The organism is Cohnella ginsengisoli (assembly GCF_029525555.1).
GTDB classification, from domain to species: domain Bacteria; phylum Bacillota; class Bacilli; order Paenibacillales; family Paenibacillaceae; genus Cohnella; species Cohnella ginsengisoli.
This window is the reverse complement of sequence record NZ_JAPDHZ010000002.1, coordinates 1,476,714-1,534,384: the sequence shown is the minus strand read 5'-3', so window position 1 is coordinate 1,534,384 and position 57,671 is coordinate 1,476,714. Positions and strand designations below refer to the sequence as shown.

52 protein-coding genes and 6 pseudogenes (2 of these 58 cut by a window edge) are annotated in these 57,671 nt (G+C 60.2%); 43 read left to right on the top strand and 15 right to left on the bottom strand.

Annotated features, from left to right (window positions below; genetic code table 11):
* From OMP38_RS07415 to OMP38_RS07330, 19 genes and pseudogenes are all read left to right on the top strand, one after another.
* Positions 1–110, top strand: partial view of a GntR family transcriptional regulator gene (locus OMP38_RS07415; protein ID WP_277565202.1) — the 3' end only. Its footprint begins 274 nt before the window's first position; 110 of the gene's 384 nt are visible here — the last part of the coding sequence; its start codon lies off the left edge, out of view; its stop codon occupies positions 108–110.
* Positions 111–115: 5 nt separating this feature from the next.
* Positions 116–862 carry an ABC transporter ATP-binding protein gene (locus OMP38_RS07410; protein ID WP_277564505.1) on the top strand — a complete coding sequence of 249 codons (747 nt, stop codon included), beginning with the start codon at positions 116–118 and terminating at the stop codon, positions 860–862.
* Positions 859–2,475, top strand: a complete 1,617-nt coding sequence (locus tag OMP38_RS07405; protein WP_277564504.1) for a hypothetical protein — start codon at positions 859–861, stop codon at positions 2,473–2,475. The genes OMP38_RS07410 and OMP38_RS07405 overlap by 4 nt, the downstream gene beginning before the upstream one ends.
* A 72-nt stretch (positions 2,476–2,547) precedes the next feature.
* Positions 2,548–2,994, top strand: coding sequence for a hypothetical protein (locus OMP38_RS07400; RefSeq protein ID WP_277564503.1), 447 nt, complete (start codon positions 2,548–2,550; stop codon positions 2,992–2,994).
* On the top strand, positions 2,991–4,112 hold the full coding sequence (locus tag OMP38_RS07395; protein ID WP_277564502.1) for a transglutaminase domain-containing protein: 1,122 nt from the start codon (positions 2,991–2,993) through the stop codon (positions 4,110–4,112). The genes OMP38_RS07400 and OMP38_RS07395 overlap by 4 nt, the downstream gene beginning before the upstream one ends.
* 731 nt (positions 4,113–4,843) lie before the next feature.
* On the top strand, positions 4,844–5,353 hold the full coding sequence (locus OMP38_RS07390; RefSeq protein WP_277564501.1) for a hypothetical protein: 510 nt from the start codon (positions 4,844–4,846) through the stop codon (positions 5,351–5,353).
* Entirely contained in the window at positions 5,235–6,869 is a 1,635-nt protein-coding gene (locus tag OMP38_RS07385) for a peptidoglycan D,D-transpeptidase FtsI family protein (RefSeq protein ID WP_338130484.1), read from the top strand. The genes OMP38_RS07390 and OMP38_RS07385 overlap by 119 nt, the downstream gene beginning before the upstream one ends.
* A 201-nt stretch (positions 6,870–7,070) precedes the next feature.
* A complete protein-coding gene (locus OMP38_RS07380; protein WP_277564499.1) occupies positions 7,071–7,769 on the top strand; it encodes a response regulator transcription factor in 699 nt (232 codons plus the stop codon).
* Positions 7,759–9,228 (top strand): sensor histidine kinase, encoded by a 1,470-nt coding sequence (locus OMP38_RS07375; RefSeq protein ID WP_277564498.1) that lies wholly within the window; start codon positions 7,759–7,761, stop codon positions 9,226–9,228. Before OMP38_RS07380 ends, OMP38_RS07375 begins: the two co-directional genes overlap by 11 nt.
* Before the next feature lie 98 nt (positions 9,229–9,326).
* The gene (locus OMP38_RS07370; RefSeq protein ID WP_277564497.1) at positions 9,327–10,160 is read left to right on the top strand and encodes a TolB family protein; all 834 of its coding nucleotides are present in this window, start codon (positions 9,327–9,329) and stop codon (positions 10,158–10,160) included.
* Positions 10,141–10,437 carry a TolB family protein gene (locus OMP38_RS07365; protein WP_277564496.1) on the top strand — a complete coding sequence of 99 codons (297 nt, stop codon included), beginning with the start codon at positions 10,141–10,143 and terminating at the stop codon, positions 10,435–10,437. The genes OMP38_RS07370 and OMP38_RS07365 overlap by 20 nt, the downstream gene beginning before the upstream one ends.
* A complete protein-coding gene (locus tag OMP38_RS35655) occupies positions 10,334–10,576 on the top strand; it encodes an S-layer homology domain-containing protein (protein WP_420869626.1) in 243 nt (80 codons plus the stop codon). The genes OMP38_RS07365 and OMP38_RS35655 overlap by 104 nt, the downstream gene beginning before the upstream one ends.
* A pseudogene (locus OMP38_RS34530) lies at positions 10,548–11,264 on the top strand (hypothetical protein); the annotation flags it as partial. The gene OMP38_RS35655 and the pseudogene OMP38_RS34530, both read left to right, overlap by 29 nt.
* Positions 11,265–11,403: 139 nt before the next feature.
* Positions 11,404–12,744 carry a peptidoglycan D,D-transpeptidase FtsI family protein gene (locus OMP38_RS07355; protein WP_420869596.1) on the top strand — a complete coding sequence of 447 codons (1,341 nt, stop codon included), beginning with the start codon at positions 11,404–11,406 and terminating at the stop codon, positions 12,742–12,744.
* A gap of 152 nt (positions 12,745–12,896) precedes the next feature.
* The gene (locus OMP38_RS07350) at positions 12,897–13,640 is read left to right on the top strand and encodes a Cof-type HAD-IIB family hydrolase (protein ID WP_277564495.1); all 744 of its coding nucleotides are present in this window, start codon (positions 12,897–12,899) and stop codon (positions 13,638–13,640) included.
* A 7-nt stretch (positions 13,641–13,647) separates the two neighbouring features.
* Positions 13,648–14,127, top strand: coding sequence for a DUF456 domain-containing protein (locus tag OMP38_RS07345; RefSeq protein ID WP_277564494.1), 480 nt, complete (start codon positions 13,648–13,650; stop codon positions 14,125–14,127).
* A gap of 21 nt (positions 14,128–14,148) precedes the next feature.
* Positions 14,149–14,922, top strand: a pseudogene (locus OMP38_RS07340) (oligosaccharide flippase family protein); the annotation flags it as partial.
* Between the two features lie 145 nt (positions 14,923–15,067).
* Positions 15,068–15,817, top strand: coding sequence for a lipid II flippase MurJ (locus OMP38_RS07335; protein WP_338130428.1), 750 nt, complete (start codon positions 15,068–15,070; stop codon positions 15,815–15,817).
* Positions 15,818–15,999: 182 nt separating this feature from the next.
* Positions 16,000–16,407, top strand: a complete 408-nt coding sequence (locus tag OMP38_RS07330; protein ID WP_277564492.1) for a VOC family protein — start codon at positions 16,000–16,002, stop codon at positions 16,405–16,407.
* A 214-nt stretch (positions 16,408–16,621) separates the two neighbouring features.
* Here OMP38_RS07330 and OMP38_RS07325 read toward each other — a convergent pair whose 3' ends face one another.
* Entirely contained in the window at positions 16,622–17,896 is a 1,275-nt protein-coding gene (locus OMP38_RS07325) for a DUF2515 family protein (protein WP_277564491.1), read from the bottom strand.
* A gap of 195 nt (positions 17,897–18,091) precedes the next feature.
* Between OMP38_RS07325 and OMP38_RS07320 the strand changes: the two genes are divergently transcribed.
* From OMP38_RS07320 to OMP38_RS07290, 7 genes are all read left to right on the top strand, one after another.
* Positions 18,092–18,544 (top strand): hypothetical protein, encoded by a 453-nt coding sequence (locus OMP38_RS07320; RefSeq protein ID WP_277564490.1) that lies wholly within the window; start codon positions 18,092–18,094, stop codon positions 18,542–18,544.
* Positions 18,545–18,548: 4 nt separating this feature from the next.
* Positions 18,549–19,649: a stalk domain-containing protein gene (locus tag OMP38_RS07315; protein WP_277564489.1), complete on the top strand. Its 1,101-nt coding sequence runs from the start codon at positions 18,549–18,551 to the stop codon at positions 19,647–19,649.
* A gap of 128 nt (positions 19,650–19,777) precedes the next feature.
* Positions 19,778–20,128, top strand: coding sequence for a thioredoxin family protein (locus OMP38_RS07310; protein WP_277564488.1), 351 nt, complete (start codon positions 19,778–19,780; stop codon positions 20,126–20,128).
* Positions 20,129–20,629: 501 nt separating this feature from the next.
* Positions 20,630–21,664: a COX15/CtaA family protein gene (locus tag OMP38_RS07305; RefSeq protein WP_277564487.1), complete on the top strand. Its 1,035-nt coding sequence runs from the start codon at positions 20,630–20,632 to the stop codon at positions 21,662–21,664.
* Between the two features lie 18 nt (positions 21,665–21,682).
* Positions 21,683–23,458 (top strand): UbiD family decarboxylase, encoded by a 1,776-nt coding sequence (locus OMP38_RS07300; RefSeq protein WP_277564486.1) that lies wholly within the window; start codon positions 21,683–21,685, stop codon positions 23,456–23,458.
* 63 nt (positions 23,459–23,521) lie between these two features.
* Positions 23,522–24,334, top strand: coding sequence for an acyltransferase domain-containing protein (locus tag OMP38_RS07295; protein WP_277564485.1), 813 nt, complete (start codon positions 23,522–23,524; stop codon positions 24,332–24,334).
* On the top strand, positions 24,331–24,528 hold the full coding sequence (locus OMP38_RS07290; RefSeq protein WP_277564484.1) for a hypothetical protein: 198 nt from the start codon (positions 24,331–24,333) through the stop codon (positions 24,526–24,528). Before OMP38_RS07295 ends, OMP38_RS07290 begins: the two co-directional genes overlap by 4 nt.
* Positions 24,529–24,749: 221 nt before the next feature.
* Here the strand turns inward: OMP38_RS07290 and cls are convergent.
* From cls to OMP38_RS07275, 3 genes and pseudogenes are all read right to left on the bottom strand, one after another.
* Positions 24,750–26,202 (bottom strand): annotated as a pseudogene (gene cls, locus OMP38_RS07285) (cardiolipin synthase).
* Between the two features lie 82 nt (positions 26,203–26,284).
* Entirely contained in the window at positions 26,285–27,841 is a 1,557-nt protein-coding gene (locus tag OMP38_RS07280; protein WP_277564483.1) for an ABC-F family ATP-binding cassette domain-containing protein, read from the bottom strand.
* 134 nt (positions 27,842–27,975) lie between these two features.
* Entirely contained in the window at positions 27,976–28,218 is a 243-nt protein-coding gene (locus OMP38_RS07275) for a hypothetical protein (RefSeq protein ID WP_277564482.1), read from the bottom strand.
* Positions 28,219–28,375: 157 nt separating this feature from the next.
* On the opposite strand from OMP38_RS07275, the gene OMP38_RS07270 reads away from it, so the two are divergent.
* Positions 28,376–29,188, top strand: coding sequence for a Cthe_2314 family HEPN domain-containing protein (locus OMP38_RS07270; RefSeq protein WP_277564481.1), 813 nt, complete (start codon positions 28,376–28,378; stop codon positions 29,186–29,188).
* A 2-nt stretch (positions 29,189–29,190) separates the two neighbouring features.
* The gene (locus tag OMP38_RS07265; protein ID WP_277565200.1) at positions 29,191–29,973 is read left to right on the top strand and encodes an SDR family oxidoreductase; all 783 of its coding nucleotides are present in this window, start codon (positions 29,191–29,193) and stop codon (positions 29,971–29,973) included.
* A gap of 71 nt (positions 29,974–30,044) precedes the next feature.
* Here the strand turns inward: OMP38_RS07265 and OMP38_RS07260 are convergent, their stop codons facing one another.
* Positions 30,045–30,293: a NifU family protein gene (locus OMP38_RS07260; protein ID WP_090111072.1), complete on the bottom strand. Its 249-nt coding sequence runs from the start codon at positions 30,291–30,293 to the stop codon at positions 30,045–30,047.
* A gap of 82 nt (positions 30,294–30,375) precedes the next feature.
* Here OMP38_RS07260 and OMP38_RS07255 point away from each other — a divergent pair, with 82 nt between their 5' ends.
* Positions 30,376–30,642 carry a YuzB family protein gene (locus tag OMP38_RS07255; RefSeq protein ID WP_277564480.1) on the top strand — a complete coding sequence of 89 codons (267 nt, stop codon included), beginning with the start codon at positions 30,376–30,378 and terminating at the stop codon, positions 30,640–30,642.
* Positions 30,643–30,667: 25 nt separating this feature from the next.
* Here the strand turns inward: OMP38_RS07255 and OMP38_RS07250 are convergent, their stop codons facing one another.
* The gene (locus OMP38_RS07250) at positions 30,668–31,729 is read right to left on the bottom strand and encodes an NAD(P)/FAD-dependent oxidoreductase (RefSeq protein WP_277564479.1); all 1,062 of its coding nucleotides are present in this window, start codon (positions 31,727–31,729) and stop codon (positions 30,668–30,670) included.
* 26 nt (positions 31,730–31,755) lie between these two features.
* Positions 31,756–32,860: pseudogene (gene mqnE, locus OMP38_RS07245) on the bottom strand (aminofutalosine synthase MqnE).
* Positions 32,861–33,130: 270 nt separating this feature from the next.
* Between mqnE and OMP38_RS07240 the strand changes: the two are divergent.
* The gene (locus OMP38_RS07240; RefSeq protein ID WP_277564478.1) at positions 33,131–33,598 is read left to right on the top strand and encodes a hypothetical protein; all 468 of its coding nucleotides are present in this window, start codon (positions 33,131–33,133) and stop codon (positions 33,596–33,598) included.
* 136 nt (positions 33,599–33,734) lie between these two features.
* Here OMP38_RS07240 and OMP38_RS35650 read toward each other — a convergent pair whose 3' ends face one another.
* Positions 33,735–34,334, bottom strand: coding sequence for a pentapeptide repeat-containing protein (locus OMP38_RS35650; RefSeq protein ID WP_277564477.1), 600 nt, complete (start codon positions 34,332–34,334; stop codon positions 33,735–33,737).
* 151 nt (positions 34,335–34,485) lie between these two features.
* Between OMP38_RS35650 and OMP38_RS07230 the strand changes: the two genes are divergently transcribed.
* On the top strand, positions 34,486–34,848 hold the full coding sequence (locus OMP38_RS07230; RefSeq protein ID WP_090110616.1) for a HesB/IscA family protein: 363 nt from the start codon (positions 34,486–34,488) through the stop codon (positions 34,846–34,848).
* A gap of 136 nt (positions 34,849–34,984) precedes the next feature.
* On the opposite strand, the pseudogene OMP38_RS07225 reads toward OMP38_RS07230, so the two are convergent.
* Positions 34,985–38,354: pseudogene (locus tag OMP38_RS07225) on the bottom strand (DEAD/DEAH box helicase).
* A gap of 338 nt (positions 38,355–38,692) precedes the next feature.
* Here OMP38_RS07225 and OMP38_RS07220 point away from each other — a divergent pair.
* Together OMP38_RS07220 and sda are read left to right on the top strand one after the other, a co-directional pair.
* Positions 38,693–39,364, top strand: a complete 672-nt coding sequence (locus OMP38_RS07220) for a YheC/YheD family protein (RefSeq protein ID WP_277564476.1) — start codon at positions 38,693–38,695, stop codon at positions 39,362–39,364.
* Between the two features lie 293 nt (positions 39,365–39,657).
* Positions 39,658–39,804: a sporulation histidine kinase inhibitor Sda gene (gene sda, locus OMP38_RS07215; protein WP_338130425.1), complete on the top strand. Its 147-nt coding sequence runs from the start codon at positions 39,658–39,660 to the stop codon at positions 39,802–39,804.
* A 112-nt stretch (positions 39,805–39,916) separates the two neighbouring features.
* Here the strand turns inward: sda and OMP38_RS07210 are convergent, their stop codons facing one another.
* Entirely contained in the window at positions 39,917–40,321 is a 405-nt protein-coding gene (locus tag OMP38_RS07210) for a hypothetical protein (protein ID WP_277564475.1), read from the bottom strand.
* On the opposite strand from OMP38_RS07210, the gene OMP38_RS07205 reads away from it, so the two are divergent.
* The 4 genes and pseudogenes from OMP38_RS07205 to OMP38_RS07190 form a co-directional block, all read left to right on the top strand.
* Entirely contained in the window at positions 40,305–41,498 is a 1,194-nt protein-coding gene (locus OMP38_RS07205; RefSeq protein ID WP_277564474.1) for an NAD(P)/FAD-dependent oxidoreductase, read from the top strand. The two genes, OMP38_RS07210 and OMP38_RS07205, sit on opposite strands and share 17 nt — an antisense overlap.
* Positions 41,498–41,779, top strand: a complete 282-nt coding sequence (locus OMP38_RS07200) for a hypothetical protein (protein ID WP_277564473.1) — start codon at positions 41,498–41,500, stop codon at positions 41,777–41,779. The genes OMP38_RS07205 and OMP38_RS07200 overlap by 1 nt, the downstream gene beginning before the upstream one ends.
* A gap of 415 nt (positions 41,780–42,194) precedes the next feature.
* Entirely contained in the window at positions 42,195–43,793 is a 1,599-nt protein-coding gene (locus OMP38_RS07195) for a right-handed parallel beta-helix repeat-containing protein (protein WP_277564472.1), read from the top strand.
* 156 nt (positions 43,794–43,949) lie between these two features.
* A pseudogene (locus OMP38_RS07190) lies at positions 43,950–44,315 on the top strand (LacI family DNA-binding transcriptional regulator); the annotation flags it as partial.
* Positions 44,316–44,414: 99 nt separating this feature from the next.
* Here OMP38_RS07190 and hemQ read toward each other — a convergent pair.
* Positions 44,415–45,161, bottom strand: a complete 747-nt coding sequence (gene hemQ / locus OMP38_RS07185; protein WP_277564471.1) for a hydrogen peroxide-dependent heme synthase — start codon at positions 45,159–45,161, stop codon at positions 44,415–44,417.
* Positions 45,162–45,331: 170 nt separating this feature from the next.
* On the opposite strand from hemQ, the gene OMP38_RS07180 reads away from it, so the two are divergent.
* Together OMP38_RS07180 and OMP38_RS07175 are read left to right on the top strand one after the other, a co-directional pair.
* Positions 45,332–45,616, top strand: a complete 285-nt coding sequence (locus tag OMP38_RS07180; RefSeq protein ID WP_277564470.1) for a YuiB family protein — start codon at positions 45,332–45,334, stop codon at positions 45,614–45,616.
* On the top strand, positions 45,616–46,032 hold the full coding sequence (locus tag OMP38_RS07175; RefSeq protein WP_277564469.1) for a GtrA family protein: 417 nt from the start codon (positions 45,616–45,618) through the stop codon (positions 46,030–46,032). Before OMP38_RS07180 ends, OMP38_RS07175 begins: the two co-directional genes overlap by 1 nt.
* 59 nt (positions 46,033–46,091) lie before the next feature.
* Here OMP38_RS07175 and OMP38_RS07170 read toward each other — a convergent pair whose 3' ends face one another.
* Positions 46,092–48,179, bottom strand: a complete 2,088-nt coding sequence (locus OMP38_RS07170) for a class I SAM-dependent methyltransferase (RefSeq protein ID WP_277564468.1) — start codon at positions 48,177–48,179, stop codon at positions 46,092–46,094.
* A 17-nt stretch (positions 48,180–48,196) separates the two neighbouring features.
* Positions 48,197–48,688 (bottom strand): GAF domain-containing protein, encoded by a 492-nt coding sequence (locus OMP38_RS07165; RefSeq protein ID WP_277564467.1) that lies wholly within the window; start codon positions 48,686–48,688, stop codon positions 48,197–48,199.
* A 205-nt stretch (positions 48,689–48,893) separates the two neighbouring features.
* Here OMP38_RS07165 and OMP38_RS07160 point away from each other — a divergent pair, with 205 nt between their 5' ends.
* Genes OMP38_RS07160 through OMP38_RS07145 form a run of 4 tightly spaced genes read left to right on the top strand, consistent with a single transcriptional unit; the run spans position 48,894 to position 51,900 of the window.
* The gene (locus tag OMP38_RS07160) at positions 48,894–49,457 is read left to right on the top strand and encodes a type IV pilus modification PilV family protein (protein ID WP_277564466.1); all 564 of its coding nucleotides are present in this window, start codon (positions 48,894–48,896) and stop codon (positions 49,455–49,457) included.
* A gap of 25 nt (positions 49,458–49,482) precedes the next feature.
* Positions 49,483–49,743 (top strand): hypothetical protein, encoded by a 261-nt coding sequence (locus OMP38_RS07155; RefSeq protein ID WP_277564465.1) that lies wholly within the window; start codon positions 49,483–49,485, stop codon positions 49,741–49,743.
* 13 nt (positions 49,744–49,756) lie between these two features.
* Positions 49,757–49,957: a hypothetical protein gene (locus tag OMP38_RS07150; RefSeq protein ID WP_277564464.1), complete on the top strand. Its 201-nt coding sequence runs from the start codon at positions 49,757–49,759 to the stop codon at positions 49,955–49,957.
* A 14-nt stretch (positions 49,958–49,971) separates the two neighbouring features.
* Positions 49,972–51,900 (top strand): hypothetical protein, encoded by a 1,929-nt coding sequence (locus tag OMP38_RS07145; RefSeq protein WP_277564463.1) that lies wholly within the window; start codon positions 49,972–49,974, stop codon positions 51,898–51,900.
* Between the two features lie 80 nt (positions 51,901–51,980).
* On the opposite strand, the gene OMP38_RS07140 is transcribed toward OMP38_RS07145, so the two are convergent.
* Positions 51,981–53,900: an Ig-like domain-containing protein gene (locus OMP38_RS07140; protein WP_277565198.1), complete on the bottom strand. Its 1,920-nt coding sequence runs from the start codon at positions 53,898–53,900 to the stop codon at positions 51,981–51,983.
* A gap of 298 nt (positions 53,901–54,198) precedes the next feature.
* Positions 54,199–57,671, bottom strand: partial view of an Ig-like domain-containing protein gene (locus tag OMP38_RS07135; protein ID WP_277564462.1) — the 3' portion only. 244 nt of this gene lie beyond the right edge of the window; only the last 3,473 of its 3,717 coding nucleotides appear in the window; the start codon falls outside the window, past its right edge; its stop codon occupies positions 54,199–54,201.

Here is a 57,671-nt window from a genome sequence, read left to right as displayed (position 1 = left end):
TCTCGCGAAGGGAGCTGGCGCGGGAAGCGGTCGCGAGGCTGGAGGAGACGGCCCGCTCGATCGGATTGACTCTCGATCAATTATTGGCGTTAGCCCGGGAAAAGGAGTGATCGTCATGGCGGATTCGCGATATCCGGAGGCGAAGTTCTCCGCGGCCGCCGGAGCCAAGGCGCCGGCCATTCGCTGCGTGGACGTCACGCTTCGCGTCAAGAAAAAAACCGTGCTCGACGGCGTATCGTTCGAGATACCGGCAGGCAGCCTCGCGGGACTGCTCGGTCCGAACGGGGCGGGCAAGTCGTCGCTCATGCGCATCCTGACGGGCATGTTCCCGCCGGACAGCGGGCGGGCGGAGCTGTTCTGCGCCCCTGCCGGGCCCGAACGGCTCGGCGTGCTGTCCTTCCTGCCGGACCGGGGGCAGCTGCCGCCGTACTTGGGAGCGGGCGAGTGGCTGCGGCTGGCGGCTGGCCTGTATCCGGATTGGAGCGAAGCGCGTATGGAGGAGCTGGTCGTCAAGCTGGACGTGGACCCGGCACAGCGGATCGGATCGATGTCGCGCGGCCAGGAAGCGCGGCTTCAGCTGCTCACCTGCTTGTCGCGGCAGGCACCGATCATCGTGCTCGACGAGCCGTTCGCCGGCGTCGACATGGTGTCCCGCGAATCGATCGCGCAGGCCGTGGTCGGCGAGCTGGCGGACGGCGAGCGCACGTTCCTGATCGCCACGCACGATATTCGCGAGATGGAAAATTTGTTCGACCGGATCGTGCTCATCGGCGAAGGGCGCATGCTCGGCTGCCACGACGTCGATCAGTTGCGGGCAAGCGGACGTTCGGTCGAATCCTGCTACCGGGACGTGTTCGCATGAGGCCGAGCGATCGGATGTGCGGCCTGCTCCGGCTGGAGCCGGCCGAAGAGGCGCTGCTGAGGCTCGAATGGCGGGCTTATCGTTCGATGCTGCCGAGGGACGCGGCATTGTTGGCTTACTGGGGTTTGGCTCTGGCCACGCTCCTTGTCGCTTCGCTGATTTTATTCGGAGACGGCTTTTCGGCACAATCGATCTTTGCGCTTGGCGCCATGCTCGTCTTCCTGATCGCGGCATATACGGGCGGCGGCATGGCGATGACCGTATGGGAGAACGGGTTTCGAGAATGGTGGCTCGGCCTGCCCGTCCCGCGGTCAAGTCTGGTCAAGGCCAAACTGATCGCGGCTTGCGGCATTCAGTACGTCGCCGCCGCCGGCATATGGCTCGTATGCATCGGCCATGGCGCCGTTCTGCTCGCTGTACAAGATGAGACGGGGACGATGCTCGGCGGCGGCGAGCTCGCGGCTATCGCGCTCGCTCACGCGCCGCTGTATGCCGCGCTCGTCCCGCTCGGAACATTCGCGGGATACAGCTTGCTGGGCATGTATTACGGCTGGCGGAGATGGCTCCTCGTTCCATGGATTGTCGTAACGATCATGCCGTTCGGCTTGTTCGGTATCCTCTCGAGCCTCGAAACGGACGCGATGCCTTATCTCGGCGCCGGCCGCATCGTTCAATATGCGGTCGTCGGCTTTCTGCTTGCCGCGCTGGCCTATCGGGCCTGCCTCTGGCTCGCAGGCCGTTATGGAATACCCGATCTCGCCCGTCATCGACCCGGCAGCTTCGGCTTTATGAGCGGGCGGAGCGGGCGGAAGACTGCCGCCGTCGGAAACGAGCGCATCGGCAAGGGATTCGCCGCGCTGTACGCGTTGGAACATTCGCGGTACGCGTACTGGTCGTCGATCAAGCCAGTGCGGCTCGTTTTCGCAGGACTCCTGCTGCTCGCGGGAATCGGCGGCTACTTCGGCGCCAGGGATCCGCTGGGACTTTTGAGCGCGCTGCGGGCCATGCTGGTCATCCCTTGCATCGCGCCTATGCTGGCGATCACGATCCAGATCTCCCACGAGGCGAACAAGCGCAGGCTGGAATGGTGGCTGGGACTCCCTTATCCGCGGCATCATCTGCTGCTGGCGAGATTTCTCGCCGTGTGGGCGTTCGTTCTGCGAGCATCGGCAGGCTTGCTGGCCGTCTTGGCCGCAGGCGTCGCGCTGGGCGGTAGAGAGGGGCTTGACTACTTTTCGCATGGCGACCGAATCGGCAGCATATTTTATATACTGGCCGCTTATTTACTGTGCGGGCTGTTCGTCAGCGCGCTCGCGTTCATGCAGGCTTGTACGCTGCGAAGCTCTCTTCTCGGATGGCTGTACTTCCCTGTCGGGTTTGCCGCTTATTTTCTGCCGGGAACGGTGATGCGCTGGGCGGTCCCCGAGACGCTGCTGGGCGGCCGGATCGGCACCGCTTACTGGATCGCATTGACCGCGGGCGCCGCGCTAGTGCTCGCGGTCGTGCCGCTGTCCATCCGAATGAGCGCCAAATGGATTCATTTATACGTCTTCAACACGACCGAGGACCGACTGCGCCGGCGCGGCGAGCAAGCTTTCAAATTCCGGTCCTAAGTCCGGGGTTTTACGAGAGGCAAATCTGTAAAGTATAATAGAGTACAGATTTATAGCTATGGAGGAGATCTTATGAGCTTCGAACCCGAGGCCTGGAAGCAGTTCGTCACTGATCATTGGGTATTGATCCTGATCGCGGTCGTCGCGCTGCTGGTCATATTGAACGTGGTCAAAACCGTGCTGAAATGGGTGCTCGCCGCGGCGATCGTCGTAGGCGTCGTCGTGTACGGGGGCTATACGGTGAGCGATCTGAAGGAGATCGGCGGTCAGGTCGTAGAGACCGCGACGTCGGCCATGAAGGACGAGGCGTCCAAGGCGATGGCCGAGGAAGCCAAAAAAGCGACCTATACATTGAACCCGGACGGCACCTATCTCGTCAAATCTCCGAATCTGGAATTGACCGGCACGCCGAACTCCGGCGAGGTGGACGTGAAGTTCCGGAGCGTATCGCTGGGCACGTGGAAAATGGAAGGGCCCGTTCGCGACTTCGTGACGACGGCGCTTCAAGCATCGAAATGAGCTGGCTGGACGGGAACTTCGTCACTATCGCGCTGCTCGCGCTCGTAGCGGTGTCCCTCCTTCAAGGCATGAGGCGGGGTGCCAAGGGCTCCGCCAAGCAGCTGTTTTTATTCCTCTCGGGCGCGCTCCTGACGCTCGTCGCGATGGGAGCGGCCGCCTGGTGCGCTTCGGCCGCGTCGCCTGCCGTCCAGCGCTGGCTCGCGGCGCGCAATTGGGAGATGCCCGCGGCCGACGCTTCGACCTGGCGTCAGCTTGGCTACACCGCCTTTTCGGGCGTGCGGGATCTCCCGCTGCTGCGTTTTGCCGTTTTGTTTTTGATCGCCTACTTGCTGCTTCGGTATGTGCTTGGCACGGTCTCCTCGCTGCTCATTCGCGTGGGCGCCGCGCCTTTTGTTCTTGTACCGGGCGGCGGGCCTGTCAGCCGGACCGTCGGCGGCCTCATCGGCGCGGCGCTGGGCGGCGGACGGGCGATCCTCGTGACCGCCGTCCTGTTCGCCTACTGCGCGCTGTCGCCGCAAAGCGCGTTCGCCCAGTATATCGAGCAGTCCGGGCTCTACCGCGAAGCCGCCGCGCAGATCATACGGCCGGCCGCCGGCGACCTGCTGACCGAGCGGCTGCCGGTGCTGGCCGCGTCGATGCAGGGCGAGATGGATAAGCTATGGCAGAAGCGCTACGACATCATCGACGCCGACCTGCCGACGGACATCGTGAGCGCGGCGAAGGAAGTGACGTCGCAGGCCGACGGCGACGAGGCGAAGGCAAGGGCGCTGTACGAGTGGGTCGGCACTCGCGTCGCCTACGACGACGCGAAGGCCGAAGCGTACGAGCAGCGCGGGGAGTGGCGCGAGCAGTCGCCGGAGGATACGTTCCGCACGCGCGAGGGCGTCTGCATCGACTATGCCAGGCTATACGCGGCCATGGCGCGTTCGGTCGGCCTGAACGTGCGCGTCGTGACCGGACAGGGCTACAACGGGCAGGGCGGATATGGTCCGCATGCCTGGAACGAGGTGCTGCTCGGCGACCGCGGCGAGTGGATCCCGCTCGACTCGACGTGGGCGAAGACGGGCGACTGGTTCAACCCGCCGCGCTTCGACGATACGCACATTCGCTCGGCGTAGGCAGGAGCGGGAAGTTAAAGCCGTGGCGCTGGGGCACGGGGGTGTGCTAGCCGTTAGCGGAAGCAAGTTCCGCTATGGTGCCGGGGCACGGGTGTGTGCTAGCCGTTAGCGGAAGAAAGTTCCGCTACGGCGCAGGGACACGAGTGTGTGCGAGCTGTTAGCGGAAGAAAGTTCCGCTATGGCGCTGGGGCACGAGTGTGTGCGAGCTGTTAGCGGAAGAAAGTTCCGCTATGGCGCAAGGGCACGAGTGTGTGCGAGCTGTTAGCGGAAGAAAGTTCCGCTACGGCGCAAGGGCACGAGTGTGTGCGAGCCGATAGCGGAAGAAAGTTCCGCTTCGGCGTCGGGTCACGAGTGTGTGCGAGCCGTTAGCGGAAGAAAGTTCCGCTATGGGTGCGGGTCACGAGTGTGTGCTAGCCGTTAGCGGAAGAAAGTTCCGCTATGGGTGCGGGTCACGAGTGTGTGCGAGCCGTTAGCGGAAGAAAGTTCCGCTATGGGTGCGGGTCACGAGCGTGTGCGAGCCGTTAGCGGAAAAAAGTTACGCTACGGCGCCGGGTCACTATATGCCTGCGAGCCGTTAGCGGAAGAATGTTCCGCTATTGGTTGCAGGTCGTGCGTACGCTGTGCCCGTTGGCGGCAAGAGCTGCCGCGAATGCGGCGCATAGATCTTTGCCTGTCGCTCGATTAGGCGGTAGCCCGCTTGCGGGCGCAGTATCAACAGGAGGATGTTTTCTATGAGCGACAAGCTGACGGAAGAGGCGGAGCGGAGAGTCCTCCGCAACCGCCGTCACTTCAGCATTCGTCTGAACTTTTTCTTTTTTACCGTATTCGGACTTTTCTCGGTGTTGATCATCCGCCTCGCCTACCTGCAATTCGTCGAAGGGCCGAACCTGAAGGAGCAAGAGCATCAGCTGGCGACCAAGGACGTATCGATTCCGCCGATCCGCGGCAACATTTACGATTCGGCGGGGTTTCCGATCGCCTACTCCACGTCGACGCAGTCACTCTACTTCACGCTCGAGCCGGGCACCAAAAAAGGCAGAAGGACAGGCGCTGGCCGCGCGCATCGAGGCGGCATTCAAGCTCTACGGAGACAAGACGAAGGAGCCGCTCACGGCGGCCGAGATCTACGAGGACATGGACTTCGAGGGAAAGGTGCATTACCCGTTCCAGCAGCGTCGGATCAAGTCGGGGCTGACGGATCAGGAGATCGCCTATTTCAGCGAGCACCGCGACGAATTTAAAGGCGTGGACATCGTAGAAGAGAGCATCCGCCAGTACAGCAAAGAGCGCGTCGCGACGCAGCTCGTCGGCTATATGAAGCAGCTGTCCGGTGCGACTTCGCTTGATTTTTACAAGGATATCAACAAGGATCAGGAAGACCCGACGCTCAAGTATCTGGATACGGAGGACGTCGGCTTCGACGGTCTCGAGCTCATGTACCAGTCCGAGCTGCGCGGGCGCAACGGGCTGAAAACCTATCCGGTCAACAATCAGAGCCAGATCATCGGCCCGATGGAGCTCACCAAGCCGGTCAAGGGGGACAACCTGTACCTGACGATCAACAAGGACGTGCAGCTGGCGACGCAAAACGCGATCACCGAGCATCTGCAGCAGATCCGCACCTCGAACAACAAGCAGGAGCGCGCCCCGAACGCCAAGACCGGTTACGCGGTGGCGATGGAGGTCAAGACGGGCAAGGTCGTCGCCATGGCGAGCATGCCCGACTACGACGCGAACGTGTGGCAGGGCGGGATCAGCGCGAAAAACTACGAGCAATTCCAGTTCTATCTGAGCAACGGCGCGATTCGCGAGGTCCAGGCGCCTTATGCGGACGAGAAGGAGCGCAAGAAGCATCCTTCCTCGCTCGTCAACCTCGGTTCCACGCAGAAGCCGCTCACCATTTTGCTCGGCCTGAACGAAGGATTGATCACGACCGGTTCCACGTTTTCCGATCCGGGCTACTTCGAATTCGGGCGCGAAGGCCACAAGACGAGGGTTCGCAACGCAGGCAGCGCGGCCAACGGCATATTGACGCCGGCGTCCGCGATCGCCCATTCCTCGAACGCCTACATGGCGGGTATGGTGGGCAACAAGCTCTATTTGCGCGACGGCTCCAAGGGACTGGACGTCTGGGACAATTACATGAAGGAATTCGGGCTCGGCGTCAAGACGGAGAGCGGTCTGCCGGGCGAATCCAAGGGATCGGTCAACTATTATATCGAATCCAAGCGGGGCAGCGCGCAGTCCGCGCTCATCTACTCCTCGTTCGGCCAGCAGGGGCGCTACACGGCGCTTCAGCTGGCGCAGTACGCGACCACCCTCGCGAGCCGCGGCACGCGGCTGAAGCCGCAGTTCGTCGACCGCATCGAGGACACGGACGGCAACGTCGTGCAAGGCTACGAATCCGAAGTGCTGAACAAGATCGAATTTCCGAAAAGCTACTGGCAGACGATCGAGAGCGGCATGTCGCAGGTTAAGGTTCAGGGCTTCGACGATTTCAAGTATTCGTTCCGGCGCAAGACCGGTACGTCGGAGCAGGACGTCGGCGGCGGCCGCGTCGAGAATGCGGTGTTCATCGCCTACGCCCCCGCCAACGATCCGAAGCTCGCGGTCGCGGTCGTCGTCCCCGAGGGCGGCTACGGCGGCTGGGGCGCGGCGCCGATCGCGCGCAAAATCTTCGACGCGTACGACGCGGCGGTGGGATTGACGGACGCTGGACCGGCGAAGAAGGCGGCGGGTACGCCTGCTGGACAATAAGAGAGCGATACGACACCTGTTTGACGCTCATCATTAATCAAAGCTCCGGCTGCCGGCAGGGTTCTCGAGGGAGAGCCGATCGGCGGACGGAGCTTTTTGCTTGACGTGCCGCTTTGGCTTTACAAGCGAACTTAACTGCACTAGCATAGGGGGCGAAAACGGTTTTCACATTTCAGGCCGCGCGCTAACGGAGGAAGCCCCATGCACGAAAAAGTGATGGTCATCGAGGACGAGCGAAAAATCGCCGACGCCATCGCCTATGCCTTGAAGCGGGAGGGCTATGAGGTCGAAACGGTCTATGACGGCGGCGAGGCGCTGGCGAGGCTGAGCATTTACCGGCCCGATGCCATTGTGCTCGATGTGATGCTGCCGGGTATGGACGGATACGATATTCTTAAAAAGCTGCAAAACAAAGGACGCATCGGCGTCATCATGCTGACGGCCAAGGAAGATATCGTCAACAAGGTGCTCGGACTGGAGCTTGGCGCTGACGATTATATGACCAAGCCGTTCGACATGCGGGAGCTGCTGGCGCGGCTGAAGTCGCTGCTACGCAGGATGCAAGCGGCCGGCGAAATGGAGGAATCCGCCGAGATCGAGCTTGGCGTCATCGCGCTGCACGTCGGGAAAAGGCGGGCGACGGCGGGCGGAAGACTGCTCGATCTGACGCCCAAGGAGTTCGACCTGCTGGCGCAGCTCGCCGCCCGTCCGGGAATGGTATACACGCGGGAGCAGCTGCTGGACCTGGTGTGGGGCATGGACTTCGCCGGCGGCACGCGAACCGTCGATATCCACGTGCAGCGGCTGAGAAAAAAGCTGGGCGAGGACTGCAGCGACGTCATCCAGACCGTGCACGGGATCGGCTATAAAGCCGCGGGAGGCGGGCGTATTGAGAATTAGCATCAAGCTTAAAACGAGCGTTTTTCTGGCGGCGCTGCTGCTGTTGACGGTCCTCGTCATGAGCCTGCTCGTGCTTCGGGGCATTCAGAACAATCAGCGCGCGCAGGTCGAGCAATTTATGGCGCAGCAGGCTTCGACGGCGAATACGTACTTGTATCAGTCGCTGACGGCCGAGTCGAACAAGGTGCCCGAGACGTATCTCGCTTCCAAAGGCGCGGAATTCGGCAGGCAGCTGGAGCAGATCAGCGGACAGACGATCGAGCTGTACGATGCGGACGGAAAGGCGATCTATAAAAACAAGTCCGGCGTCGTGTCCGAGGGCATCGGCAAGACGCTGGCTTACGCGCTCCAACGGAAAACGGCTTACCTGGTCGAAGATGATGCGCTGTACTATCTGGCTCCCTTGAACGTCGGCAACGAGCAGGTGGGCGTCGTGCAGTTTTATTACGATCTGGCTGCCAACGCGGTCTTCTACGATCAAATCAAGCGGCTGTTCGAGTTTATTGGCGCCGGCACGTTTCTGCTCAGCTTTATTTTGGCCTATTTTTATTTTAACGCGCTCTCCGGCAGCATCATCAAGCTGAACCAAGCGGTGAACCGGATCCGGGAGGGCAGCTACGATACGGCCGGCGTGAAGCGCAGGGACGAGATCGGCGAGCTGGGCGAAGGGATTCGCGCGATGAGCGAGCGTATCAGGCAGACGATCCGCGACAAGGACGACGAGCGGGAAAAGCTGAAGCTGGCGGTCGACAAGCTGTCCAAGCTGGATGAGCAGCAGAAGCAGTTTATCGGCAATGTCACGCATGAATTCAAAACGCCATTAACGTCAATCAAAGCCTATCTCGATCTGATGGACATGTATCCGGACGACGAGTCGCTGCTGCAGACGGCCAAGGCGAACATTGCCGGCGACACGCAGCGTCTGTACGAAATGGTCGAAAAGGTGCTGCGGCTGTCCGCACTGGAAAAATACGATTTTGAATTTACGAAAGAAAAAGTGGATGTGCGCCGGACGATCGCGTCGGTGCTTGACAGCTTGCAAGGCAAGATGGACAAGTTCGGCCTTCGTCTCGAGACGAATCTGGCGGAAGCGAGCGCGGATGCGGATGGCGACAGCTTGACGATCGTGCTGATGAATCTGCTGGACAACGCGATCAAGTACAACAAGACCAAGGGGAGCATTCGGATCAGCTGCGAGGAGCGGGACGGACAGGTCGTCATCGAGATCGCCGATACGGGCATCGGCATCCCGCAAACGGTCGCGCACAAAATTTTCGAGCCATTTTATACGGTGGACAAGAACCGGTCGCGGGAAAACGGGGGCGCCGGCCTGGGGCTCTCGCTGGCGAAAAAATATGCCGAGATGCAAGGGGGTTCCATCGCGCTTGTTCGCTCGGGTGAGGAGGGGACGACGTTTCGCATCGCATATCCGGTCTGGAGCGATAGACAATCCTCATAGCTACGAACATTTCGATATATTTGTTTACATTTTCGAAACAATCGGTCGTACTTTATCAACATTCGGCTGGTAAATTGAGTGGCAAGGAGGCGATGGGAATGAAAACGAAAGCTTTGAAAATCGCGGTGGCAGTTCCGGCGCTGCTCATGACGCTTGCCGCGTGCAGCGACAATCAAGCCGGCGACCGGGAAGTGATCAAGGAGCCCGGCAAAACGATAACGGTCATCGAAAATGACGGCAAACCGTCGTCCGTGCCCGACGTATCCGTCGAAACGTCCGATCCGCACGCGCATGTCGCGATTACCGATTGGCTGGACGAAGAGACGGTGATCTCAGTCAAAGCCAACGAGTCGCTGGGCAAGATGAGCCTGGCGGAACTGGCGGATTCGTATCCGAGAAGCCTTTACCGCTACACGCTCGCAACCAAGCGGTTCGAACCGCTCAAAGAACAGAAGGACGCGAATTTGGGAGACGGGGAGCTGTCGCCGGACAAAAAGCATCTGATTTACAGCGAGTTCTCGCTGGGCGATCCGATCTACCGCGTGCTGGACCTTTCGACGATGGATTCGTTCCCGATTACTGGCGGTCCGACGGCCGGTGCGATGAGCGCGCATTGGTCGGACGACGGCCGGGTGATCGGCGCCGCATACGGCGGCGGAGCCTATACGGCCGGCACGGACGGCAAGATCGAAGCCGTTAAAGGGCTTCCGGCAGAGGGGCTGATCATCGTCCGCCAGATGAACGGCAACGTTTATTACACCTCCAATTCGGATGAGACGCTGTATATGGCAGACCCGGCCACCGGTGCGCAGACCAATCTGAATCTGGCGCGCGTATCCGATCTGGTGCCGTCCCCGGACGGCAAGCAGATGCTCGTGCTGCAGTACAACGATTCTAAAAAAGACGTTGACAATGTACGATGCCGACGGTAAAAACCCGAAGGTCATCGCCGAAGGCACGGAGCTCGGCGGCGTCTCCTGGTCGCCCGATCAGCGGCTGATCGCCTACGGCATGAAGAGCGCCGCGTCCGGAACGAACGTAATGGGTCTCTACGTGTACGACCTGCTGGCCGGCAAGTCGACTAACATCGCGTTGGACGTCGAAAATCCGCAGACGGTCTGGAGTCCTTCCGGTAAGGCGCTGGCCTATTCGGTATGGGACGGCAGCGAGTTCAATAGCAGCGTCGTGCATTTGGCGGTGGGGGGCTAAAGAGATCTTCGCCGGCCGCGGCGGCAACAGCTTCGCGCCGAAGGAGACGGCGACGAGAGCGGAAGTTGCGGCCATTCTGCAGCGATTTTTGAGACGATCGTTCAAACTTAATGCCATGCGCCGGCCCTGCTCCCCATGAGCGGCGCCGGTTTTTTTTACCATACGGTATCTCTAGAGGCAGTAGAACCGGTTCCCTGCTCCGCGAACTCATTTATGCTAGAATGATAGAGAGTCCGAGCCGGGAGGGAAGCTTCGAGATGAACGCCGAAGTCAAGACAGAAGAGCAGAAAAAAAAGGAATCACGCAACCGCCGCCACTTCAGCATCCGGCTGAACGTTTTTTTCATGCTCACCTTTCTCCTGTTTTCCATGTTGATCGTACGGTTGGCGTATCTCCAGTTCGTCGAAGGCCCGAGCCTCAAGGAACGCCAGACCAGCCTGATCACGAAGGGCGTGTCCATCCCGCCGATCCGCGGCAATATTTACGATTCCAAAGGACAGCGAATCGCCTATTCCATCTCTACGCAGTCCCTTTACTTCACGCTGAAGACGGGCATGAAGCAGGAGACGGCGGAGGGAATGGCCGCGAAGCTCGTGAAGCTGTTCAACGATAAGGGCGATCCTGTGGCCGTGCCGATGACGGCGGAGGACGTCGTCAAGGCCATGGATATCAAGGGTAGAACGCATCTGCCGTTCCAGCAGCGACGGATCAAGTCCGGACTGACGAAGGAGGAGATCGCCTACCTCAGCGAGCACCGCGACGAGTATCCAGACGTGGAGATCGTGGAGGAGAGCATCCGCCAATACAGTCCGGACCGGGTCGCCGCGCAGTTGGTCGGTTATATGGCCAAGATGAAGGGCGCCAAGCAGAATCTCGATTTTTACAAAAAAAATCAACGAGGATCAGTCCGACCCGGCGCTGAAATACCTGGATACGGAGGATGTCGGCTACGACGGCATCGAGCTCATGTACCAGAAGGAGCTGCGCGGCCTGAACGGCTACAAGTCCTACCAGATCGACAGCATGAGCCGGATCGTCGGCGACATGAAGCTGACCAAGCCGGTCAAGGGTCAGAACCTGTATCTGACGATCAACCGCAACGTGCAGCTCACCGCGCAGCAAGCGATCCTCGATCAGATCGCGACGACCCGCGCGTCTACGGTCAAGACGCTCAAGGACGCGCAGCCGACGACGGGCTATGCGGTCGCGATCGAGGTGGCGACGGGCAAGGTAGTAGCGATGGCGAGCATGCCGGACTACGATACGAATGTGTGGCAGGGCGGCATTAGCCAGGAGGAACTCGACGCGATCACGCCTGCGATGGGCAATGGCGCGATTCGCGAAGTGTTCCCGCCCTACGACGATCCGAAGGAGCGCTCGCAGCATCCGACGTCGCTCGTGCCGCTGGGCTCGACGCAGAAGCCGCTGACGATTTTGACCGGATTGATGGAAAAGCTGATTACGCCTTCGTCGACATGGAACGACCCAGGGTACTTCCAGTTCGGACGCGACGGCCAGGCCGAGGTGCAGAATGCGGGACGCTCCTACAACGGCGAGCTGACGCCTACGAAAGCGATCGCCAAGTCTTCGAATGCGTTTATGGCCAAAATGGTAGGTAACGCGCTGTATATCAAATACAAGAAAGACAGCGTCGACATCTGGGATCGGCACATGAAGGAGTTCGGACTGGGCGTAAAAACCGGCAGCGGACTGCCGAAGGAATCGCCGGGCATCGTGGATTACTTCAACAGCGCGACGCGCGACAGCTACCAGTCCGCGATGATCTACGCCTCCTTCGGCCAGCAGGGCAAGTATACGGCGTTGCAGCTGGCCCAGTACGCCGCGACGCTCGCCAGCCACGGCAAGCGGATGAAGCCGCTGTTCGTCGATCATACGACGGACGCGGACGGCAACGTCGTGACGACGATGAAGCCCCAGGTGCTCAACGAGATCAATCTGCCCGATTCGTACTGGAAGACGATCGAAAACGGCATGGCGCAGGTCAAGGTGGAAGGCTTCGACAACGTGCGTTACGACTTCTACCGCAAAACCGGTACGTCCCAGCAGCAGGGCGTCGGCAAGCGCAAGTTCGTCGAGAACGCCGTCTTCATCTCGTTCGCCCCGCAGGACAAGCCGAAGCTCGCGGTCGCGGTCGTCGTGCCGGACGGCGGGTACGGCGGATGGGGCGCGGCGCCGATCGCGCGCAAGATTTTCGACGCGTACGACGCCGAGGTCGGCCTTACGGATGCAGGTCCAAGGCCGCCGCTCGCAACGAACGTGGCGGTCGACATGACGCAGCAGCCTTAAAAGATTGGCGTTCGGGCCGATGCCCGACCCGCCCCCGACCCATCGCTTCGACGCGGCGGGGCGGGGGCTTGTCGTTTTTTACCCCTCGATTATGTTAGAATGACTTAGATTGCAAGCGGGCTGCGGCCGCATCAGAAGGAGTGGTAGGCTAGGTGGTCAAGTACAAGCTGCTGGCGCTCGATCTGGACGGGACGCTGCTGAACGACCGGCAGGAGATCAGCGAGGAAAACAAGAAGTGGATTCTAAAAGCGAGCGAGGCCGGCGTGACGGTCATCGCATCGACGGGACGCGGCTTCCCGACGGCGCTTCCGATCGTCGAGCAGCTCGGGCTGCAGACGCCGATGATCACGGTCAACGGCGGCGAGATCTGGACGAAGCCGAACAGCATCCATCGTCGCATCCCGATGGACACGGAAAAGATCATGAAGCTGCACATGCTGGCGGAGCGGCACCCGGTCGCCTGGTTCTGGGCGTACGCGACGGACGGTATTTACAACAAGGAAAAATGGGTAGACGATACGTATTCGCGCACGTGGCTCAAATTCGGCTACTACGACGAGGACGCGTCGGTCATCGCGAAGTTGTGGGAAGAGCTGCTGACGTGGGAGGGCCTGGAGCTGAGCAATTCTTCGCCCTTCAACATCGAGGTGAACCCCGCGGGCGTGAGCAAGGCGGCGGCGATCGAAGAGGTGTGCCGCATGATCGGCTGCGACATCTCCGAAGCCGTAGCGGTCGGCGACAGCCTGAACGATCTGGCGGCGATCCGCGCGGCGGGCCTCGGCGTCGCGATGGGCAACGCGCAGGACGCCGTCAAGGCCGAAGCGGACGTCGTGACGGGCACGAACAACGAGCACGGCGTGGCGCAAGCGATTCAAAACTATATTTTAAAGGCGTGATGTCCGAATGGATATTTTGGGCTGGGTACTCGTCATCGCATTGTTCGCGATCGGTCTCGCAGGCGCTGTCTATCCGATCCTGCCGGGGGCGCTGGCGATTTACTTCGCCTTCTTCGTCTACGGCTGGTTTTTCTCGTTCGAGCCGTTCGGCTGGTGGTTCTGGAGCTTCCAGACGCTGATCGTCATCATTTTGTTCGTCGCGGATTACGTCGTGAACGCCTGGGGCGTCAAGCGCTTCGGCGGCTCCAAGGCGAGCGTGTGGGGCAGCACGATCGGCGTGCTCATCGGCCCGTTCGTCATCCCGGCTTTCGGCCTGATCATCGGCCCGTTCGCGGGCGCCTTCCTCGGCGAGCTCGTGAGCGGATCGAACGTGAAAAAGGCGATGCTCGTCGGCTGGGGCTCGCTCGTCGGGCTGTTCACCAGCACGGTGGCCAAAGTCGTGTTCCAGGTGGCGATGATCGTCATCTTCTTCATCTGGCTAATCTAGCGATAGGACTGATACCCGTAGATGGTTAAAAAGGATTCGCTCATCAAAGGCACGCTGATCCTGACGGCGGCGGCGCTCATCGCCCGCGTCATCGGGATCTTTCAGCGCGTGCCGCTCGAGCATGTGATGGACAAGGTCGGCAACAGCGCGTTCGGCATTTCGAATACGGTCTATTTGTTGCTATTAGTCGTCGCTACCGCCGGTATTCCAAGCGCGATCAGCAAGATGGTATCGGAGCGCGTCGAACTCGGCAGGGGCAACGAAGTCAAGCGCATCTATCGCGCGGCGATGAAGTTCGGCATGATTGCGGGCCTCGTCCTGACGATCGGACTGCTGCTTTTGGCTCCAGTCTATACGTGGCTCGCCGGCACGCAGCATGCGACGCTGGCGATCCGGGCGATCGCCCCTTCGCTGCTGCTGTTCCCGGTCATCGCGATGATGCGCGGCTACTTCCAGGGGCGCCAGCTCATGATGGCGGGCGGCGTGTCCCAGGTCGTCGAGCAGATCGCCCGCGTCGTCACGGCCATCGGATTCGTATTTGCCTTGCATGGCTGGGGCTACGGCAATGAAAAGATGGCCGCAGGCGGCGCGCTGGGGAGCGTCGTCGGCAGCGTCGGCGCGTTCGCGGTCATGGTGTATTACGGCGTCAAGCTCAGAAAAAGCGACGAGCGAACGGGCGAACTGGAACGCGCGGAACGATCCCCGGGTAGAGGCGCGGCGGGCGGTCCTCCGGTGCTGCGCAGCAACCGGGATATTTACCGGGCGATCTTCCGTATCTCCATTCCGATTCTGGTGACGGCGATGACCGTACAGGCGATCTATATGATCGACCAGACGCTTTTGACCCGGTTGAGCGAGTGGCGCTTCGGCGAAGAAAAGACGCTGACCTGGCTCGCTTATCTGACGACCAACGCACAATCGATCGCCGGCATCCCCCCCGGTGCTCGCGATCGCGCTCAGCCAATCGATCCTTCCGGTGCTCTCTGCGGCTTACGCTTCCGGAGACCGATCTCGGGTCGAGAAGCAGGCGACGCTCGCGCTCCGAATCGGTATATTTTCGGGGATGCCCCTCGTGCTGCTCATGACGGTTGGCGCCCATGCAGTTAACGGATCGCTGTTTTCCACGCCCGACGCCAGCTTGATCGTCGGCATGCTGGCAGGCGGCACCATTTTCCAGATCACGATGATGACGTCGAATTCGATCCTGTACGGACTCGGCCAGCAGCGACTCGCGATGAAGCATACGCTTGTGGGCATTTTCATCAAGCTGGTGCTGTCGCTCATCCTGACGCCGCTGTTCGGCGTTTACGGCCTCGTCACGGCGACAGCGCTCTGCTTCATGTTCGCCACGATGACCAACATGATGTCCATCCGCAAGCGCGCTGGCGTGCGCGCGCTCGGAGACCGTTGGACGGGCTTCGCGGCGACGGTGCTGATTCTTTCCGCGGCGGGCGGCGCTCTCGTCTATGCCGTGCTTCACCTGGCCGCGCCGCTCGGCTGGAAGTGGCCGTATCTGCTCGCGACCGGCGCGCTCGGCCTTCTGATCTGCGCCGTGTATCCGGTGCTGCTCACGGCATTCGGCGTGCTTCGCGCGGACGACCTGGAGTCGTACCCGGCGCGCATCCGGCGCGTGCTGCGTCCGTTCCTGCGCTTTGCGCGAGGCGGACGAGCGACGAAAGGCACTGCTTAAACGGTTATAGCGAATCGTTAAAAGGCCTCGTTCATGCGGAACGGGGCCTTTTTTATAAGGATTAAGGCTCGTATTTTCGCTTGCTTATTCGGCGGCATTACTGATAATTTTTGAAAGTCGGATGGAATTATGGTAATGGAGATGACCGCTTCAAAATCAAAAAATACGAGGGGCGAAAAGCGATGACTGAAAAGGCTGCGCAAGAGCGCCAAGCCGCTGCCAGTCCGATCGGACGCAGGGTGGCGAGCGTGTTCATTCCGGTAAAGGATATCGAACGGTCGCGGACTTGGTACTGCAGGCTGCTCGGATTCGAGGAAACCGAACGCGACATTTTATTCGGCCATATCTGCGTACTGCCGTTGGACGGCGCCGACGTCGTCCTCGATACGATGCCGAAGTGGGGCGGAGCCGAGCCGGGCGGCGCGGCGGCGATCGAGACGCCCGTGCTCATGCTGCCGACGCCGGATCTCGAGGCTTCGCTGGCTTACGTCGACGCGCTGGGCGCGGAGCGGCTCACGGATATCGAAGATGGCCACTGGTTCGTGTTCAAGGACCCCGACGGCAACAAGCTGATGATCTGCAAGGAATGAACGGAAAAATGAACCCAGCGAGCCGATTTCGGTTCGAGTTATGCGACAGGATCGTACAACGGGGCTCAAAGCGCCGTTTTCGGATCGAGTTATGCGATAGGATCGCACAACGGGGCTCGGCGAGCCGCTTTGCGTCCGAGTGAGGACGTCGTATCGTTCGAAGCCAACCAAGCGTCCGCCTGTCGCGATTCCCTGTTCCCGATCACGCGCCGGTTCACGCTTCAGGCCGCGACGCCTGCCGCTTAATACCTTCCAGCGCCAGCGCCGCGGCCTGGAGCTTGCGTTGGCCGAACGCATGCTCATGCGTCATGACGAAGACGATCGGCGCCCGCAGCGATCTGAAATGTTCGAGGACATTCAGATCGACCAGCCAATCTCCGTCGCTCACGCTTCCGAGCGGCCGATCGGGCCAGGCGTCTGCGAGCCTGGGGCTGTACCAAGCCCGTTCGTTGTCCCCGTTTGTTTCCTTTGCACGATCCCCTTGCCCTGCTCCCGCCGTGAACCGTTCGGGCCAATAGTCGGCCCGCGAACCCGTATGTCCGACCGTCTCCGCAAAAGCCAGCGCCCCGCCCAGCACCTTCGGGTAGGCGAATAGCATGGCGTACAGGCTTTTGCCGAACGCGATGCGTTCATCGACGTTCGTGAACGACTCCAATACGCGACCGGCCAGCACGCTGTCCGCGGTTGATTCCCCGCCGTCCGGCGCGACTGCGCGGGCAGCGCCCGATTCCCCGAGGCGCAGACGCGCGGTCCCTACGCCGCCCAGCGGCACGACCACTTGCTGCAGCTGCAAGGGGCGCATGCCTTTGAACGCCGCGGAGCCGAGCACGGTATCCTTATACGCAGGATCCTGGACGACGCGCCGCTCGATCACGTGCTGCTCGTTCACGATGAGGGCGACCGTCAGCGCGGCCGGCTCCCGTTCGATCCAGAAGCGCTCCCAGAACGGCCGCATGAACGCGGACACGCCGAAGGCGGGCAGCAGCGCAAACCGGCTGCGCCCCGCTCCGCGGCTCTCCGCGTAGAGACGCAGCTGCGGGTAGGCATCGCGGAAAATGAGCGCATTGCAGGATTCGAGCATGCCGAACAAGGTCGCTCTGTCCCGGTGCGTGAGCAGCTTCGGCAGCCAGGCGCCCTGCAGGTCGGTCATGTTCCATCCGCCGTTGCGCGACACCAGATGCGCGAGCAGTGCCCAATGCAGCTCCGGAAAAGCCTTGTACATTTCCATATAGGCAGCCGTGCGCGTCACGTTGTTGCGATTGTAAGCCTCCGTCTCTCCTCGGATGCAGGCAACGAGCGAAGCGTTGGACGCATCCAGGTGGGAAGAGGCGCCGCGCCAACCCCGATTGATTTGTTCGCTTAGCTCCGATTCGGCCCAGGCGGCGATTCCTTTGGGCAAACGAAGCGATGAACGCGGACGAGCGAGTCTGACGGATTCCAGCAGCGCCGCCCCTTTAATCGCAGCCCCCTTAACCAGCCCGCCGGTCACGCCGGCCCAAGCCGGTTGCTCCGGACGCTCGCTGCTTTTCCGGTAAGCGCCAGTCGTGTCTTCGATCGTTATCTCCCCCTCTCGCGATGAATCGTTCTATTTGGAAGGATTTCCAAATGTCGCGTCGAACTATCCATAACCGGGTATCAATTATTGGATATCATTGGATGGTTTTAATCGGGAGGGGATGGGTTCGTGGTTAAAACGAAAGCGCGCGGATTGGGAATGGCATTGGTCGCCCTCCTGATCATCGCGCTCGTCGGCTGTCAGGCCGTGGGCGGCGTGAATTTGAACGAGATGCTGACCAAGCAGCTGGATGTCCGTTCGTCGGCAGGCAGCGGCTCCGTCGAGATCGAGCTGAATTGGGACGAGGAAGCGATCGCGGCGGAGGACGAGGAGACGCAGCGTTTGATTAAGCTTTTCAGCCGAATCAAGCTGCAGCTCGATCAAGTGCGAACGGATGAAAAAGGCAATATGAGTGCGAACGGCAGTCTTTCCTTGAACGATCGGAAGATTCCGTTTGCGCTGCAGATCGACCCGACGACCGCGGTATTGACGGTCGAGGGCGCGAAGCGCCCGCTCATATTGGATGCAGAAGAGCTTCAGGCTGGCGCGATTCCAGGGGGAGGATCTGTTCCCGGGAATTAGCGATATGACTTCCCAAGTCGCCGAGCAGGCGGTACGGGACGCGCTGAAGCAAGTCGCGTCCTTCGTGGTCGGGCATCTGCCGAACCCGCCGAAGATCCAGGCCGAGGCGGTTCAGGTGCCGATCAACGGCACGCCGACCGACGTGATGAAGGTGCATGCCGAGTTGAACGGCAAGGAGCTGGGCGAACTGATTCCGGTATTCCTCGATTCGGTGCTTTCGGACGGCCAAGGCGTGAAGAGCTTGATCGAAAAGCTCGCCGCATGGGCGTCGGATCTGCCGCAGGATATGAAGGACGCGCTCGGCATCGCGCCAGAAGATACGAATTGGACGCCAGAGGAACTAACGGACGCTGCGCAGAGCGTGATGGACGGCGTGAAGGAGCTTCGCGACGAATATGAAGAGGCGAGCGCCGAGGAAGATTGGCAGCAGGCGTCTAACGAAGCGCTGACGTTCAAGGGCGATTTTTACGCCGACAAATCCCTGCACGTCCGCAAGTCCGACATCGAGATCGCGCTTGACGCGAGCTTGTTCGGAGAGGAAGACATCCCGCTCAAGGGCTTGGTTATCCGCACCTCCCAAGAGGCCTGGAACATCAACGAGGACCAAGGACTCGGCGACGTAGAAGTGCCTGCGAACGCCATGGACGTCGAAGAGCTGGCCGCCATGAAGCCGCGCAAGCTTCTCGGTCAGCTGAGCGCGAATTCGGCCGTGTACGGCTTGCTCAAAAACGATCTGCAAATCGACGACCAATCGTTCACGCTGAGCTCGGAGTGGGGCGTGCCGTTCGCGAGCGACGACGACGGCAACCTGTACTTGCCGGTCAAGGAGACGATGCGCGAGTTCGGCAATCCGATCGCGTTCGACGCGGCGCGCAAGCAAATTCGCTTCTACGACGAACCGACGACCCAGGAGTTCGTGCTCACGCTCGGTTCGGATCAGGCGCTCGTTAACGGCGAGACCGTGAAGCTTCAGTCGCCGGTCGCCCGGCTCGGAGGCGTCTCGTACATGAGCGCGGACGACCTGCTCGGCATGCTGCATGCGACCTATAAACTTACCGATGGCTATGACGGCGAACAGCTGCTCGAAGTGAAGCGTGATCTGTGACGTAGAACAAGTTTTAAAGACATGAATCCTTTGGCGAACGGCGGTTGTATGGCGACGGGAACGGGCGTATAATGACCGTTAACGACACGGACGCCGATCCCGGCGCTCGTGCAGGGAGGTTATGCGGCATGGAGAAAATCACGAACGAGTCCGACTTCAGGGCGCGCGTAGGCGCGGATGGTTTGACGGTGGCGGTATTCAAGACGACCTGGTGTCCGGATTGCCACTTCATCGATCCATTCATGCCCGCTGTAGAAGAAGCCTATGCCGATCGGCTCCGGCTGATCGAGGTTGACCGCGACGATCTGCCCGAACTGTGCAGCGAGCTGAACATTCTCGGCATTCCGAGCTTCATCGCTTTCCGCGAGGGACGCGAGTTGATCCGCTTCGTCAGCAAGCTTCGCAAATCGCGCGAAGAGATCGAGCAGTTCTTGGACCGCGCGGTGGCGGTATCCGCCGGGATCGCGCCGAAGGCTTGACCGCTGCCCATTTGGGAGAGTAGATCAAGCGAGATAGCCGGAAAAACCGGCTAACTGGGCTCCGCGAACCGTGGGAGCAAGCGAGATAGCCGGAAAAGCCGGCTAACTGGACTCAGCGAACCGTGGAGCGAGTAGGATAGCCGGAAAAACCGGCTAACTGGGCTCCGCGAACCGTGGGAGCAAGCGAGATAGCCGGAAAAGCCGGCTAACTGGGCCCAGCGAACCGTGGAGCGAGCGAGATAGCCGGAAAAACCGGCTAACCAAGGCACGCGAACCGTCGGTTCGGACCCCGCAGCAAGAAAATAAAGAAGGGACGATGCAGGATCGACCTGCCTCGTCCCTTCTTTATATGATCGCTCCATCCAAATTCGACGCCTTTGTGACACTCTTCACAAAGTTCGGGACCGTTCACAGTTTGAACATAGCATTGACCGCAATCGCTCGGGTATAATGAAAACGGGCTGAAGCCGACTACTTCATTATAGAAATTAGGGATGGAATATGACCGCTAGAGCTTACAGGCTGCTGGCCTTGTGGAGCTGCATCGGCATGCTGCTCGTGCTCATCGCCGGCGTCGTCGTCACCAATACCGAATCGGGCCGCGGCTGCGGAACGGACTGGCCGCTTTGTAAAGGGAAGTTCATTCCCGCCTACACGGTCGAATCGATCGTCGAATACACGCACCGCGCGGTCAGCGGTCTCGAAGGCCTCCTGGTCTTCGCCGTTTTCCTGCTCACGATGCGCCTGAAGCCGGCGAACGGCGAGGCGCGTCTGTACGCAGGCGCCGCGCTGCTCTTTACCATCTTCCAGGCCGTGCTCGGGATGCTGGCCGTCATCATGCCGACGTCGGACGCCGTGCTCGCCATTCACTTCGGCATCTCGATGGTCGCGTTTACCAGTACGTGGCTGTTGTACGCTTGGGCCAGACGCTGGGACCGCGCGCTCCGGACCGGCGATGCCGGGGCGTGGCCGATTCCGAAGAGAGCGTTGCCGGCGCCTGCGTCGCTTGACGGAGGACGGCAGAGCGGCACCGCCGCGAAGATTCGTCCAAGCCAAGCGGGCAACGTACGCGCAGCTGGCGCTTCCGTGCCGGCAGGCCTGTTCGGCTGGATTCTATCGGTCATTATATATTGTTATGCGGTCGTTTACTTAGGCGCGTACGTACGCCATACCGATTCGGCGGGCGGATGCATCGGCTGGCCGCTCTGCAACGGCGAGGTCGTGCCGGAGTTGAGCGGTGCCACAGGGATCGTTTTCCTGCACCGGGTTGGCGCGATCGTGCTGTTCCTCTTCATCGCCGCGATCGTACTGCTCGTCCGGCGGCGCACCGGCGGCCACGAGGAACTGACGCGGATCGGCTACGTATCGCTCGCGCTCGTCATCCTGCAGAGCCTGAGCGGCTGGCTGCTCACCGCCACGCTCGAACATCACGACGTATACGTATTTACCAGTTTATTGCATACGATCATCATATCCGTCTTGTTCAGCGCGTTGTGTCTATGGGCCATTCGCGCCTGGCAGCTATCCCGTCGCTGACGTCATTGGAGGAATCATATGAGTTTTTCTTCGCTTCGTCCGTTTTTGGAAATGCTGAGGAAAGAGGGCGACCTGGCGGTCATCGAGACGCCGGTCGACCCCGTGCTGGAGATCGCCGAAATACATCGCCGGGTCATCGATTCAGAGGGCCCGGCTTTGCTGTTCACGAATGTCAAAGGCGCCGCCTTCCCGGTCGTCACCAACTTGTTCGGGACGAGCCGCCGCGTGGATCAGGCGTTCGGTCCGCGGCCCGAGCAGCTCGTGAACCGGCTGATCGGCGCGATGGACACGCTGATGCCGCCGACGCTGCCCGCGCTTTGGCGGGAGAAGGATATGCTGCTAGACCTGATGAAGGTCGGCATGAAGAAGGTATCGCAGGATGCGGCGCCGGTGCTCGGCGTCGCGAAGCGCGAGCGGCCGCTGGCCGGACTGCCGGCGCTTACCTGCTGGCAGGAGGACGGCGGCCCGTTCATCACGCTGCCGCTCGTCTACACGGAGTCCCCGGCGCACGGCAAGAAGCATAATCTCGGCATGTACCGGATGCAAGTGTACGACGATTCGACGACCGGCATGCACTGGCAGATTCACAAAGGCGGCGGCTTCCACTACCACGAGGCGGAGCAGATGAACCGCACGCTGCCGGTATCCGTTTTCCTCGGCGGTCCGCCCGCGCTTATCGCCTCGGCGATCGCGCCGGCGCCCGAAGGACTGCCGGAGCTGCTGCTTACTTCGCTCATTCTGGGAGGCAAGCTCCCGATGGCGGAGGATCCGCTCGGCGGCCATCGCATCCCGGCGGAAGCCGAGTTTGCGATCAAGGGCAGCGTGCCGCCGCATCTGCGCCGCCCCGAGGGGCCGTTCGGCGATCACTTCGGCTATTACTCGCTGACGCATGACTTTCCGGTATTCAACGTCGACCATGTCTGGCACCGCAAGGACGCGATCTACCCGGCGACGATCGTCGGCAAGCCTCGCCAGGAGGACTACTACCTGGGCGAGTTTTTGCAGCGACTGCTGTCGCCGGCGTTTCCGATGGTCATGCCCGGCATCCGCAGCTTGTGGACGTACGCCGAGACGGGCTTCCACGCGCTCGCGTCCGCGGTCGTCCGCGAGAGCTATTCGCGCGAGGCGCTCGGCACGGCGTTCAGCATCCTCGGACAGGGTCAGCTGTCGCTGACCAAGTTCCTCATGCTGACGGACCGTCCGGTCGAGCTGGAGCGCTTTTCCGAGCTGCTGACGACGGTGCTCGAGCGGTTCGACCCGCTCAAGGACCTGTTCGTGTTCGACCATACGTCGCACGACACGCTGGACTACACCGGCCGCAGGCTCAATCACGGCTCGAAGGCCGTCATGCTGGGCGTAGGCGATCCGATCCGCGAACTGCCGCATACGTATGCGGGCGGGGATCTGCCGGGCATCGCGGACATCCGCGTCTTCGGCCCGGGCTGTCTCGTCGTTCGCGGCGACGCGTTCGAGCGCGAGCCCGAGCTGGCGGAGCGACTCGCGGAGACGCTGTCCGCGCGCGACGATTGGCAGTGGCCGCTCGTCGTGCTGGCGGACGACGCAGGGATCGCGGAGTCCGAGCGGCAGTTTCTCTGGACCGTGTTCACCCGGTTCAACCCAGCGCATGACATGTACGCTAAGACGATCGCGAGCCGCCACCATATTGGCTATGGGCTGCCGATCGTCATCGACGCGCGCATGAAGCCGGGCTATCCGGATGAGCTGTTCCCGCGCGATGACATCGTGAAGCTCGTGGACGACAGGTGGCGGGAGTACGGGATTCGCAAGTCATAATACGCGCACTAGGCAGGACGCATTTTTGCGTCCCGTTTTGACGAACGGAGGCGGAGACGAAAGATGGATATCGCAAGTCTTGCCGCGGCGATCGGTCTGCATGAGGACGCATCGGCGCTCGTGCGGGAGTATGATCGGCTAGAGAGCGGCGACTATCCCGCGCACAAAGCTTTTTTTCTGCGCGATCGCGCAGCCATGCTGGCTTCCGTCAGGCAGCGGGCGGATTACAAGCCATTCTTCTTGTACTTCTTCGTAAAAATGGCCGTGGACGCTTATGCGGAGTACCGGTTGCGAGAAATCCCGGACGAGGTGTATATCGAGACGTTCTCGGATATCCGGATCTGGACCGACGTTTGCAAGACGATCTCCGGGGAATGCGGCATCGAGGAATCGGGCTGGCTGCAGGAGCATGTGCGCCTTGCTTTGTTTCGGCTCGGCAGGCTGCAGTTCCAGCCGATCGCGCTCGATCGCGATTTGATCGCGGGAGACCGGAAGTTTGCGAAAGGAGATCTCGTGCTGAACGTCCATATTCCCGCAGGCGAATCGTTGGATCAGCAGGCGGCTTTAGCGTCCTTCGCGCGGGCGCGCGCCTTTTTCCGGGGCGTACCATCGGTATTCGTCTGCCATTCCTGGCTGCTGTACCCCGGCCTCGGCCAGGTACTGGATCCGGGCTCGAACATTATGCGGTTCCAGCGGCTTTTCGAGATCTATGAGGTGGACGACGCTTCCAGGCAAGCGGAGGAACGGATCTTCGGCGCGCCGCAGGACGATCCTGCCGCGTACGACGAGCATACGGGCCTGCAGCGGCGGGCCAAGGCTTACTTGGCTGCAGGGGGCAAGCTGGGCGCAGGGGCAGGGATCTTTGCGGAAGGTTGACGACGAGCGACTTTCCCGGGAAAAAGACGGCTAAAGGCCATCCCCGGCAAGTTCGCAGGCCGGGCAAGCCCGGCAAGCCCGGCAAGCCCGGCAAGCCCGGCAAGCCCGGCAAGCCCGGCAAGCCCGGCACCACCCTGATCCTGCCACTTTTCCGTATCCTGCAAAATGCAGAATACAAAGCGGCAAAACCATGAATTGAACCATTTTCGGCAATTTATCCTGCAGCTTTTTTGCATGATAACTAATAGCTTGCCTACATACCGAACGACCATCATGCACTTTTGCACGATACGAAGACGCGATTGCACCCGACGACAACAAGGACCGCACAGTAAATGTGCGGTCCTTGTTGCGTGCGCGCCAGGGCCGGGAGCATGCGTCCAAGTGAAGGCCCCACGCAAGCCCTGGCGATGCCTTATAAGATCGGCGACAGCAGCCGCGAGATCGATTCCTTGAATTTGATCCGCAGCGGCCGGCTGCGGTACTTCTCGATCGTCAGCAGCTCCGATACGGCGATGTCTTGCTTGAACGCCTCGACGAGGCGCAAGGAGACGTTCGCGTCGTAGATAAATGCGTTGACCTCGAAGTTCAGCTTGAAGCTGCGTACGTCCGTATTCGCGGTGCCGACGGAGGCGATCTCTTGGTCCACGACGAGCGTTTTAGCATGGATGAAGCCGTTTTTGTACAAATAAACGTTCGCGCCGGTCTCGAGCAGCTCTCCGATGTTGTACAGCGTCGCCCAGTAGATGAACATATGGTCGGGCTTGTCCGGGATCATGACATGGACGTGGACGCCGGACAGGACGGCGATCCGCAGCGCGTCGAGCATGCTCGCGTCCGGGATGAAGTAAGGGCTCTGCAGATAGATCGAGTGCTTCGCGGAAGCGATCATCTTGATGTAGCCCTGCTTGATATGTTCAAGCCTCGAATTGGGTCCGCTGGCCACGACCTGCATCCCGACCTCGCCCGCAGGGGCGTCCTCCGGGAACAGCTCGTGCTCGTAAGTGATGTCGTGCTTGCGCGTCGCCTGGTTCCAATCCAGGATGAAACGCGTCTGCAAGCTGTGCACGGCCGAGCCGCGAATGCGAAGATGCGTGTCGCGCCAGTAGCCGAACTTCGGGTCTAGCCCGAGGTACTCGTTGCCGACGTTGAAGCCGCCCACATAGCCGATCCTGCCGTCCACGATGACCAGCTTGCGGTGGTTGCGGTAGTTCATTCGCAAGTTGAAGATGCGAAAGCGCGAAGGGAAGAAGGCCGCCGCTTCGCCGCCGGCTTCGATGAGCGGCCGCAGCATGCGCTTGCTCAATCGCCGCGAGCCGAGCTCGTCGTACAGCAGGCGAACCTTGACGCCCTGCTTCGCTTTGGCGGTTAACGCGTTCAGCACTTCGCGTCCGAGGCTGTCGCAGCGGAAAATATACGTTTGAAAATGGACCGTCTCAGTCGCAGCGGCGATATCCGCAAGCAGCCGGTCGAACTTGGCCCGCCCGTCCGTGATCGTCTCTACCTCGTTATCCCGGCTCCATAGGGCTCGGCTTCCTTTGAGATGCAGATGGATCAGGTCTGCGTGCCGCGTGGCGATCTTGCCCAGCGAACGCGTCGAATCGGGGGGAGCCGAGCGTGTCGAGCTGAGCCTGCGATAGGTTGCGAATGCCGATCTTGTCCAGGTCGCCCCATTTGAACAGCTTCACTCGTCGATAGTCCTGCGCCAGGAAAAGGTACATAATGAAGCCGAGTATCGGGATAAAGTAAAGGACGAGCAGCCATGCCCATGTCGAACCGATATCGCGGCGCCCCTGAAAGACGACGAAGACGGCAAAGATCATGTTCAGCACGAGGAACAGTCCGAGTATGATAGAAGTGACGCTCACCGGTTTTCCCCCTCGTCTTTCTTTACCGCAGCTAGGGTCTTACGCGACATGCGAAGCCGCTCCTTTCCGTCCTCCGCGTTCGTTAGATGACTTTGGTCGTCCAAGCTTCGCCGTTCCAGACGTCCGTCGCGACCTCGCGGTAAAATTCGGGCTCGTGACTGATGAGCAGGATGCTGCCTTTGTACGCCTTGAGCGCGCGCTTCAGTTCTTCCTTGGCGTCGACGTCCAGGTGGTTCGTCGGTTCGTCGAGCACGAGCAGGTTCGATTCGCGGTTGATCAGCTTGCACAGCCGCACCTTGGCCTTCTCGCCGCCGCTCAGCACGGAGATGCGGCTCTCGATATGTTTGGTCGTCAGGCCGCACTTGGCGAGCGCCGCCCGCACCTCAAACTGCGTCATCGACGGAAACTCGCGCCATACCGACTCGATGCAGGTGTCGTCCGCGCCGCCTTTGACCTCCTGCTCGAAGTAGCCGACGAATTGGTTGTCCCCGCGCTCCACGGAGCCGGCCAAGGACGGAATCTCGCCGAGCAGGCTGCGCAGCAGCGTCGTCTTGCCGATGCCGTTGGCGCCGACGAGGGCGACCTTCTGGCCCCGCTCCATGAGCAAATCCACCGGACGGCTAAGCGGCTCGTCGTAGCCGATCACGAGGCCCTTGGCTTCGAAGATGAGGCGGCTCGAGGTCCGCGCTTCCTTGAAGTTGAACTCCGGCTTCGGCTTCTCCTTGGCCAGCTCGATGACGTCCATGGCGTCCAGCTTCTTCTGCCGGGACATCGCCATGTTGCGCGTGGACACGCGCGCCTTGTTGCGGGCGACGAAGTCCTTGAGGTCCGCGATTTCCTGCTGCTGCCGCTTGTAGGCCGATTCGAGCTGCGACTTCTTCGCCTCGTGCAGGGTCAGGAAGTTGTCGTAGTCGCCGACGTAGCGGGAGAGCTGCTGATTTTCCATATGGTAAATGAGGTTGATGACGCTGTTCAGGAACGGAATATCGTGCGAGATGAGAATGAAAGCATTCTCGTATTCCTGTAAATAGCGCTTCAGCCACTCGATATGCTGCTCGTCCAGATAGTTGGTGGGCTCGTCCAGCAGGAGGATATCCGGCTTTTCCAGCAGCAGCTTGGCAAGCAGCACCTTGGTCCGCTGGCCGCCGCTCAGATCGTTGACGTCCCGTTCGAGACCGATGTCGGTCAGTCCGAGGCCGCGGGCGATCTCCTCCACCTTGGCGTCGATCAGGTAGAAGTCGTTGGTGTTCAGGATATCCTGAATCTCGCCGACCTCTTCCAGCAGGCGCTCGAGCTCGTCGGGCTCTACGTCGCCCATCCGCTCGTACATGCCGTTCATTTCGGCTTCGAGATCGTTCAGATATTGGAACGCCGTCTTCAGGACGTCGCGGATCGTCATGCCCTTTTGTAGCACGGAATGCTGGTCGAGGTAGCCGACGCGCACCTTGCGCGCCCATTCGACCTTGCCGGCGTCGGGCTCGAGCTTGCCCATCACGATGTTCATGAAGGTCGACTTGCCTTCGCCGTTGGCGCCGACGAGGCCGACATGCTCGCCCTTCAGCAGGCGGAAGGATACGTCGTTGAAGATGGCGCGGTCGCCGAAGCCGTGGCTCAAGTTTTGCACGTTCAATATGCTCATGGGAATTCCCCTTTTTAATATCGTGGTAGTATGGCGCTTTCTGAGCACCAAGTACCATTATAGACGGCGCTGGGGACATAGGGAAGATTTATTGATGGAAAAAGAGGCAGCTTACGGCGGACGCCACCGAGCGGTCAGCGTCGCTTGCGGGACCGGCTGCCGCCTTCCAGCAAATAGGACATGCGCCTCAGCAGAAGGGGCACCGCGGAGCTCAGCCCGATCGCCGTCCATTCGCCGCTGCCTTTATGCTTGGCGACCGCATAGATCAGGGTACTCATCAATAGGTCGTAAAGTACGAACGCGCCGATCCGCGACGCGGGAATGACGATCATGATATAAGGCTGAGCGGTGCGGGGAACGGGGGCGGTATCGAGCAAGCCGGTCACTCCTTCCGTTGCCGATGCAACGATCCAGCTTATTCGCGCGGGATTGTCCGCTATGCTTGGTCGGGATAGAGTCGGCGGCATGCGCTTAAACTGCTCCGCGCCAGTTGAGTCGGGATTCCCCGATGCGGTACAATGAGAAAATAGGCGAATGGCGCGATTACTTATTACGATTTACGATTCGATAGATGCCGCGCCGGTTGGAGGCCTATTATGTTGCGAGCTTTGTTCGGCGAACCCCCCGTACGATTGGGGAGGGCCGGTTCGGAATACGATCGACGCGATGGAACGCTTCGCGCTGCTGATGCAGGAGCAAGGAGAAGGGGACTCGGTCGAAGCGGCGCGAATCCGCAAGTACCAGATTTGGACCGAAGGACTGCTTCGCTCGCTGGACGAATTGGAGTCGAGCCGCTACGCGGCGCTGCGGTTCGCCAAGCTGCTGAACGTGACCTCCTTCGAGGAGATGACGCCGGAGGACCGGCTGAACTATTACAATCATATCTACTTCGATAAAAATGCGTTTATCCGCCTGTTCTCGGTGCTCGACAAGCTCGGCACGCTGATGAACGAGTACTTGGGACTCGATACGGAAAACCGGATGGAGAACCACTTCTCCTTTTTTACGGTGCTTCGCAACATGCGGCACAACGGACTGCATCCCGAGCTGGCCGAGAAGCTGGAGGCGCTGTACGAGCCGAGGCGCGAGGCGATGGGCCGGCTGCGCAGAAGGCGCAACATGGAGATCCATCAGATGAACGCGGAGCTACAGGACGATCTGCTGCAGGTGCTGAACGTGAAGCGCGAGCAGCCGCACCTGGAGAATATCGACGAGAACATGGTCGACCTGAACGAGGGCTGGGAGCTCGTCTATCTTGCGCTCGCGCTCGTGTTCAACCATATGTGCAAAAAAGGCGAAGAAACAGGCGCATCACGCCTAAGGAGCGATCGAAAGTGGAGACGTTGAAGCTGGCAGGCAGGACGGCGCTCGTCACGGGCAGCGCCAAGGGGCTCGGCAGACGGACCGCGCTCGAGCTGGCCGGTCTCGGCTGCGACGTGGCCGTGAATTATGTGAATAGCCGTGACGAGGCGCTGCGCGTCTGCGCGGAGATTGAAGCGATCGGCAGGCGCGCGGTCGCCGTGCAGGCCGACATCGCCAAGGCGGAGGACGCGGAGCGGCTGGTTCGGACGGTGGAGGAGCGGCTCGGCGGCGTCGACATCCTCGTCAACAGCGCGGGGCCGTTCATCCGCAAGCGCAAGCTGTTCGCCGATTATACGGCCGAGGAGATCGACTTCCTGATGAACGGCAACCTGGTCGGGACGATGCATATGGACCTTCAGGTATTGCCGGGCATGCGCGAGCGGGGCTGGGGCCGCATCATCCACTTCGGCTTCGGGCATGCGGCCGAGGCGAGATCCTGGCCGCACCGGGCCGTATACGCGGCAGCCAAGGTCGGGCTCGTCTCTTTCACCAAGACGCTTGCCGTCGAAGAGGCGGCGAGCGGCATCACGGTGAACATGATCTGCCCGGGCGACATCCGCGGCAGCTTTAAGGAGAAGGGCATCGCGGACGCCGCAGGCGTGCTTGACGAGGAGTCCCCGCGCGGCCGGCCTGGTACCGGCGAGGACGTCGCGCGCGTCATCGGCTTCCTGTGCCTGCCCGAATCCGACTTCGTGACGGGCAATACGATCGACGTCTCGGGCGGCCTGGATCCGATCAAGAGCAACGTCCGGCGCGCCAAGGACGAATGACACAAAGAAGCCCCGCGCCGCCGGCGCTAGGCCGGACGGGCAGGGCTTCGAACGTTCCCGCGAAGGGAATATTAGAATACTTGTACGACTTCCTCGATGCCTTCGACTTCCTCGAGCAGGGCGCGCTCGATACCGGCCTTCAGCGTGATCGTGGAGCTCGGGCAGCTGCCGCAAGCGCCCATCAGGCGAAGCTTGACGATGCCGTCCTCTACGTCGACCAGTTCGACGTCGCCGCCGTCGCGCTGCAGGAACGGGCGCAACTTGTCGAGTACTTCGAGCACCTCGTCGTACTTCGTTGCTTCTTGAACGTTGTCACTCACAATCATCCACTCCCTTCTTCAGCTTATTATAATACAAATTGCGCGCAATTAAAATGGATGTCTCCGAGAAAGGAGAATGGCGATGAATATCGTTGAATTTTGCGTCAGCAACGCGCACCACGGCACCGATCGGCTCATCGACAAGCTGAATAAGCTGCCGGACCTGGAGACGATCGAATACGGCTGCCTGGGCAACTGCGGCGAATGCTACCTGTCCCCGTACGTGATGGTGAACGGCGAGACGGTCGTCGCCGAGACCGCGGACGCGCTGTACGACGCGATCCTGAAGGAGCTGGGCAGCCAGGACGAGCACCGCAAGGCGCTCGACAAGCTGCTGGACGATCTCTGATCGGCCGGCACGGTCTCCCGAACGATCAGCCGAAGTGGCGGCGGCTCTTCCAGAGCACGCCGCTCTTCAGCATGCGGGGCACGCGCCCCATGATCGGCGTATGGCCCATGATGCCGAAGCCGGACTTTTTGCCGAGCGAGCCGAGCGTACCGCGCAGCCTGATCTTGGTCAGGTGTATGCCCTTGCCGTGCACCCGCGCCGACAGTACGTGCGCGACCTGCTTGCCCTGCGCTTGGGCGAGCTGCGCGCTCGGCGAGAAGGGCTGGCTCGAGCAGTCGCCGATGACGAAAACGTTCGGCGCGTCCGGAAGCTCGTGGTACTCGTTCACGACAAGACGGCCGGCCTTGTCCTTGGCGTATTCAAGCCGCTGAATGAGCTCGACGGGCTGGATGCCGGCGGTCCATACCGTCACGTCGGACGCGATGTCGCCGGTCGCCGTGTGGATGACGCCCTCGCCGATGCTCGTCGTCGTGATATGGGACAGCATCTCGACGTTGTGTTCGCGGAACCAGTCGGCGACGAACGATTGGAGCTTGCCCGGGAAGCCGGACATGACGCTCGGGCCGCGGTCCACGATGCGGATATTAAGGTCGGGACGGCTCTCGCGCAGCTCGGCGGCCACTTCGACGCCGCTAAGGCCGCCGCCGATGATCGAGATTTGACCGTACGGCGCCGTATTGTTCAGCATTTGATATGTTTTTCGCGTAGCTGCCAGCGACTGGATGCTGCATGCGAATTCGGCGGCGCCGTCGATGCCGTGATAGTTGTCCGTACAGCCGAGGGCGAGCACCAGATAATCGTAGGTCAGCGGATCGCGTTCGGTAAAAGAGACCCGACGGTCCGCGGGCGAGATGTCCGTCACTTCGCCGTGTATGATCTCAAGCTGCGGGTGCTTCGGATATTCGACGCGAATATCCAGGTCGGAGGACGTACCCGCGGCGAGCGCGTAATATTCGGTCTTCAATCCTTGGAACGGCATCCGATCGACCAGCAGGATCCGGACGTCCGAGGGAAGCTTTTCCTCGATTAGCTCGTTCACCAGCGTGAGGCCGCCGTAGCCGCCGCCCAGAATGACGATATTGCTCACAGTAAACGACTCCTTTAAAACGCCTTCTATTCGTAGACCTTGACTTCGTTGTAAAGCGTATCGCGTTCTACGGGGATTCTACCCGCTCCCTTAATGAGCCAAACGAGGTCTTCCCTCGTGATACCGGCCGGCGTGAGCGCGCCGGCTGCATGGCTGATACGCTCTTTCACGATCGTCCCGTGCGCGTCGGAGGCGCCCATCGTCAGCGCCACTTGCGTGAGCTGCGTCCCGATATTAATGAAGTAAGCCTTGACGTGCTGGAAGTTATCCAGCATCAGCCGGCCGATCGCGATCGCCTTGAGATCGTCGAACGCGGAGTTGCGGCGGCGGATGCCCGCCTTCGGGCTCGTCGGCTGCATGGACAGCGGGATGAAGACCTGGAATCCGCCCGTCTCGTCCTGCAGCTCGCGCAGCTGCAGCATGTGCTGCACGCGCTCCTCGACCGATTCGACGGGGCCGTACAGCATCGTCGTCGGCGTCCGCATGCCGAGCTGGTGCGCGGTACGGTGGACTTCAAGATACTCTGAAATGCCAGCCTTTTCGACACGCATCTTGTCCCTGTACTGATCCGACAGGATCTCCGCTCCGCCGCCGGTGAGCGACTCGAGACCGACGTCCATGAGGCGCTTCAGCACTTCGCGGTAGGAGAGACCCGAGATGCGGGAGTAAAAATCGATCTCCGCGGCCGTATAAGCCTTGATCGTCACCTGCGGATAGCGCTCCTTGAGCGAGCGGATCGATTCTACGTAGTATTCGAAGGGAACATGCGGGTTATGACCGCCGACGATGTGGAATTCTCTGGCCGTCGGCGTGATGTGCTGATCGACGTAGGCGAACATTTCCTCCGGCGTCAGCGTATAGGCGCCCTCTTCGCCCTGGTCCTTGCGGAAGCTGCAGAAGGCGCAGTGAGATTCGCATACGTTGGTGAAGTAGAGGCTCATGGTCTCGGTAAAATAAACCTTTTTTGCCGTTCTTCTTCAGATTGACTTCGTTGGCCAGTTGGCCGATGGTGAGCAGGTCTTCGGACCGATACAGGTGCACGCCGTCCTCGAGGGACAGCCGGGCGCCGGAACGAACCTTGTCCGCGATCTCCGCCATGCGCCGGTCGGGATGCGTCGTTACGAGTGTCATGGGTATCATGACCTCCTCCGGATGGAATGGGATAAGCCTGCGCCGGGGAAGCGGTGGCGGCTTTTCGATAAAGTTTGTGAAAAAAGGTACATAAGGAAAATAAAAAAAATACTGAATGAACACACTATTAGCATTATAAGCTTCCTCCGTGTGCAGGGCAATATAAATCGGGCAGGTATATTTCATCCGAAAAGTGGGAATGACCTTGAATAATAAACAAATTATGGTACTGTATTAGAAGATCAATCGAATAAAAGGGAGCCAAATGGAATGACAAAACCCGATGTTCTGCCGCTTCAGCAATTGGAGCAGCTTGAGCAATCCGACATGATCGCAACGCTGCAACAATATCGCGCAACCTATACGATCAAAGATCTGACGCAAGCATGGGGCTTGAACAACCCGATTCAATATTATATGTGGCTTCGCAAGCACCAGATATACGAACAGCTCGTGCGCCGGACGGACAAGTTCGAGCCGACCAAGGAGTGGAAACGCACGCGGGAAGCGGACGTCCAGCCGGGAGACGAGAGGCGGATCAAAGGGCTGCCGGCGGATCAATTCCGGTACGGCATCGACACCGAGTCGTCCGGGCCGGAGCTTGCGATGGTTTTCCGCAGGCTCGCGGATTTTCTGGCCAACGAGGCGGGCAGCTTCCGCTGCCGGATCGAGCTGAAGGCGATCCAGATGCCGGCGGCCGCTTTGGCCGAGTGGAAGGACGAAGAGCCGGGCGCGTGAGCGCCCGGTTTTTTTTGTATGCGTTGTCGGGATACGCGCACGTAAAATGTGTATCTACACTCAGAAACTCCGCGCTCCACACGCACAAGCCAGTCACATGCACAATAATTGTACATCAACTCTTGGACGTCTTCGCTTAGTCTTCGACGATTTGGATGTCCATGTTATACAGCAGCGAGGTCGCCTCCGGCAGCATGAACTTGGCCTTCTGGATGCGGTTATGCGTCGGATTGATCGCGTAGCCCGTAGCGCGGGAAAAGTCCGCGCCGGTCAGCGTCGTATCGCCGAACAGGCTCTCGCTGAGATCGGTACCGGCAAAGCTCGTGTCGGCGAGCTCGGCTTCCCTGAAGTCGGCGTTTTTGGCCATGCAATCGACGAATGCGCTGCCGGGCAGCTTCAGCCCGATAAAAGTGGAGTGGCTGATCGTGCATTGGTCAAAGCTAAGCATGCGCCGTCCCGCCGTTCTTGGCCAATCGGCTTCGGTCCAGTTGACGCCGACGACCTTGCACTTGACGAACGAGGCGTCCGCGAACTCGCTGTCCAATACCTTGATGAAGTTCATGTTGCAGCTCTCGAAGGTGCAGCCGGAGAACTTGCATGCTTTTAACGCAGCCTCGCTAAAGTCGCAGTTCCTGAAGGTGCAATCGTAGAAGCGTACGGACGACAGCTCTTCATTTGCCAATTGAAAGTCATTAAAGGTCTCGTCATAATACTCGTCTTCGGTGAACACGGTCATGCGGCATCCGCTCCGTTCCTAAGGACTTCCAGCCAAGTATAGCACAGGCGGCGAACGCACGAGGACGTCCGGTCCTCTTGAGAGAACCGGCGGAGAGGAGTATACTGTAGTCAGTTCGATTACCGTTTTTATAAGTCAGGAGGGACCGTACATGATTCAGATCACTGAGGCGGCCGGTCAGAAGATACAGGAAATGCTCGCAGCGGAGGAAAATGAAGGCTTGTTCCTGCGCGTAGGCGTACAGGAAGGCGGCTGCACGGGCTTCTCATACGGAATGGGCTTCGACGACGAACAGCACGAGGACGACCGCGTGCTCGATATCCGCGACCTGAAGGTCGTCGTCGACCAGGACAGCGCGAAGTACCTGAACGGCCTTGAGATCGACTGGAAAGAGTCGGGACTCGGCGGCGGCTTCACGATCTTTAACCCGAACGCGACGGCTACTTGCGGCTGCGGCTCGAGCTTCCGCACCGCGACCGACGCAGGCAAGCCTGCTGCGGCTGGCGAGTGCTAATAAGGTCTTGAACAAAAACCTCCCGGACATGCGCAATTATTGCGTTGTTCGAGAGGTTTTTTTGTCGTTCTCGTGCGAAGAGCGCCAACTCCGATAGCGGTCGGACACAGCAGCCGTTGTTTACGCGCAGATCGCCCTAGTTCGTTCCGATCGACAGCAGCTCTCTTATATCTTGCTCGCTGAGCGAGGACAACGCCTCCGTGCCCGGACGGATGACCTCGTCGATGAGGTGACGCTTGCGCTGCTGCAGCTCGGCCATCTTGTCCTCCACGGTCCCCTGGGCCACGAGCCGGATGACCTGCACGGCGCGCTGTTGCCCGATCCGATGCACGCGGTCCGCAGCCTGTTGCTCCACCGCGGGATTCCACCAGAGGTCGTACAGGATGACCGTATCGGCACCGGTTAAGTTAAGCCCCGTACCTCCCGCTTTTAATGATGCGAGGAACAGCTCGCGCTCCCCCCGCGTTGAACCTGTCGCACAGCTCCACCCGCTCCGCGGCAGGCGTGTCGCCGTCCAGGTAGAAATGGGTCATGCCGCGCGCGCCGAGCTCCCGCCGGATCATCGCCAGCATCGACGTGAACTGCGAAAAGACGAGCGCGCGCCTGCCCGCGCTGCGGCAATCGTCCAGCAGCTCGAGCAGCTGGTCGAGCTTGGCGGAACCGCCGGCGTAATCTTCGACGAACAGCGCCGGATGGCAGCAGAGCTGTCGCAGCCGCGTGATGCCCGCCAGGATTCGGATCCGATTGCGGTCCAGCGTATCCTTGTCCAGATGCTTCAGCGTCTCGGTTCGCAGCTTGGCCAGATAGGCCGCGTACAGCTTTTTCTGCGCCGGCAGCAGCTCGGAGGCGATGACCGACTCGATCTTGTCGGGCAGCTCGCGCAGCACGTCCGATTTGAGACGCCGCAATACGAACGGACGAATGCGGTCTGATATCTCCTCGCGGGACAGTTCGGAGAACGCGCGCCGGCCGGGGAACAAGCCCGGGAATACCGCGCCGGCGATGGACCGAAGCTCGTCCAATGCATTTTCGATCGGGGTGCCCGTCAGCGCGAAGCGCTGTTCCGCAACGATCCGCTTGACGGCTTGGGCCGTCTGCGTCGTCTCGTTCTTGACCGCTTGCGCCTCGTCGAGGATGAGCGTGTGGAACGTCATCCCCGCATACAGCTGAATATCCTTGCGCAGCAGCGGATAGGAGACGATGACCGCGTCGAAGCGGGACGGGTTCGCCAGCGCTTCCGCTCGCTCGCTTTTCGCGCCGTCGGCGATGCGGCACCGGATGTCCGGCGCGAACTTGCGAAGCTCGCTCTGCCAGTTGTACATGAGCGAGGCGGGGCAGACGATAAGCGCCGGCTGGCCGCGCTCGCGCATGACCGGCAGCATCGAGGCGACGAAGGCGATGCTCTGTATCGTCTTGCCGAGGCCCATGTCGTCCGCCAGAATGCCGCCGAAGCGATAGTGGGCGAGCGTCCGCATCCATTGATAGCCATACAATTGGTAATCGCGCAGCGTGCCGGCGAGCGCGGCCGGGGCGGAAGCGAACGCGGCTTGATCCGGATGGCGCAGGTCGTCGAGCAGCCCCCGGAGCACGCGCCCGTGTTTGACGGCCGTACCGCCTTCCGGCTCGAGCAGATGGAGGCCGCGGACGAGCGGCAGGCGCAGCTTGCCGTCCTTAAGCTCTGACGGGAGCATGCCGGTCGCGTCGAGCAGGCGGTTGACCTCCGCGAAGTCCTGGCCGTCCAGCGGCACCAGAGCCCCGCCGGTCATGCGGTAATAAGCGCGTTTCTCTACGAGCGCCTGCAGGAGCGACTTGATCTCGGCCTCCGGAATGCCAGAGATGTCGAATTTGAATTCGAGCCAGTCGGTTCGCTCGTCCGTGTCGGCCGATACCTTGACGATGACCGGATCGGGCAGAAGGCGGATACGGACGGCCGCCGTGGCGTAAACGCCGAGCAGCGGTTCGAGCAGCGGAAGCACCCGGTACAAAAATTCGAATTCGCCTTCCTCGTCGCCGCCCATCACGTAGCCGGCTTCGGTGCGGACGAAGGCGCTGCCGTCCATAAGCTCGAGGATGCGCCGCTCGCGCTCGCCGTCCCGAACGAGAATCGGACCGTCGTCCGAACGCTTGGCGCCGGCAGCCTCCAGCGGATTGATGACGACGGAGCCGTAGTGAAACTCCAAACCGGCGAGCAGCCGGTCGCGCACGCGATCCAGGTACAGCTTGGCCTTGAGCGGCTCGCGCACGATCTTGTCCGACACGGCTTCGGCGATCTTCACGCTGCCGAGCCGCATAAGCCCGGGCACGACGCGTTCTATGAAGCCGTCCGCTTGCGCGCGCGGAATGCGAACCTGCTTCGCGTCGTTCACGATCGGCGCGCCCTCCCGCGCTGTCGACCGCTCAGTCGCTCGATCGGTCGCCCGCTCTGTCGCGGCCGGCGCCGGCGGCAGCATGCGCTGCAGCTGCGCCAACTGCGTGCAGCTGGCGCGAGGCAGCTTGACGAGCCCATCCTCCGTCAGGACGAGCCCGTATGCCTCCAGCACGGTGACCGAGTCCAAGCCCCGGACGTTCAAAAGGCATCCGCCGTCCGCGTCGTCCGGATCATAGTCGATCTCATAGCGCACGGGCAGCGGGCCCTCTGCCGAAGGCAAACCCGGCAGCAAGCGCTCTCCAGCTTGAAGAGAAACGTCCGAGGCGCGGCAGAGCAGCGCGTACAGCGACGCCCAGTCCTCCGGCGGGATTCGAAGCGCGCGTTGATTGCGCGCGCCGCTTAAGCCCGACGGCGACCGGACGAAAGCCACGTCGCCGCGGTTCATGCGGGCGAGCGTCTGAATGATCTCGTCGTCGGTCTCCGAAAAGCAATGAAGCTCCGGATCGTACACGAACGCCTTGGCGATCGGATGGGATTCGCCGCGCTCGACGCTGTCGAGCCAGCCTCCGATCTGCTTGACCGCATGCATCCGCCCCGAATCGGGGCCGATGCGCGCTTCGACGCCGAGCGCGTGTTCGCGGCCGTCGTCGAGCGGAACGCAGACGAAGGCGACCGTCAGCTGATCTCGCGTCTCGAACCGTTTGCGGGCGCCGCTTCGCGCGGCGGGCTTGGGCGTCGCGAACAAGCCGATCATTTTCGCGGCGAGTCCGTCGTCCTGGACGGCTCCGTCCGCGTCCGCGCGACCGGCTCTCTCGCCCGCCGCGGATCCGGGGACGCTGCCCGACAGCCGGTGTTCGATGATCCGCAGCAGCGCGGCGGCGATATGGTTGCAATATTTATCGTAGGAAGCCAGGGATGGGCAGGTGCAGGAGGCGGCTACGTCTCCCGCCCGCGAGATCCGGAGCTTCGTCTCGTAGACGGATCTTCCGCTTCCCTGGACGACAGCCTCGTAGACGCCGGCTTCGTCGTCGTACGCGGCGAAGGATACTTTGCCGGCGCGGGCATAGGCCAGTCCGCTCTCGTAGGCGATGCGCCCGCAGAGCGAACGGACGGTTTGGCGCGTGATGGATGCGCTCATCGGTCTGGACTCCTCTTCTCTTCGCTGCCTGGCGGCAGGCAAATCCAATCTGTATCTACCTATGATACCAGATGCGAAGCCGAAGGGGGCAGCGAGGGGCGGCGCTCGAAGGCTGTGAATAAAGTTGTCCCGCTTGTCCCCAGCGCTGCCGTTGAGATTCGTGGGTTTGTCCACAGAATCGGGGTGTTTTATGCACAGTCGATTGTGGGTAAAAGGGCAGGTTGGGCGCCATCCTTCGCCAGCCGACAAAAGGGCGGGTTGCCACGTCCATTCATCCAAGAAGCTGCGCGGATGTCCGAGTATGCTGGTTATATACCGCATAAAAGGAGGGCTGGCGCATGCAACGGCAGAACGGACGCATGCTGGCGAGCAAGTGGCTCAAAACGACTGCGCTTATGACGAACGGCTATGTGGCGCGTCACATCCCGCCTACGCGAAGGTACAGCACGGGGAATTTGAAGACGATGCTGAACCGGTACGGCATGGTCGTCCTGAAGCCTGTCCGCGGCGCCGGAGGCAACGGCCTCATCAAGGCTACGCGGGTCGGTAGGGGATATCAGCTTCACGCGAAAAGCCACGTCCGTTATTTTGGCACGTTCGCGGGGCTATGCGGGCATATCGGCAGACACAAAGGCAGGCGCGCCTATCTAATTCAGCGCGGCATCCGGTTGGCCACGGTCGACGGAAGGCCCATCGATTACCGGGTCAAGCACGTGAAGACGGGGGCCGGCTGGCAAATCAGGGCGATGGTCGGACGCGTGGCGCGCAGAGGGCTGTTCGTCACCAACCTCTGCCGGGGAGGCACTCGGGTCACGGCGGGCCAAGGAATCGCGAAGTCGCTGTCGGGGCGTCTCGTCGGCGTCAAGAAAAGCCAAATGCGCCATTTGACGCGCATGTCTACGGCGCTGCTGGAGAGCCGCTTTCCGGGTATCGGGCAGCTTGGCTACGACTACGGGATCGACCGCGGCGGACGGATCTGGATGCTTGAGGTCAACACGCGTCCGCAGTGACGACGGAAAGAAGCGGATATTTCTATTATTGGCAGCTATCAACGCAAATTTCGCTATGAATTATTTTTATGGAAAAAACAGTATTTTGCCTGTGGATAAATCCATCCACACTATCCATTCCGAGCAAACGCGGAAAACGGCTTTTTTCAACAATTTAATCACATCTTGTACACAGGTTGGTGTGGATAGACATGCGCTTGTCCGTCGGTCGAGGAGCATGCTATGATGCATCACGAAGAGCCCGCTGAGCGGGATCCTCGTCAGAATAGCCTGCTTAAGAAAGGGTGTAGGCCATGTTGCCGTTGTTGTCGGATGAGCTGCTCTTGGAAGCTTACCAACATGCCGTCCGCTTGAAGCTGGAAAGGGAATTCGTTCATCTGCTGCACGCCGAGATCCGGCGCAGACAACTGCCCGTTAAGGAAGAGCGGCTTGCGAAGTAGTCGCGCGCGTCCCGATCATATGGATGAAGGCATCCTCGCTTTTTCGGCCGTTTCGGCCGAAGGCCGGGATGCCTTCTTTATTATAAATGCGCCGTTCGATGCGTTTAGAACTTCAAATCGATCGCAGACGGCGCTGTTCCGAATCCGACTTGCGGCGAGCATGAGCATGACCTTTTGCGTCTCGTTTTTCGCCTGCGGCGAAGAGACCGGGGACGGCGGTCGCCGCGCGCGTGCCGACGGCGCGGCTCTTCATCGACTTACAACAATTATAAGTCCGGCGCCCCGGCGAATATGCCGCAGCCGCATGCGGGTTGCGCGCAGGATAAAGCCAGCCGGAACAGGGTAAATTTGTGGAGAAGTCCAAACGATTTTGTAACAATGAACCTTGAAATAGAAGGGTAAAGCCGATATGATTCTTTTGAGGCAAAGAGACAAATATGCCTATCTTCATTGTGGAATTTTTCACATGTTGAACACCAAACTGGATTGGATGGGATCCCATGAGCAGTATACCCAAAATCGTCATCCTAGGCGCGGGGTACGGCGGCGTCCTGACGTCGCTGCGTCTCCAAAAAGAGCTTAATTATAATGAAGCTGACGTGACGCTCGTCAATAAGCACGATTATCACTATATTACGACGCACCTCCATATGCCTGCGGCGGGCACGGATCATCCGGACAACGCGCGCGTGAGCATCTCCAAGCTCATCGACGAGTTCAAGATCGACTTCGTCAAGTCGACCGTCGTGCAGATTCGTCCGCAGGACCGCAAGGTCATCCTGGAGGACGGCACGCTGTCCTACGACTACCTGATCATCGCGCTGGGCGGCGAGTCCGAGACCTTCGGCATCCCGGGCATGGCGGAGAATGCGTTCACGATCCGCAGCATCAACTCGGTCCGGCTCATCCGCGAGCATATCGAATATCAATTCGCCCGCTACAAGCGCGAACCGCATCGCACGGACTATTTGACGTTCGTCGTGGGCGGCGCGGGCTTCACCGGCATCGAGTTCATCGGCGAGCTGGCCGACCGCGTGCCGGACCTGTGCAAGCAGTTCGACGTGGACCGCTCGCTCGTCAAGATCATCAACGTCGAGGCCGCGCCGACCGCGCTGCCGGGCTTCGATCCGGAGCTGGTCGAGTACGCGATGGAGGTGCTGCGCAAGAAGGGCGTCACCTTCCGCATCGGCACCGCGATCAAGGAGTGCACGGCGGACGGCGTCATCGTCGGCGAAGGCGAAGAGATCAAGTCGCAGACGGTCGTCTGGTCGGGCGGCGTCCGGGGCAATCGGCTCATCGAGGAAGCCGGCTTCGAGACGATGCGCGGACGCGTCAAGGTCGACGAGTATCTGCGCGCGCCGGGCCACGAGAATATCTACGTGCTCGGCGACAACTCGCTGATGTTCAATCCGGAGGGGCGTCCTTACCCGCCGACGGCCCAGATCGCGATGCAGCAGGGCGTCAACTGCGCGCACAATCTCGTCGCCTCGATCCGCAATCAGTCGCTGCGTCCCTTCGTGTTCAGCAACAAAGGCACGGTGGCGTCGCTCGGCAAGGGCGAGGCGATCGGGATGGCGTTCGGCAAAAAGTATAAAGGGCGCGTCGCCGCTTGGCTGAAGAAGGCGATCGACCTTCGCTACCTGTTCATCATCGGCGGTATCCCGCTCGTGCTCCGCAAGGGCAAGTTCCTCTAATGCGCCACTGCAGCGTGCAGGTGCGCGGGCTGCTGACGCGGGACGAGCTGGGCCGCTACAACGCGCTGATGGAAGTGGGCGGCTATCTCGAGTCGCAGCAGCGGTACGACCTGTCCGCGGTCGTGCAAGCCGAGGTGGACCTGCTCATCCAGCCGGGCATCGAGCGGCTCAAGGAAAAGGGACGCGAGCGCGACCGCATGTCGCAGGAATACCTGGAAGAACGCCGGCGCGCGGAGTGGGAAGCGCAAATGCGCGCGGCCGAGGACGACGAAGACGACTAGGCGCGAGAGGCGCCGATATAGGCAGGCCGGTATCCGATTCAAGCGGAGCCGGCCTGTCTTTGCGTTTGCCGCGGCTTGACGAGAGGAGTCCGCAGCCTGATAATAGGCCGTACTTGCAGTCATGAACTCGGCGTTCAACGATATGCCGGACGAGCTCGAGCGTCTGACGCAGCGCCTGCTGGTGACGAACGCCAGGCGGTATGCCAGGCGGTTAGCCGGCCGGTCAATTTATTAATTGCGTGGAAAGAGCGGGATCAAGGGGGGAGAAACATGCGCGAAAAGGAAACACAATCCAGCGCGGAACCGACGGTGTGGCGTCTTGAGGACTTCGGCGCGCGGCCGGACTCCGGCGAGGATACGGCGGTCGCGATGCGGCGGGCGATCTCGGCGGCAGCAGGCGCAGGGGGGACCTGCGGTGCTGACATGCGGGCCGGGACGGTACGATTTTTACGCCGGGGATGCCGCCCGCGTGCCTTATTTCATCACGAATACGGCCAGCGAGACGGAGAACCCGGATACGACGAAGACGATCGGCATCTATATGAAAGGCGTGCGCGATCTGACGCTGGACGGGCAGGGAGCGCTGTTCGTCTTCCACGGCAAGCAGACGATGCTCGCGCTCGACGGCTGCGAACGAATCGCGATCCGTCATGTGCATCTGGATTACGCGGAGCCGACGGTGACGGAGGCGATGGTGACCGGCGTCGGCGGCGACTGGATCGAGCTCGAGGTTCATCGGGATTCCCGCTGCATCGTAGAAGACGGCAAGTTGATATGGATCGGAGAGAGCTGGCGCTTCAGCGAGGGGCCGGTGCAGGTATGCGATCCTGCGTCCGATGCGACCTGGCGCATCGACAATCCGATCGAGGCGGCGTCGACGGCGGAGACGATCGGGCCGCGTCAAGTTCGGCTGCGCTACGACGCGGCAGCGTCCGGGTCGAAGGTGCTGGAGGGGATGAAACCCGGCTATGTGCTGCAGTGCCGCGACGGCATCCGCGACCAGGTCGGCGCCTTCCTGCTGGACAGCCGCGACGTCATTATGGACGGCGTAGGGATGCACTTCATGCACGGGCTCGGCATCGTGGGACAGTACAGCGAGAACTTGACCTTTGCGCGGATGGAACTGGCGCCGCGTCCGGAGACGGGCAGAACCGTCGCGGCCTTCGCGGACTGCATCCATCTCATGGGCTGCAAAGGCCGGATCGAGATCGCGGACTCCCGGTTCGCCGGCGCCCACGACGACGCGATCAATATCCACGGCACGTATTTGCAAATCGTGGGCAGGCCGGCGCCGGACGCGGTCGAGGTGCGTTTCATGCATCCGCAAAGCTACGGCTTCGAGGCTTTCCGGCCCGGCGACGAGATCGAATTCGCGAGGCGCCGCTCGTTGGCGGCGTTTGGAACGGGCAAGGTGCGATCGGTAGAACGGATCGACGACCGTTCGCTCCGGCTAACATTGGAGGCACTTGCGCCTGCTGCGGAGGACATCGAACCGGGGGACGTCGTCGAGAACGTGACCTGGACGCCGGAAGTGCGCATTGCCGGCAACCGCTTCGCGCGTATTCCGACGCGCGGCATTCTGATCTCGACGCGCCGCAAGGCGGCGATCGAGGGCAATACGTTCGAGCGGATGCGGATGAACGCCATCCTGATCGAAGGGGATGCCTCGTCCTGGTACGAATCTGGCCCGGTGCACGATCTGACGATTCGGGACAATCGGTTCGTCGAATGCGGCGACGCCGGATTCCCGGTTATCGCCATCGCGCCGGCGGTCGACGAGCCGGACGCGTCGCGGCCGGTACATCGTCATATTCGCATCGAACGCAACCTTTTCGAGACAAAGGACGCCGTCGCGCTGAAGGCGAATGGCGCGGCAGACCTGACTTTCGCGGAAAACGAGATTCGGGCGGCGGCCGTGCCGAACGGCTTCGGCGCGATCGAAGAGACGATTCGGTTGACTGCCTGCGCGGGCACGGACGTTCGGGCCAATCGGTTTTTCGTTGCGGAAGCGTAGTAGAGATGGACGCTGCCCGCTGCCGGCCATTACCGTTTGCAATGGCGGCTCCGTCATCGGATAATAGCCCTAAGAGTGCGCCTGCGCGTACTTTTCGGATTCGATCGAAGCGGGGCTGCGTCTTTGAAACCAACTACGATATAAGATGTCGCCAGAGAGGCGGGCGTATCGATCGCCTCCGTCTCCAATGCCATCAACGGCAAGGGCAAGATCGGCCAAAAGAAACGCGAAGAAATTTTGAAGGTAATGGAGCGGCTGAACTACCATCCGAGCGTCATCGCGTCGGCGCTGACGGGCAAGAAGACGTGTACGCTTGGATTGCTCATTCCTCACGTCGCCAACAATCAAGATGAACGCATGCTGGCTTATATCCGCTTGCTGGAGCAGAAAAGCGTCGACGGCATCCTCATCGGCACCGGCGGCGGCGCGGATATATTGGCTCAGCTCGCGGAGAAGCCGCTTCCGACGGTCACGATCGCCCGCGAGGTACAGGGCTTGCCGGTCAGCGGCTTCGCCGAGTGAGCCGGCTGTCCTTCTCCTATAAAAAAAGCGCAATTCCGCACGGCCTTCGGGCCGTATGGAATTGCGCTTTTTCAAATGTCTTTTTCAAGCCTCTCTCGTTTACGCCCGCAGCAGATCCGCGAATCCGTCCGCCGTCAGCAGGTTCCCGACGTAGAAAGGTCCGAATTCGCCGTAGCGTGCGCTGACCTCGTCGAATCTCATTTCGTACACGAGCTTCTTGAACTGCAGCGCCTCGTCCGCGAACAGCGTGACGCCCCATTCCCAGTCGTCGAACCCGATCGAGCCGGTGATGATCTGCTTGACCTTGCCCGCGTAGTTGCGTCCGATCATGCCGTGGCTGCGCATCAGCGTCTTGCGCTCGTCCATCGAGAGCGAATACCAGTTGTCGCCGAGCAGGCGGCGCTTGTTCATCGGGTAAAAGCAAATATGCTTCGACTGCGGCAGGATCGGCTTGAGGCGCGCGGCGACCTCGGGAATTTGCATCGGATCGGTGCCTGCGGGCGCGAGGTAGCTGCTCAGCTCCACGATGCTCACGTACGAATACTCGGGCTTCGCGAACTTGGCGAAGGCGGAGCGGTTAAACGCGTTTTCGATCGCGTTCAGCTCCTCCAGCGTCTCGCGCAGGTGCATGAACATGAAGTCGGCCTTCTGGCCGACGATCGCGTAGACGGCGAGGCTGCCTTCCTTGCGTTCCTCGGTCGCCCGCCAGTCCGCGATTAAGCCCAGCAGCTCCTGCCGCGCGGTCTCGCGCTCCTCGGGGCTAGCGGCCTTCCAGGCCGTCCAGTCGATCGTGCGGAAGTCGTGCAGCGCGTACCAGCCGTCCAGCGTTTGTGCGGCTTCACTCATTTTAGCTTCAACTCTCCTTCTCGTCGTGCCTTGTCCAACATGGCTTTTCCCATTTTAGCCTATATTCGCTCCCTCGGGCAAACGCCTGCGCGTCTCGTGCGTTGACTGTCCTCGAACCGATCTTGTAAACTAATAGAGCACACATCCGACCGGGAGGCTTAACATTTAAGATGAGAGAGATTCTGCAAGAGATTCTCGGCACGCTGCTGTTCTTCGTCTTGTTCTTCGGCATCGGCTTCATCCTGAACATGCTGATCAAGACGACCTGGCTGCCGACTTGGATATATGTGATCGTCGTGCTGCCTCTGGGCGTATGGCACTTCTGGAATCCCGAGCTTAGCGTGCTCGCGTTCATCGGCGTATTCACGCTGCCGTTCATCGCCGGCATCGGCGGCGCCCTGACGAGCGGGTGGGCGATCCGCGCGCTGCGGCGCGGCGGCTACAAGATGTTCTGATGAAAATCGACAGCCAGGAAATCAAGCGCGTCCTGAAGTTCGCGTCGATCGGCGTATTGAATACCGGCATCGACATCGCGATCTTCGCGGCGCTCGTCTACGCGCTTAGCTGGCCTTCGCTGCCCGCCCAGTGCGTCTCCTATTTCCTCGCCTTCCTCAATAGCTATTGGTGGAACCGGCGCTGGACGTTCGGCATGCGGGAGCGCGGCAGCGCCAGGGAGCTGATCAAGTTCGGCCTCGTCAACGCGCTGTCCTTCCTGTGCGCCACCGGCGTGCTGCTCGCCGCGGAGAAGGGGCTCGATCTGTCCCCGATCCTCGCGAAGCTCGTGTCCGTCGCGGCCTCGCTCGCCGTCAACTATGCCGGGAGCAAGCTGTGGGTGTTCAGGCAGGGGCCGGAGCTGGGGCGCGAAAATTAACGTTAGTTCTAGGGAAAAAGCCGACGGAACGCATGGCGCGTTCGCGTCGGCTTTTTAGTTTAAGCGCGTCGTTCGATAACGATGAAGCAGGTGCTGTCCGGCAGCGGTACGGGGCGTCCCTGTTCGTCGAACAAGGCGACCTTGTCGGCCAGCGCTTCGGTGTACCCTTCTTGCAGGTAGTGCCGCATGACGAGGATCTCTGCTTTTTCGCCCAGCGTGTCCCGGATGAAGCGCTCGTACTCGCTCGGCGTGAAGTAGCCGAATTGCTCCTGCACCTCGTGAACGTAGGCTTCCTCGCCCCAGGTGTACGTATATAAAAATTCCATGGCGTCGTTGACCGGCAGGACCGCTTCCCGGTCGTTCAACAGCTCGTAGACGATCTTGCGCCCGGCGAAATCCCTACCGTACCGCTCCAGCCACGCGGGACCGTCGGCCTGCAGGAACCGGATGACGCGGCGCGCGTCCGGCTCGGTCATGATGCCGTCGCGGATGATGATGCGTCCGCCGGCCGAGAGCACGTCGAATGCGCTCCTCAGCGCCGCGGCGACCGTATCCCGGTTGAAACGCGCGCCGTTGTAAGGAATGTAAGAGTACAGCTCGTGCAGGATCGAGGAGAAGATGACGGTGTCCACGCTGCCGGCTTCCACGTAGTCCTTGAGCGCCAGGGCATCGCCTTGAAGCACCTCCCAGCCGCGGGATTCCGCATGCTTTTTACGGGTCAGCGCCTCGATGACGTTCGCCGAGATGTCGATGCCCACGGCTTTGACGTGCGGCAGCTTTTCCTCCAGCAGGTCCAGCAGCACGCCGCCGCCGGGGCCGATGTCCAACGCCTTTTCGCCGACGACGTAGTCCAGAATGACCTTTTTATAATCGGCCGTGCTGTTCATGTCCGCCAGGTAAGTCTCTTCGTTGTGGAAACGGTCGTAGGCGTCGCGGCGCAGCTCGAACAGGTCGAACAGCAGCAGCACCGCTTTCTCGTAGAGAGACGACTTCTCGGCTTCCACGCAAAAGTCGATCAGCTTGTTCGCGGCCGGCGAAAACTCAAAATCGAAGAACAGCGTGTCCTGCAAGCCCGCCTTGCGGACGAGGCGATGGTGAAGGTGGGGGTTGTCGTGCCGGATATCGCCTGCCCGGATGCGGTCCCAGTCCAGCTCGCCCAAGTACTTTTCGATGATGCGCTTCTTATAGACGTTGATTTTTTTGCTGCCCTTGTAGTCGTAGTACATCGCGTTCATGACGTTCTCGAAGCTGATATGCTTGACGTCGGGCAGGGAGGCGTCGCTGGCGACGATGGCGAAGATCTTCAGGAATTGCTCCAGCGAAAAGTCCTTCAGCGCCGACTCGACGTACCAGAACGTCTTGGATTCGAGCGGCTGGAGGGCAGTTAGCAAATCTTGCTCCGCGTCCAGCGCATCTAGCTCGCCGTCGAAGTCCTCGCCCCTGCGGATCGACTGCGTCCGCAGCCGGCGCAAGCGTTCGCGGATCCGAAGCGGCGTCTCTCCGGCGTTGCCTTCGGCGATTCGGCGTACGACCGCCGCGACCTCCGACTCGACCTCCGCCCAAAGCGCGGGAGATACCGCGGCGACAATGCAATAGTTAAGCGCGAGCAGCAGTCGCTCCCGCTCCTCCGGCGCGGCCAGCGATCGCTCCAGCGCGCGCGCCAACGGGTCGTGATCCTGCGGCGGCACCTCGCCGCGGAGCTCCTGACCGACCAGTCCGTGCGTCTCGACGAGCGCATGGACGAGCAAGGCATGCTCGCCGGGTGAAGCGCCTACCGCTTCATTACGCGCATACAACTGGGCCGAGCCGATGTTATGCACGCGGAAGTTGATCCCTTGCGCTTGCCAAGCGTGCCGTTCCCGGCGCGAACCGCCCTTGGCCGTCTCGCACCAGGCGAGCGTCTCTTCGACGAGCTCCTTGATCCAATACGAGACCGGCAGCGCATCCAGCAGCCGCAGGCTTCGCTCCACGTAGTCGAGTACCGGATTGGACTGCGCCAGCTCGCTGAAGGATGCGATTCGTTCCAGATTGACGACCGGCTCCTCCGCCGAAGCGAGCAGCTTCAGCCAGCTCGGGGCCGCGGACAACGCTTCTTCGGCATACGGAGAGCGGCGATATGACGCAATAGCGTCCAGCGACTTCAGCATCGGTTAACCTCCTGCATCTATAGGTATTGCGCCAGCAGCGCGTTGAACCGCTCCAAGAGCCGTTGATCGTCTTCGCTGAAGCGATCCGGCAGCGGGCTGTCGATATCGAGCACGCCGATAAGCTCGCCCGCGGCGTCAAAGAGCGGCACGACGATCTCCGAGCGCGACGCCGCGTCGCAGGCGATATGCCCGGGGAACGCGTGCACGTCCGGCACGCGCAGCGTCTCGCGGCGCGCGGCGGACGTGCCGCACACGCCCTTGCCCATCGGGATGCGGACGCAGGCGGGCAGACCTTGGAACGGACCGAGCGCCAGTCCGCCGCTATCCCCATCGAGCAGGTAGAAGCCGACCCAATTGATGTCGGCCAGGTAGCCGCGCAGCAGCGCGGAGGCGTTGGCCAGATTGGCGATGCGGTAAGGCTCGCCTTCGATCAAGTGCTGCAGCTGCGTCAGCAGCAGCTTCTCGTTTTCCGCTCTCGTGCCGGCATAGGCTTGCGGGTTAAACGTCATTACGAATCATCCTCTCTCATCCGATTATAAAGGATAGCGGGACGTTCACCAAGGCGCCCGCCGGCGCGGGCACAGGCCTGTCGAATCATGCGGGAGCCTGGCGATTCGGTCGTTTCACTCATGTATTAAACGGGGACTGTATGTTAAAATAAGAGAATAATTTAGGTAGAAAGTAGCTATTTTTATAGGAAGTAGGTAGTGTATTTTGAGGACTTGGCTTCGAAAACGCCGGCCGGCTGAAGAAGGCTTCTCGTTAATCGAGGTTTTGGCGGCGATCACGATTCTTTCGATCGTTTCTTTGGCCATGACGGCGTTTTTCATACAGGCGATGAGCTACGCGAAGGGGAACCAGAACAAGACGGTGGCGGTGAATCTGGCGCGGAACGCGCTGTTTTTCGTGGAGAAGCAAAGCTTTGAAACGATGAAGAGCTACTTTCTCGACAAAAACTTATTAGCCGAGGACGGTACGGTTACGTTTAATCCGGCAACTTGCACCGTTAACGGTCCGAGCCGTCCGGTTTGCTCGACGGAGATGAACGATATGCTGCAGCAGGTGCCGACATTATGGGATGTATTAACGCCCGTAGTGAACGGCAACCGGTATTATGCAAGCATCACCTACGATCCCTCGATTTTTACCGACGACAAGAAAGATCTGGCCCCGTATCTGATCCCGGTCAGGGTCAACGTGGTCGATGCGGCCGACCCGTCGGACAAGCGGAGCGCTTCGGAAGTGGAGGGATATATCGCGAATGAAAAGATTCGTTAGACGGTTTCGCGGAGAAGAGCGCGGCATGACATTAATCGAACTCATTGCTTCCATATCCATTATGTCCATGGCTTTGCTCGCCATCTACGGCGTGATTCACTTCGGGTTCAATACCTACCACAAGGTGACGATCGAAAACTCGCTCCGGGACGAAGGGGACTTGATCATGTCGACCGTGATCTCCCAGTTATACGACAAGGGCGCGACTTCCGTAACCCAGTCGGCCTCAGGGATCGACATCGTCGGGGTCGATAAAAAAAGACACCTTCTCGATTCGGCTGGCTAACGAACAGCTGCTGGTGGTCAATACCACGACCTCGAGCATCCAGGAAATCGCGACAGACTCCAGGATCGATCAGGATCGCTCGGGCATTACGCTCGTCTGCACGCCGGCTTCGCCGACCTGCGGCAGCGGCAGAATCGATATCAAACTCGTGCTTTATCAGATGTACGGCGGCAGACGACAAGAGCTCGAGCTGGAGAGCCGGTTCGGATTTTGAAGGGGAGGATCATCATGAAGACGCTTCGTCCGCGGGAAGAACGCGGCTCCGCGCTGTTGCTCGTCGTATTTATGGTGCTCGTCTTTACGGTGTTGGGCGTCGCGATCATGGGCGCGACGCTGGGCGGCGCCAAGCGCGCGGAGACGCGGGAGAACGACGTGCAGAGCCTGCATCTGGCCGAGCGCGCGTTGAACGAGGCGGCCGCCGAGATCGCGCTCAAGTTCGACAAGAAGGAGGGCGCGATCGATCTGGAGCAGCTGCCGAACGATCTCAAGGAGATTCAGGCGAAGGTGAACGGATCGGATACGAAAAGCGGACTCCAAGGCGCCACCGGCAAAATACTGGGCATCGAGCTGCCGCAAGCATGGAACGCCCAATCGATCGCAGGCGCCGGGAAGCCGGTGGATAAGGTCGAAGTCCAGATTACGATCAAGACCGAGGCGGAGGTCAACGGCGTCAGGCGAATTTTGGCGCAGGACATTACGCTCGACTCGTACCCCGAGTTTTTGAAGTACGCGTTCGGCTCGGAGAGCAACGTCAATATCAACGGAGCGCCTTATATTATCGGGGACTTTTACTCGGGGCTGGACCTGCGGGCTAAAAACCAGGCCGAATACCGGTACAACCGGGCGATCGGAGAAAAGGATCAATTCACGCCCTCCCAGTTCCCGACGCTCGACGGAGACATCTACGTTCAAAACGAAAAAAGCATCTTGTCCTGTACGGGACCGGATTATTGCGATTATCAGACCGGCTCGAATTATTCGCCGATTCAGCTCGACGGTACCGATAACAGCAAGCTTCAGCTAAAGACCGTCGTCAACAATACGATCGATAATGTCGTTTACAGGGACAAGAGCAAGTTCGTATCCGTAAATATAGAAGAGTCCTTCCTGGATAAGCTGGCCGAGGCTTCCGGTGACAGCAAGACGGATCGGGACAACCCGACGCTCTATCCGGGGATCAAAGATATCAATAAAGGTTCGTTGAACAATTTGGAGGCTGCCTCGGCCTACGCGAGCGAAAGCGCGCATCAGCGAATTCAGAGCTTGGCAAACCGTGCCGGCATCATTGACCTTCCCGAGAAGCCGACCTATCCGACGAGCGACAAGGAGGACGATATCCAGCAGTATTACAAGGATTTTGCGAATTATCAGTTCCTATTCGCCACCGGGCAGTCGCTGGACAAGACGGCGATTTACGACGGCAGCCTGACGATCAACGGCAACGAGCTGCAGCAAATGAAGTTCGACCCCGACGTCAAAAATAAACGCGAAATCAACGGATCGTACATGAAAAGCGCTTGGCTCATCGTTAACGGCAACCTGACGATCGACAATCAGAGCGGGGCGCCGCTCGAAATTCTGGGCAATATTCTGGTGAACGGCGACGTTAAAATCAGAGGCAGAGTCAGCATGGACGCGACGATCATCACGCTCGGCAAGGCGACGATCGAGGATGCCGAGATCGCGGGCCTGAAGGTGAACGGCGTAGAGAAAGAGCTGCTGCTGATCGCCAAAGGCAAAATTTTCATCAATCGCGTCGATTCGTTTAATACGATCGCATCTCCCTTCGTAAAGGGAGCATCCGATCAAGGTGCGGGCAATCCGCCGCTGCTGAAGGCCTTTTTCTATACGGACTCCGATGCGGAGCTGTACGGCGTCGGTTCTGCTTTCTGGATACGCGGAGGCTTCTTCGCCAAGGGCGAATTGACAATCAACGCGGTGCTTGGCAATACGCCTAAGCCTAGTGAGGACGCTACGTATCTATATCCGGACAGTCAACTGAACGGTATCCCGGTCGATGATCAACATCGGCTGCTAAGCCGCTTTATCATTCAGTACGACGATCAGATTTATGCCAATCAGGCAGTCGGACTGCCCCGCGTGAAGACGATTAATATGCGGATCGGCAAAAAGCATTTCGCCGACGCCGACAAATAACTAGGCATGGCGTAAAATTATAAGCAAAGCAAAGAGCCCCTCGAATGAGGGGCTCTTTGCTTGCGTCGTATGCGATTCGATTAATACTTATTGCCGCCGTACGTCGGTTTGTTCTGTACGGCCGGCAGCACCGAGACGATAACGGAAGCTTTGATCTCCGCGCCGTCGCTTGGCTTGTAGCTAACCGTGACGGTCTCGGTGACGGGATATTTGCTGTTGTTCGTTTTGGCCGTGATGATTCCGGCGTTATCAACCGTCAAGTTATTTTTGCCTTCGTCGCTCCATTTGATATTTCCGGCGATCGCATCGTGCACTTGCCCTGACGTCGGCAGGATGCCGAGCTTGTCTACCGTGCTGAGCGGACTGGGCTTGAGGTCGTAGGTCGCTCCCGATGCGACCGAGAGAGAGGCGGGCAGCGAAAGCTCGACAATATTAATCGTGAACACTCGCTTCGCGATGTCGGGACCCGCGTCCGTCTTGCGGTATGCGACCGTGACGGTGGCGGTGCCCGTCTTGCTCGGATTCAGGCTGCTGCCCGTCAGCACGGACTTATTGTCGTCCTTGATCGTCCAATGCAGCTTGCTCTTCATGTCCGCCGGCAGCTTGGAGAGCGTATCGTCCTGCAAGAGGTCGATCGCCGGCTGATTCCAGCGAACCGTCATCGATGTCGGCGGGCCCAGATAGACGGGATCGACGTTCACTTCGATCTTGGCTGTAATGATCGCGACGGCATCCTCCGGCGCATAGGTCACGAGAATGACGCCTTTACCGGGCTTGTTGTCCGGCGTCTCTCCCGTGACCGTGCCTTTGCTTGGGCCCGTGTCCGATACGGTGAGATATTGGCTGCCAGACTCGACCGACCAGTGAAGCTGCGGCAGAATCTCGTCCCGGCGCGCCTCGGGTTCGATCTTGATTTGCGAGGCGAGCGATTCGCTCATCGTATTGCCGATCGTGATCGGTCCGTCGAACGACAGCCCGACGACGCGAATATTGACGGTGCCCGAAGCGGTATAATCAGGCGCAGCCGGATTCGCATAGACGGCGCTGATATGCTCGTTGCCCGCTTGAAGGCCTTTGATGGTGCTGCCGCTTAAACCGACCTTTTCCCCCGCGTCCGTATTCGACCAGGCGATATACGGCTTTATCGAATCGCTCCATTCCACCGGTTTGATCCCCAGCCTGTCCGAAAGATCGAAATCGTGCTGCAAATCTTCCGACCAGAGCCCGATCGTCAGCGTTTGCGGCAGATCGAGCGTCACGGGGATGACTTCGACTTGCACGCTCGTATCGATCGACGGGCGTGCCGGATCGGGCCTATAGGATGCGGCAACCGATTCCTTCCCGACGCGTTTGCCCGTCGCCGTGCTGTTGCTGACCGTGATCGTGCTGTTCGTTACGTCTTCGCTCCAGGTTACGGAGGCTTTGATCTGGGATTCGAGCGATTCGGGCTTGATCGCCAGCAGATCCTTCAGGTCGACGGTCATGCCGACGGGGATCGTCGCCGTACGGCCGTCGAGCTTAACGACGTTAACGGCAATCGTCTTCGCGATGGTCGTATTGCTGCTTCCCGGCAGGGCGTAAGTCACCGTGATCGTTTCGGAGCCGGGGGCGCTGCCGGTGACAATCCCGGTAACGGCGTCTACGGACGCATAGGTTTTTCCGGGTTCGTCGCTCCATTTCAAATCCTTCGCGATACTCGACGGATTGGCGGTGACGATCGCGCCATTCAGGTCGTAGCTGCCGCCGACGGCAAGCGTGACGCTATCCTTGAGCGACAGGTCGACCACATGAACGTTTATGGTCCATTGCGCTATGACTGGGCCGTCCGGCTTTTCTCTGTACGACACCGTGATCTTCGTCGTGCCCGCTCCCTTGCCGGTCGCTACCCCGTCCTGTCCGACTAGGGCCGTGCCGGCAGCCTCGCTGCTCCAGCTCAGATGCTCCCGGATGCCCGTTTCCAGGCTCCCTGGCAAGACTTGAATCAGTGCGGCCAGATCCATCTTGTCTCCCTTGGCGACAAGGACGTCGGACGGGCCGCTAATATCCACCACGTTCACCTGGATCGTCTTCTGGATGACGATCGGTCCGCCGTCCGTCTGGCGATACGTCACCGTGACGTTTTCAACGCCAGCGGCGGTGCCCGTGACGATCCCGGTCGATGCGCCGACGGACGCGAAGTTTTTACCGCTCTCGTCGGTCCAGGTCAGACGGCTCAATACCACCGAACTAACGTCGACAGGCGCTGCGCCGACCAAAGCTTTGACGTCCAGCGTCTTGCCTTTGCCCAGCGTGACTTGTTCAGGCACGCTTAAGTCTACGACCGTGACGCGCGTCGATGCCGTGACCGGCGTCGTCTTCGGATTTTTCTGGTAGGAAGCGCCGACCGTGACGAAGCCGGTCTTTTTTGCCGATGACGACGCCATTGTTCGCTCCGGCCTCTACGGTGGACGCGTCGCTGCTCGTCCACGTCGTATAGCTCTGAATGCCGGACTTGCTCGCCTCCGGCGTCACGCCGAGCGCGGCGTTCCACAGATCCCGCTTCCATTCCGTGCCGAGTCCGATATGAATGTCCGAAGGGAGCGTCAATTGGATCGGTTGAATGACCGTCACGCGATAAGTCTTGGTGTAGGTCTTGCCTTTGCTGGTCGTGGCGACGACCGTGATGTCGATCGGGCCGGCATTAAAGCCGGTCAGCGTCTTTTTCATATCGTCGGCGCCGCTGCCGAGCTCGCCGGTCGCGGATTGGCCGGAGCCGACGGACCAGGTGAGCCCGGTCAGCGTCTCGTTCGCCAGAATGAGCTTGGCTTCGAGATTGATCGTGTCGTCGACGTTGACCGTATTCGGTCCGACGATGTTGATGCCCGGCACGACGACCGTCACGTTCGATACGGCGGTCAATCCGCTCCCGTCCGTTGCCGTCGCCGTAATCTTGGCCGTGCCTTCGGCGATGCCCTTGATGACGCCTTTGGCGTCGACCGTCACCAGCTCAGGATGATCGGCCGTCCAGGTCAGCGTCTTGTTGGACGTATCGTCTGGACCGATGACGGGCGTCAGGATCGACTCGTCGCCTTTGGCGATGACCGTGTCAGATAGACTCAGGCTGGCCATTTTGGTGACCGCTTGAATCTGATAAGGCTGGAACTGCAGGCTGCGTTCGATATCCTTCGTGACGATGGCGCCGTTCACGTAGAAGTCCGTGAAGTTCAGATACGAATTGTCGAGCAGGTAGCTGCCGTTCTGCTTCGGCGTGACCTTCACCGTGAAGCTGACGGGGTCGGCAATGAAGTTTTTGCCGTCCTGGCTCAGCCGGTATTGGATGTCGGCCAACGAGCCGGTAAGCTTGTAACCTGCCGCGAGCGTGCCGGTGACGGCCGGATTCAGCAGCAGAGGCGATGCGTCGGCCGCGATCACTTCAAGATTGGCAGGCAGCTTCTCGTCCAGCTTGAAGTTCTTGATGACCAAGTCATCGGCGCTAATGCCGTTTTGATAAGGAATATTTTTCGGCGTGACCGTGTAAGTCATCGTAAACGGCACGTTCTTTTCTACCTGGTTGTTCACGACGTTGGCAGAAAGCGTACGGCTCAGGTCGACGTTGGCGGTCACCTTCACGACCTTGGTCGTGATCGTCTGGGTCGTGCTGGCGCCGCTCTTGTCCTTGGCCGTGACGTAAATGACCAGTTCGCCGCCGTTCGGGAGCGGATTGTCGTACGACTCGGTGACGATCTCGCCGGTTTTGACGTCGGTATACGCTTTGACCTGCTTTTCGGTCCAGGCGTCCGAGGCGCCGGCCCGGTACTTGAACGTGACGGCCGTGCTAAGCGAACGGTCGATGACGTCGTAGTCCTGCGGCGTATAGCTGAGCAGCACCTTGTTGTACGACGGAATAATTTTGCCGGTATCCGCGTAGTTCGTAGGCGTGCTGACGTTCACGATCGGCGCATGGTTCGATCCGATAAACGCCCGGTACATCGTATTGACGAACAGACGCTGCTCCCAGTCGGGGAAGTCGTGGTTCGTATGTCCGGTACCCGAATAGGTGACGTTGCCGTAAGAGTACGTATAGTAGTGGTTCCAGCTGTCGTCGTCGTCCCGCGGGCCGCCCGTGATGTTGTACCACGGGATCAATTCAGGATCTTCGAGCTTGAGGCCGAAGTATTGGTCGTGCGTCGTATTGACCAAGGCAATATTGCTGCTGATGTTAAAAGGGAATCGGGTCAGCAGGCCGTCGTTTACCTTTTTGGTCGTCGTCGATTGGTTCGGCGCATTGAGGCCCATGTTGGTCATCGGGCTTAATTGGCCGGTCGCCGTCTGGAAGTAGCTGATCCAATTCGAGCTGCCTTGGTAGATCGTATCGTGCGTGAACATGACGCTTTGCCCCGTGGCGATATAGGCATTGACTGCGGCGGCGGCGGTTGCGCTGATGTTGGCGCCTCCGTTGTAGGAGTCCGCGAAGCCGAAGATCAGCATGTCGTAGTAACCGTTGAGCCTAGCGTAGCCGCTGTTGTTGAAGTTGTTCATGGACATGACTGTGATGGCGATCTCGTAGTCTTCCGTCTTGAGATAGCTTTGATTCATGTTATTGCTCTTGAGCAGGCTGCTGGTCGTGTCCGCGTTGGAGGTCACGACCTGCAGGACGTTGATCTTCGTGACTTCGTCGCGGAATCGGAGCACGCCGCTTTGGATATCCTTCAGCTTGCTGCCTTGATCGACGAGCTCGAGCTTCCAATAGTGGACGCCCGAGTAGCCTTTGGGCAGACGGAAGGTGAGCGTATTGCCGGTCGTAGACGTCACGGGCTGCGAGACGATCAGGTTGTTCGAATCGAACTTCAGCACGCTGTCGATGCCGATATACAGGTTGGCGGTCATGCTCCGCTGGGCGATGTTGCCGACATTGGCTACGTCGAACGTATAGGTGAGCGTATCCCCTGCCACGTAGATTTGATTCTGATTGACGGTATAATCGATCGGCTTGCCGGTTACGACAAGGCGAGGCCGTTCTGCAGAGCGGTTGATCAGATCGGTCTTCGTCAGAAAATTGCCGGCGCTATCTATGCTCGAATCGCCGACGAAAATCACGTTGCTTTTGTTCGAGGCGGGGACGAACTTATCGCCCGACCCGGAAAGGGCGGTCGCATAGGGCAAGAAGGCGGCATTCAAAATGCCCGCTTTGTTCTGGTACAAGGCGCCGCTCGCGGAAGAACTCGTTTTTTGGCTATAAACAATGACGGGCAGTCCGCGATCGATATAATATTTCTGGATTTCTCCCATTTTTAAGTTGGTGATGTCGTTCATGATGCTTTTGGTATCGTGGTTCTGGCCGCTGGTCGATACGAGCGTGGCGTTGTAGGCGCCTTTCCCGATATAAATCGCGTCGTAGCGACCGTCGAGCTCGTCCCGCTGCGCGACGAACTGCTTCATCCGGATGGAGTCGATCTTGATGACCGGATTGTTGTAGCTGCCCAGAATGGGCAACAGATCCGACGTGCCGTCGTCCGTGATTTCAAGCACGCGGATCTCCTGCTTGGAGGAGGCGGGGGAGACGTCGGTGATATTGAATTTTTGTTTGGCATCCGTCGCCGTGTCGCTGCTGGCTTTAATGGTCGTAGTTGCGTTATTTCCGTTGTTAGGGGATGAGGTCGTCAAGTACTTGCCGTTCGAAAGGGATTTTAACGTAAACGCGCTGCCGGAAGATTCTTTTTTGAAGGTCTCGGTTATTTTGACCGCAGTGGCAGTGGCGGTCAAGTCATTCGTCCCGCTGGCCGTGACGAACA

What these genes read in the sequence shown, in the direction of transcription:
- OMP38_RS07145 (WP_277564463.1), top strand. Translation starts at nt 49,972, where the DNA reads ATGAAGACGCTTCGTCCGCGGGAAGAACGCGGCTCCGCGCTGTTGCTC.
- OMP38_RS07180 (WP_277564470.1), top strand. Translation starts at nt 45,332, where the DNA reads ATGAGAGAGATTCTGCAAGAGATTCTCGGCACGCTGCTGTTCTTCGTC.
- OMP38_RS07270 (WP_277564481.1), top strand. Translation starts at nt 28,376, where the DNA reads ATGGCGCGATTACTTATTACGATTTACGATTCGATAGATGCCGCGCCG.
- OMP38_RS07280 (WP_277564483.1), bottom strand. Translation starts at nt 27,841, where the DNA reads ATGAGCATATTGAACGTGCAAAACTTGAGCCACGGCTTCGGCGACCGC.
- OMP38_RS07400 (WP_277564503.1), top strand. Translation starts at nt 2,548, where the DNA reads ATGAGCTTCGAACCCGAGGCCTGGAAGCAGTTCGTCACTGATCATTGG.
- OMP38_RS07370 (WP_277564497.1), top strand. Translation starts at nt 9,327, where the DNA reads ATGAAAACGAAAGCTTTGAAAATCGCGGTGGCAGTTCCGGCGCTGCTC.
- OMP38_RS07300 (WP_277564486.1), top strand. Translation starts at nt 21,683, where the DNA reads ATGAGTTTTTCTTCGCTTCGTCCGTTTTTGGAAATGCTGAGGAAAGAG.
- OMP38_RS07175 (WP_277564469.1), top strand. Translation starts at nt 45,616, where the DNA reads ATGAAAATCGACAGCCAGGAAATCAAGCGCGTCCTGAAGTTCGCGTCG.
- OMP38_RS07330 (WP_277564492.1), top strand. Translation starts at nt 16,000, where the DNA reads ATGACTGAAAAGGCTGCGCAAGAGCGCCAAGCCGCTGCCAGTCCGATC.
- OMP38_RS07405 (WP_277564504.1), top strand. Translation starts at nt 859, where the DNA reads ATGAGGCCGAGCGATCGGATGTGCGGCCTGCTCCGGCTGGAGCCGGCC.
- OMP38_RS07295 (WP_277564485.1), top strand. Translation starts at nt 23,522, where the DNA reads ATGGATATCGCAAGTCTTGCCGCGGCGATCGGTCTGCATGAGGACGCA.
- OMP38_RS07395 (WP_277564502.1), top strand. Translation starts at nt 2,991, where the DNA reads ATGAGCTGGCTGGACGGGAACTTCGTCACTATCGCGCTGCTCGCGCTC.
- OMP38_RS35650 (WP_277564477.1), bottom strand. Translation starts at nt 34,334, where the DNA reads ATGACCGTGTTCACCGAAGACGAGTATTATGACGAGACCTTTAATGAC.
- OMP38_RS07200 (WP_277564473.1), top strand. Translation starts at nt 41,498, where the DNA reads ATGCGCCACTGCAGCGTGCAGGTGCGCGGGCTGCTGACGCGGGACGAG.
- OMP38_RS07355 (WP_420869596.1), top strand. Translation starts at nt 11,404, where the DNA reads ATGTACCAGAAGGAGCTGCGCGGCCTGAACGGCTACAAGTCCTACCAG.
- OMP38_RS07140 (WP_277565198.1), bottom strand. Translation starts at nt 53,900, where the DNA reads ATGGATCTGGCCGCACTGATTCAAGTCTTGCCAGGGAGCCTGGAAACG.
- OMP38_RS07220 (WP_277564476.1), top strand. Translation starts at nt 38,693, where the DNA reads ATGCAACGGCAGAACGGACGCATGCTGGCGAGCAAGTGGCTCAAAACG.
- OMP38_RS07365 (WP_277564496.1), top strand. Translation starts at nt 10,141, where the DNA reads ATGTACGATGCCGACGGTAAAAACCCGAAGGTCATCGCCGAAGGCACG.
- OMP38_RS07345 (WP_277564494.1), top strand. Translation starts at nt 13,648, where the DNA reads ATGGATATTTTGGGCTGGGTACTCGTCATCGCATTGTTCGCGATCGGT.
- OMP38_RS07315 (WP_277564489.1), top strand. Translation starts at nt 18,549, where the DNA reads ATGACTTCCCAAGTCGCCGAGCAGGCGGTACGGGACGCGCTGAAGCAA.
- OMP38_RS07205 (WP_277564474.1), top strand. Translation starts at nt 40,305, where the DNA reads ATGAGCAGTATACCCAAAATCGTCATCCTAGGCGCGGGGTACGGCGGC.
- OMP38_RS07155 (WP_277564465.1), top strand. Translation starts at nt 49,483, where the DNA reads ATGACATTAATCGAACTCATTGCTTCCATATCCATTATGTCCATGGCT.
- OMP38_RS07170 (WP_277564468.1), bottom strand. Translation starts at nt 48,179, where the DNA reads ATGCTGAAGTCGCTGGACGCTATTGCGTCATATCGCCGCTCTCCGTAT.
- OMP38_RS07165 (WP_277564467.1), bottom strand. Translation starts at nt 48,688, where the DNA reads ATGACGTTTAACCCGCAAGCCTATGCCGGCACGAGAGCGGAAAACGAG.
- OMP38_RS07410 (WP_277564505.1), top strand. Translation starts at nt 116, where the DNA reads ATGGCGGATTCGCGATATCCGGAGGCGAAGTTCTCCGCGGCCGCCGGA.
- sda (WP_338130425.1), top strand. Translation starts at nt 39,658, where the DNA reads ATGTTGCCGTTGTTGTCGGATGAGCTGCTCTTGGAAGCTTACCAACAT.
- OMP38_RS07255 (WP_277564480.1), top strand. Translation starts at nt 30,376, where the DNA reads ATGAATATCGTTGAATTTTGCGTCAGCAACGCGCACCACGGCACCGAT.
- hemQ (WP_277564471.1), bottom strand. Translation starts at nt 45,161, where the DNA reads ATGAGTGAAGCCGCACAAACGCTGGACGGCTGGTACGCGCTGCACGAC.
- OMP38_RS07390 (WP_277564501.1), top strand. Translation starts at nt 4,844, where the DNA reads ATGAGCGACAAGCTGACGGAAGAGGCGGAGCGGAGAGTCCTCCGCAAC.
- OMP38_RS07305 (WP_277564487.1), top strand. Translation starts at nt 20,630, where the DNA reads ATGACCGCTAGAGCTTACAGGCTGCTGGCCTTGTGGAGCTGCATCGGC.
- OMP38_RS07240 (WP_277564478.1), top strand. Translation starts at nt 33,131, where the DNA reads ATGACAAAACCCGATGTTCTGCCGCTTCAGCAATTGGAGCAGCTTGAG.
- OMP38_RS07230 (WP_090110616.1), top strand. Translation starts at nt 34,486, where the DNA reads ATGATTCAGATCACTGAGGCGGCCGGTCAGAAGATACAGGAAATGCTC.
- OMP38_RS07310 (WP_277564488.1), top strand. Translation starts at nt 19,778, where the DNA reads ATGGAGAAAATCACGAACGAGTCCGACTTCAGGGCGCGCGTAGGCGCG.
- OMP38_RS07380 (WP_277564499.1), top strand. Translation starts at nt 7,071, where the DNA reads ATGCACGAAAAAGTGATGGTCATCGAGGACGAGCGAAAAATCGCCGAC.